The sequence below is a fragment of the Ruegeria sp. YTSA219 genome (genome assembly GCF_059609985.1).
The window spans coordinates 1-47,968 of the sequence record NZ_JBXWMT010000021.1 but is presented as its reverse complement, the minus strand read 5'-3'; the positions used below and the strand labels follow the sequence as shown (position 1 = coordinate 47,968).

42 protein-coding genes and 1 tRNA gene are annotated in these 47,968 nt (G+C 57.5%); 22 read left to right on the top strand and 21 right to left on the bottom strand.

Annotated elements, in window-relative coordinates; translation table 11 throughout:
* Nucleotides 1-15 precede the first annotated feature (15 nt).
* Nucleotides 16-144: a hypothetical protein gene (locus AC2FFB_RS19360; RefSeq protein ID WP_496875316.1), complete on the top strand. Its 129-nt coding sequence runs from the start codon at nucleotides 16-18 to the stop codon at nucleotides 142-144.
* Nucleotides 145-330: 186 nt separating this feature from the next.
* Here the strand turns inward: AC2FFB_RS19360 and AC2FFB_RS19355 are convergent.
* Together AC2FFB_RS19355 and AC2FFB_RS19350 are read right to left on the bottom strand one after the other, a co-directional pair.
* Nucleotides 331-405: transfer RNA gene (locus AC2FFB_RS19355), tRNA-Gln, on the bottom strand.
* 438 nt (nucleotides 406-843) lie between these two features.
* Nucleotides 844-1,365, bottom strand: coding sequence for an SH3 domain-containing protein (locus tag AC2FFB_RS19350; RefSeq protein ID WP_142638974.1), 522 nt, complete (start codon nucleotides 1,363-1,365; stop codon nucleotides 844-846).
* Between the two features lie 137 nt (nucleotides 1,366-1,502).
* On the opposite strand from AC2FFB_RS19350, the gene AC2FFB_RS19345 reads away from it, so the two are divergent.
* From AC2FFB_RS19345 to AC2FFB_RS19325, 5 genes are all read left to right on the top strand, one after another.
* Complete coding sequence (locus tag AC2FFB_RS19345) at nucleotides 1,503-2,489, top strand: 2-hydroxyacid dehydrogenase (RefSeq protein ID WP_281973630.1); 987 nt, start codon at nucleotides 1,503-1,505, stop codon at nucleotides 2,487-2,489.
* A gap of 51 nt (nucleotides 2,490-2,540) precedes the next feature.
* On the top strand, nucleotides 2,541-4,334 hold the full coding sequence (gene ggt, locus AC2FFB_RS19340; RefSeq protein WP_496875315.1) for a gamma-glutamyltransferase: 1,794 nt from the start codon (nucleotides 2,541-2,543) through the stop codon (nucleotides 4,332-4,334).
* 27 nt (nucleotides 4,335-4,361) lie between these two features.
* Nucleotides 4,362-5,774, top strand: a complete 1,413-nt coding sequence (locus AC2FFB_RS19335; protein WP_496694455.1) for an FAD-binding oxidoreductase — start codon at nucleotides 4,362-4,364, stop codon at nucleotides 5,772-5,774.
* 97 nt (nucleotides 5,775-5,871) lie between these two features.
* Nucleotides 5,872-7,218: a hypothetical protein gene (locus AC2FFB_RS19330; protein ID WP_496694454.1), complete on the top strand. Its 1,347-nt coding sequence runs from the start codon at nucleotides 5,872-5,874 to the stop codon at nucleotides 7,216-7,218.
* Nucleotides 7,219-7,359: 141 nt separating this feature from the next.
* Nucleotides 7,360-9,867, top strand: coding sequence for a GcvT family protein (locus AC2FFB_RS19325; protein ID WP_281973634.1), 2,508 nt, complete (start codon nucleotides 7,360-7,362; stop codon nucleotides 9,865-9,867).
* Between the two features lie 65 nt (nucleotides 9,868-9,932).
* On the opposite strand, the gene AC2FFB_RS19320 is transcribed toward AC2FFB_RS19325, so the two are convergent.
* The 3 genes from AC2FFB_RS19320 to AC2FFB_RS19310 all read right to left on the bottom strand — a co-directional run bounded on the left by AC2FFB_RS19320 (nucleotide 9,933) and on the right by AC2FFB_RS19310 (nucleotide 12,054).
* On the bottom strand, nucleotides 9,933-10,268 hold the full coding sequence (locus AC2FFB_RS19320; protein WP_142638962.1) for a carboxymuconolactone decarboxylase family protein: 336 nt from the start codon (nucleotides 10,266-10,268) through the stop codon (nucleotides 9,933-9,935).
* Between the two features lie 68 nt (nucleotides 10,269-10,336).
* The gene (locus AC2FFB_RS19315; protein WP_281973635.1) at nucleotides 10,337-10,990 is read right to left on the bottom strand and encodes a DUF938 domain-containing protein; all 654 of its coding nucleotides are present in this window, start codon (nucleotides 10,988-10,990) and stop codon (nucleotides 10,337-10,339) included.
* Entirely contained in the window at nucleotides 10,987-12,054 is a 1,068-nt protein-coding gene (locus AC2FFB_RS19310) for an NAD(P)/FAD-dependent oxidoreductase (protein ID WP_496694451.1), read from the bottom strand. The genes AC2FFB_RS19315 and AC2FFB_RS19310 overlap by 4 nt, the downstream gene beginning before the upstream one ends.
* Nucleotides 12,055-12,199: 145 nt before the next feature.
* Here AC2FFB_RS19310 and AC2FFB_RS19305 point away from each other — a divergent pair, with 145 nt between their 5' ends.
* Together AC2FFB_RS19305 and AC2FFB_RS19300 are read left to right on the top strand one after the other, a co-directional pair.
* On the top strand, nucleotides 12,200-12,604 hold the full coding sequence (locus AC2FFB_RS19305) for a hypothetical protein (RefSeq protein ID WP_142638956.1): 405 nt from the start codon (nucleotides 12,200-12,202) through the stop codon (nucleotides 12,602-12,604).
* A gap of 3 nt (nucleotides 12,605-12,607) precedes the next feature.
* Complete coding sequence (locus AC2FFB_RS19300; protein ID WP_496714092.1) at nucleotides 12,608-13,840, top strand: HlyD family secretion protein; 1,233 nt, start codon at nucleotides 12,608-12,610, stop codon at nucleotides 13,838-13,840.
* A 15-nt stretch (nucleotides 13,841-13,855) separates the two neighbouring features.
* Here AC2FFB_RS19300 and AC2FFB_RS19295 read toward each other — a convergent pair whose 3' ends face one another.
* From AC2FFB_RS19295 to xdhA, 8 genes are all read right to left on the bottom strand, one after another.
* A complete protein-coding gene (locus tag AC2FFB_RS19295) occupies nucleotides 13,856-14,614 on the bottom strand; it encodes a nuclear transport factor 2 family protein (RefSeq protein WP_271952556.1) in 759 nt (252 codons plus the stop codon).
* A 145-nt stretch (nucleotides 14,615-14,759) separates the two neighbouring features.
* Nucleotides 14,760-15,833 carry a BMP family ABC transporter substrate-binding protein gene (locus tag AC2FFB_RS19290; protein WP_271952554.1) on the bottom strand — a complete coding sequence of 358 codons (1,074 nt, stop codon included), beginning with the start codon at nucleotides 15,831-15,833 and terminating at the stop codon, nucleotides 14,760-14,762.
* A 34-nt stretch (nucleotides 15,834-15,867) separates the two neighbouring features.
* On the bottom strand, nucleotides 15,868-16,788 hold the full coding sequence (locus AC2FFB_RS19285; protein WP_142638949.1) for an ABC transporter permease: 921 nt from the start codon (nucleotides 16,786-16,788) through the stop codon (nucleotides 15,868-15,870).
* 2 nt (nucleotides 16,789-16,790) lie between these two features.
* Nucleotides 16,791-17,873 (bottom strand): ABC transporter permease, encoded by a 1,083-nt coding sequence (locus AC2FFB_RS19280; protein WP_142638948.1) that lies wholly within the window; start codon nucleotides 17,871-17,873, stop codon nucleotides 16,791-16,793.
* A 35-nt stretch (nucleotides 17,874-17,908) separates the two neighbouring features.
* The gene (locus tag AC2FFB_RS19275) at nucleotides 17,909-19,426 is read right to left on the bottom strand and encodes an ABC transporter ATP-binding protein (protein ID WP_142638946.1); all 1,518 of its coding nucleotides are present in this window, start codon (nucleotides 19,424-19,426) and stop codon (nucleotides 17,909-17,911) included.
* A complete protein-coding gene (xdhC, locus tag AC2FFB_RS19270; RefSeq protein WP_271952550.1) occupies nucleotides 19,423-20,358 on the bottom strand; it encodes a xanthine dehydrogenase accessory protein XdhC in 936 nt (311 codons plus the stop codon). The genes AC2FFB_RS19275 and xdhC overlap by 4 nt, the downstream gene beginning before the upstream one ends.
* Nucleotides 20,358-22,682: a xanthine dehydrogenase molybdopterin binding subunit gene (xdhB, locus tag AC2FFB_RS19265; protein WP_496694448.1), complete on the bottom strand. Its 2,325-nt coding sequence runs from the start codon at nucleotides 22,680-22,682 to the stop codon at nucleotides 20,358-20,360. Before xdhB ends, xdhC begins: the two co-directional genes overlap by 1 nt.
* On the bottom strand, nucleotides 22,679-24,040 hold the full coding sequence (xdhA, locus tag AC2FFB_RS19260) for a xanthine dehydrogenase small subunit (RefSeq protein ID WP_496694447.1): 1,362 nt from the start codon (nucleotides 24,038-24,040) through the stop codon (nucleotides 22,679-22,681). The genes xdhB and xdhA overlap by 4 nt, the downstream gene beginning before the upstream one ends.
* Before the next feature lie 343 nt (nucleotides 24,041-24,383).
* Here xdhA and dnaE point away from each other — a divergent pair, with 343 nt between their 5' ends.
* The 3 genes from dnaE (at nucleotide 24,384) to AC2FFB_RS19245 (ending at nucleotide 28,560) form a co-directional block, all read left to right on the top strand.
* A complete protein-coding gene (gene dnaE, locus AC2FFB_RS19255) occupies nucleotides 24,384-27,884 on the top strand; it encodes a DNA polymerase III subunit alpha (RefSeq protein ID WP_496694446.1) in 3,501 nt (1,166 codons plus the stop codon).
* An 89-nt stretch (nucleotides 27,885-27,973) separates the two neighbouring features.
* Nucleotides 27,974-28,186, top strand: a complete 213-nt coding sequence (locus AC2FFB_RS19250; protein ID WP_142638901.1) for a YMGG-like glycine zipper-containing protein — start codon at nucleotides 27,974-27,976, stop codon at nucleotides 28,184-28,186.
* A 20-nt stretch (nucleotides 28,187-28,206) separates the two neighbouring features.
* Nucleotides 28,207-28,560 (top strand): hypothetical protein, encoded by a 354-nt coding sequence (locus AC2FFB_RS19245; RefSeq protein ID WP_496714088.1) that lies wholly within the window; start codon nucleotides 28,207-28,209, stop codon nucleotides 28,558-28,560.
* A 4-nt stretch (nucleotides 28,561-28,564) separates the two neighbouring features.
* On the opposite strand, the gene AC2FFB_RS19240 is transcribed toward AC2FFB_RS19245, so the two are convergent.
* The gene (locus AC2FFB_RS19240) at nucleotides 28,565-28,759 is read right to left on the bottom strand and encodes a SlyX family protein (RefSeq protein WP_142638896.1); all 195 of its coding nucleotides are present in this window, start codon (nucleotides 28,757-28,759) and stop codon (nucleotides 28,565-28,567) included.
* A 128-nt stretch (nucleotides 28,760-28,887) separates the two neighbouring features.
* Here AC2FFB_RS19240 and hisS point away from each other — a divergent pair, with 128 nt between their 5' ends.
* The 3 genes from hisS to hisG are packed head-to-tail and all read left to right on the top strand — an operon-like array spanning nucleotide 28,888 to nucleotide 32,153.
* Complete coding sequence (gene hisS, locus AC2FFB_RS19235; RefSeq protein WP_496694444.1) at nucleotides 28,888-30,375, top strand: histidine--tRNA ligase; 1,488 nt, start codon at nucleotides 28,888-28,890, stop codon at nucleotides 30,373-30,375.
* A 3-nt stretch (nucleotides 30,376-30,378) separates the two neighbouring features.
* Entirely contained in the window at nucleotides 30,379-31,467 is a 1,089-nt protein-coding gene (locus AC2FFB_RS19230; RefSeq protein ID WP_142638892.1) for an ATP phosphoribosyltransferase regulatory subunit, read from the top strand.
* On the top strand, nucleotides 31,464-32,153 hold the full coding sequence (hisG, locus tag AC2FFB_RS19225; protein WP_271952535.1) for an ATP phosphoribosyltransferase: 690 nt from the start codon (nucleotides 31,464-31,466) through the stop codon (nucleotides 32,151-32,153). The genes AC2FFB_RS19230 and hisG overlap by 4 nt, the downstream gene beginning before the upstream one ends.
* On the opposite strand, the gene AC2FFB_RS19220 is transcribed toward hisG, so the two are convergent.
* Nucleotides 32,154-32,585, bottom strand: coding sequence for a DUF1489 family protein (locus tag AC2FFB_RS19220; protein ID WP_281973647.1), 432 nt, complete (start codon nucleotides 32,583-32,585; stop codon nucleotides 32,154-32,156).
* Nucleotides 32,586-32,713: 128 nt separating this feature from the next.
* Between AC2FFB_RS19220 and AC2FFB_RS19215 the strand changes: the two genes are divergently transcribed.
* Entirely contained in the window at nucleotides 32,714-34,996 is a 2,283-nt protein-coding gene (locus tag AC2FFB_RS19215) for an adenosylcobalamin-dependent ribonucleoside-diphosphate reductase (RefSeq protein WP_496694443.1), read from the top strand.
* A gap of 359 nt (nucleotides 34,997-35,355) precedes the next feature.
* Nucleotides 35,356-35,562 carry a hypothetical protein gene (locus AC2FFB_RS19210; protein ID WP_496694442.1) on the top strand — a complete coding sequence of 69 codons (207 nt, stop codon included), beginning with the start codon at nucleotides 35,356-35,358 and terminating at the stop codon, nucleotides 35,560-35,562.
* A gap of 92 nt (nucleotides 35,563-35,654) precedes the next feature.
* On the opposite strand, the gene AC2FFB_RS19205 is transcribed toward AC2FFB_RS19210, so the two are convergent.
* The 4 genes from AC2FFB_RS19205 to AC2FFB_RS19190 form a co-directional block, all read right to left on the bottom strand.
* A complete protein-coding gene (locus AC2FFB_RS19205; protein ID WP_496875314.1) occupies nucleotides 35,655-36,068 on the bottom strand; it encodes a hypothetical protein in 414 nt (137 codons plus the stop codon).
* A gap of 145 nt (nucleotides 36,069-36,213) precedes the next feature.
* A complete protein-coding gene (locus tag AC2FFB_RS19200; RefSeq protein WP_496875313.1) occupies nucleotides 36,214-38,157 on the bottom strand; it encodes a multiheme c-type cytochrome in 1,944 nt (647 codons plus the stop codon).
* A gap of 56 nt (nucleotides 38,158-38,213) precedes the next feature.
* Nucleotides 38,214-39,191: an HAD family hydrolase gene (locus AC2FFB_RS19195; RefSeq protein ID WP_271952630.1), complete on the bottom strand. Its 978-nt coding sequence runs from the start codon at nucleotides 39,189-39,191 to the stop codon at nucleotides 38,214-38,216.
* 97 nt (nucleotides 39,192-39,288) lie between these two features.
* Nucleotides 39,289-40,920 carry an arylsulfatase gene (locus tag AC2FFB_RS19190; protein WP_271952628.1) on the bottom strand — a complete coding sequence of 544 codons (1,632 nt, stop codon included), beginning with the start codon at nucleotides 40,918-40,920 and terminating at the stop codon, nucleotides 39,289-39,291.
* Nucleotides 40,921-41,137: 217 nt separating this feature from the next.
* On the opposite strand from AC2FFB_RS19190, the gene AC2FFB_RS19185 reads away from it, so the two are divergent.
* Nucleotides 41,138-41,479, top strand: a complete 342-nt coding sequence (locus AC2FFB_RS19185; RefSeq protein WP_271952627.1) for a UvrD-helicase domain-containing protein — start codon at nucleotides 41,138-41,140, stop codon at nucleotides 41,477-41,479.
* A 259-nt stretch (nucleotides 41,480-41,738) separates the two neighbouring features.
* Here AC2FFB_RS19185 and curA read toward each other — a convergent pair whose 3' ends face one another.
* Nucleotides 41,739-42,770, bottom strand: a complete 1,032-nt coding sequence (gene curA, locus AC2FFB_RS19180) for an NADPH-dependent curcumin/dihydrocurcumin reductase (RefSeq protein WP_281973653.1) — start codon at nucleotides 42,768-42,770, stop codon at nucleotides 41,739-41,741.
* A 658-nt stretch (nucleotides 42,771-43,428) separates the two neighbouring features.
* Nucleotides 43,429-44,046, bottom strand: a complete 618-nt coding sequence (locus AC2FFB_RS19175) for a helix-turn-helix domain-containing protein (RefSeq protein WP_142638879.1) — start codon at nucleotides 44,044-44,046, stop codon at nucleotides 43,429-43,431.
* A gap of 101 nt (nucleotides 44,047-44,147) precedes the next feature.
* Between AC2FFB_RS19175 and AC2FFB_RS19170 the strand changes: the two genes are divergently transcribed.
* The 5 genes from AC2FFB_RS19170 to AC2FFB_RS19150 are packed head-to-tail and all read left to right on the top strand — an operon-like array spanning nucleotide 44,148 to nucleotide 47,754.
* On the top strand, nucleotides 44,148-45,338 hold the full coding sequence (locus AC2FFB_RS19170; RefSeq protein WP_496694440.1) for an LLM class flavin-dependent oxidoreductase: 1,191 nt from the start codon (nucleotides 44,148-44,150) through the stop codon (nucleotides 45,336-45,338).
* Nucleotides 45,331-46,008 carry a glutathione S-transferase family protein gene (locus AC2FFB_RS19165; RefSeq protein ID WP_496714082.1) on the top strand — a complete coding sequence of 226 codons (678 nt, stop codon included), beginning with the start codon at nucleotides 45,331-45,333 and terminating at the stop codon, nucleotides 46,006-46,008. Before AC2FFB_RS19170 ends, AC2FFB_RS19165 begins: the two co-directional genes overlap by 8 nt.
* Nucleotides 46,008-46,490: a flavin reductase family protein gene (locus AC2FFB_RS19160; RefSeq protein WP_281973656.1), complete on the top strand. Its 483-nt coding sequence runs from the start codon at nucleotides 46,008-46,010 to the stop codon at nucleotides 46,488-46,490. Before AC2FFB_RS19165 ends, AC2FFB_RS19160 begins: the two co-directional genes overlap by 1 nt.
* Nucleotides 46,487-47,383 carry an alpha/beta hydrolase gene (locus AC2FFB_RS19155; RefSeq protein ID WP_496875312.1) on the top strand — a complete coding sequence of 299 codons (897 nt, stop codon included), beginning with the start codon at nucleotides 46,487-46,489 and terminating at the stop codon, nucleotides 47,381-47,383. The genes AC2FFB_RS19160 and AC2FFB_RS19155 overlap by 4 nt, the downstream gene beginning before the upstream one ends.
* Nucleotides 47,380-47,754, top strand: a complete 375-nt coding sequence (locus tag AC2FFB_RS19150) for a nuclear transport factor 2 family protein (protein WP_271952617.1) — start codon at nucleotides 47,380-47,382, stop codon at nucleotides 47,752-47,754. The genes AC2FFB_RS19155 and AC2FFB_RS19150 overlap by 4 nt, the downstream gene beginning before the upstream one ends.
* Nucleotides 47,755-47,968 lie beyond the last annotated feature (214 nt).

Here is a 47,968-nt window from a genome sequence, read left to right as displayed (position 1 = left end):
GCCACCCGCGATCAGGTGATCCGACATCGTTGCCACAACCGCCGCTGCATCAATCCCCGCCATCTGACTATCGGTGACCGCCGGGATAACCTTGAGGATGAGCGTGACCGGCAGGCGAACGGGGTTGATTGGGAAGAACTATAGCCCTGTGGCTATGCAGAAATCTCGACTTCGGAACAGCTAACCCGCTCCTCCCGCAACGTGGGAGGGCACCCCCGCAGAACCCGCTATAGTTGCTAACGGGTGGCTCGGGTGGCTGGGGCATAAACGGGGGCATTTCTCGGAGGGTTTACCCCCAAGAGCCTGTCGTCGTTCCATGTTCCGATGAACTGGCTGGGGTGGTAGGATTCGAACCTACGATACACAGTACCAAAAACTGCTGCCTTACCACTTGGCTACACCCCAACGGTGAGGCGCTATCTACGATTGTTGTTGGTAGGGTTCAAGAGCTTTCAGGCAAAAAAATTAGGCCAGTTATAAAAAAAATTCAGAGCATCTTTCACGGGTCATGTTAGCAGCACCTCTTCCTGCCCGAAGGTGTTGAACATGGTTTGACGGCAACGGCTGTGAATTGGCTCTTCCGCCAAAGAAGCATGACTCTGCGGACAGATGTTGAACGGCTGGGCCGGGCGAGGATTCGTCTGGCAGGCGGACAGGAAGCAGGTTTTCGATTGGTTTAACGAGGGCGAGTGGCAGTCGCGAATGTGGTCTTTCTGGCGCTGCACCCCTTTGTTGCGCCTCCTGCTTACGTAGGGCCGCCCAATGCCGAAGCAGATAACAAGAATAAGCAAGTTCGAGAGTGGCGGATCGGGAACTTCATTGCCGGTTGCTCTGAGATCAGCGCTACTCGCGAATCTCTGAGGGATCGACGCCCCAAAGGTTGGATTTCAGGGCCCAGCCACGATATCCACCTGCAGAGATGCGACACCACTCGATCGTGCAGGTTCCAAGCCGCGCGACAACGCCGGTTTCAAACCGCGCACTGACCTGCGAGTTTGGGTCCGGGTTGGAATAGACCGGCAGCAAGTCGGATTCGATCAGTACTGTGCGCACGCCAGACAACAAGGCGTAATGGACCCAACCCCCTGCGCCATCGCGGTCCTGAACCTTTCTCCAGTTGCCATATTCCGCCGTCACCTGCAAAGGCATCCCGCGCCGTTTGAACACCCAGTCGATTCGATGCGACAGGGATGGTCCTCTGCGCACGTTTCCCTCGGCCGCTTTCATGGAAACATACCGTGGCAAAGGCAGATTCGTGACCTGGCCGCGCTTATCCTGTGCGCTGGCCACAAAGGGACCAAGCACAAGCAAAATTACTGAAAAAAGCGCCAGAATCCGGCGATTTACTGGTAGGAGAACACTCACTGACAGTCTGCTCTTATGCCTGTTAATTTTGCTTCGAAAAAAGGTTGGATCAATGCCCAGGGGTTCTTGTGCCCCGCCTTATCCTGCGCCACGATGCCATGACGCGCGAAAGTTTGCAAAGCAGTGGGAGTACACAGGTGCCTAGAGAACGTCTGAGTGTTGTCGTTACGCGACGGTTGCCCGAGGCTGTTGAAACCCGATTGAGCGAGCTGTTCGATGTCCGGTTGCGTGCGGACGACGCACCCATGACCCGAGAAGAGCTTGTAGCGGCCGTACAAGAAGCGGATGTACTTGTACCAACGGTTACAGACTCGATTGATGGCGGATTGCTGGGGCGGGCGGGTGAAAGGCTGCGACTGATCGCCAACTATGGGGCAGGGGTTGACAATATCGATGTCGCAACCGCCCGTCAGCGCGGCATCCTTGTGTCGAATACGCCCGGTGTGCTGACCGACGATACTGCGGATATGACTATGGCGCTGATATTGGCCGTGACCCGCCGCATCCCCGAGGGGCTGTCCGTCATGCAAAAAGGGGACTGGCAAGGATGGTCACCCAACGCGTTGCTGGGTGGGCGGATCGGTGGGCGGCGTCTTGGCATTTTGGGGATGGGCCGGATTGGTCAGGCGGTTGCCCGTCGTGCCAGTGCCTTCGGAATGCAGATACATTACCACAACCGTCGTAGGTTGAGACCGGAGACAGAGCAAGAGCTTGAGGCGACCTATTGGGAAAGCCTTGATCAGATGGTCGCACGGATGGATGTGATCTCGGTCAACTGCCCGTCTACGCCTTCGACTTTCCACCTGATGAATGCCCGGCGGCTAAAGCTGATGAAGCCGAGTGCAGTGCTAGTCAATACGTCACGTGGCGAAGTAGTCGATGAAAACGCGCTAACCCGCCAAATCCGGTCAGGCGATATCGCAGGTGCAGGTCTTGACGTTTATGAACACGGAACGAAGGTGAACCCTCGCCTACGGCAGTTGCCGAACGTGGTTCTGTTGCCGCATATGGGATCTGCCACGCTTGAGGGGCGGATCGAAATGGGCGAAAAAGTTATCATAAATATCAAGACATTCGAAGACGGCCACCGACCACCGGACCAGGTTGTTCCGTCCATGTTATAGTACGCGGCTTGGTGGCCTGACGATACAAAGTCAATTTTTCAGGAGGATACTATGAAACGAAGTCTGATTTCGGGATTGCTTTTGGCAACCATGACCTTTGCCGGGCCGTTGGCCTCTCAGGAAGCTGCGGATGCAGTTGCACCGGAGGGTGGTACTGACGGGCAGGTTCAAGGCCTGACCGCAGAAGTCATAGCCTCACTCGAAGCGAAATTGGCCGGTGAACCCGTGACGTCACAGAACTGGATGGTGGCCGCGGCCAACCCTCTGGCGGTTGAGGCCGGGGCCAAGGTGCTGCGGGCAGGCGGTTCGGCGGCTGATGCGATGGTTGCCGTGCAGGTTGTACTTGGTTTGGTCGAGCCGCAATCCTCAGGCCTTGGTGGTGGTGCATTTCTGGTCTGGTATGATGCGGCCTCTGGCAAGCTGACAACACTGGACGGACGTGAATCCGCCCCGCTTGAGGCCACCCATCGTCTGTTTCAGGACGAGAATGGCGAACCGCTGAAATTCTTTGATGCGGTTGTCGGAGGACTTTCCGTCGGCACACCCGGCACCCCGGCTTTGTTGGAAGAGGCGCATCGCCGCTGGGGCCGCAGCCCGTGGCCCGGCCTGTTTTCTGACGGCATTAATTTGGCTGATGAGGGTTTTTTGGTTTCCCCTCGATTGGCCAGCCTTGTTGAGAATGACGCGGAACGCCTGTCGCGATTTCCCGAGACAGCCGCGTATTTCCTGCCGGATGGACAGCCGCTTGCACAGGGGCAGCGGTTGACGAACCCGGCCTATGCGGAAACGCTGCGCATCATGGCTGCGGAAGGATCAGCTGGATTCTACGGAGGAGAGATTGCCGCCGGGATCGTCAGCGCGGTTCGCAACGCGCCTGGGAATCCGGGCGTGCTGTCTGGTACAGATCTGGCGCTTTATCAGGTCATCGAACGTGACCCCGTCTGCGCCACCTACCGCGTTTATGAAGTCTGCGGAATGGGCCCGCCATCCTCAGGGGCGCTGACGGTCGGGCAGATTCTGGGCATGTTGAACGGCTATGATCTGGCAGCGTCAGGCCCCGAAGATATCAGATCCTGGCGGCTGATCGGGGATGCTTCGCGTTTGGCTTTTGCCGACCGTGGGCGCTATATGGCTGACCATGATTTTGTCCCGATGCCGACACAGGGGCTGGTCGATCCTGCCTATTTGTCCGAACGGGGCGCGTTGCTGAGCGGTGAGGCCGCATTGATCGACGCCGTTCCGGGGAATCCCGAATTTGACCATGCCTCGAACTGGGCGGATGATATCTCGCTGGAACTTCCGTCGACCTCGCATATTTCGATCGTGGACCAGTATGGCAATGTGCTGTCCATGACCACGACGATCGAAAACGGCTTTGGATCGCGGCTGATGACCAACGGGTTCCTGTTGAACAATGAGCTGACCGATTTCTCGTTCAAAACCCACAGCGATGGCGTTCCGATTGCCAACCGTCTGGAACCGGGCAAACGCCCGCGCTCATCCATGAGCCCGTCCATTGTGATGCAGGACGGTGCACCGGTTCTGGCCATCGGATCGCCGGGTGGAAGCCGGATTATCGGCTATGTTGCCAAGTCGATCATCGCCTGGGCAGATTGGGATATGGATGTGCAACAGGCCTTGGCACTGCCGCATCTGGTCAATCGTTTCGGCACGTTCGACGTGGAACAGGGCACCGGGGCCGAAGGGCTTTCGGATGCGCTGACCGAACTTGGCTATGAGGTCAACGCACGTGATCTGACTTCAGGTCTTCATGCCATCGAGATCGGGGACATGCTGACAGGCGGTGCCGATCCGCGACGTGAGGGCATTGCGCTGGGCGAATAGTCTAGCGGCCAGTCAGAAAGGGAAAGCATGGTGCAAGCAAAGTCGCTTCGGCGAAACGAGGCGGGGATTGAAACGGTCGTCGGCATTCTGAAACAGCAATTCGGCGACCGTTTGCAAACGGGTCAGGCGATCCGCGAGCAGCACGGGCATACGACCACATGGATCGAAAACCAGCCCCCTGATGCAGTGGTGTTTCCGCATTCGACCCAGGAAGTCTCGGAAATCGTCAAGGCCTGCGCCACGCATAAGGTCCCTGTGATTGCCTTTGGCACCGGAACCTCGCTGGAAGGGCATGTGAACGCGCCAGCCGGTGGCATTTCGGTCGATCTGTCTCAGATGAACAAGGTACTGGCCGTTCATTCCGATGATTTGGATTGTGTCGTGCAACCAGGTGTAACGCGAGAGGAGCTGAATACTCATCTGCGTGATCAGGGTCTGTTCTTTCCGATTGATCCCGGTGCGAACGCCTCGCTGGGCGGTATGGCGGCGACCCGTGCTTCGGGAACCAATGCGGTGCGCTATGGCACGATGAAGGACAATATCCTTAGCCTTGAGGCCGTGATGCCGGACGGGCAAATCATCCGAACCGGGCAGCGGGCCAGAAAGTCGTCGGCCGGGTATGACTTGACCCGCCTGATGGTGGGCGCAGAGGGCACGCTGGGCATCATCACAGAACTCACTCTGCGTCTGCAAGGCATCCCCGAAGCGATCACCTCGGCGCGTTGTGTGTTTCCTTCTGTCGACGCGGCATGTCAGGCTGTAATGATGACGATCCAGTACGGCGTTCCCGTGGCCCGGATCGAGTTGTTGGACGAGGTGTCGGTGAAGGCCGCAAACGCCTATTCGGGACTGGCCTTACCGGAAACCCCGCTTTTGCTATTGGAGTTTCATGGATCGACTGGTGGTGCGGTCGAGCAGGCTGAGACATTTGGTCAGATCGCCGAAGAGTTCGGCGGCACAGATTTCGCGGCCACTTCGACAACCGAAGAACGCAACAAACTCTGGCAGGCACGCCATGATATGTATTGGGCCAGCTTGCAGTTGCGCCCGGGTGCGCGGGGCATATCAACCGATGTTTGCGTACCGATCTCGCGACTGGCAGAATGCGTGACTGCGACCCGAAACAAGGCCAAGGAACTTGGGCTTTTGGCGCCGATTGTCGGGCATGTAGGGGACGGTAATTTTCACACCTTGCTGTTGATCGACATGGAAAACGCCGACGAAGTGGCCAAAGCGGACGGGTTTGTTGGGTGGTTGAATAACCTTGCGATCGAGATGGAGGGAACCTGTACCGGGGAACATGGGATCGGGCAAGGAAAGCGGTCATACCTGGCCAAGGAGCTAGGGGCAGCGCTGACCTTTATGGAGGCGGTGAAAAAGGCGCTTGATCCCGACAATATCATGAACCCTGGAAAAATATTTCCGGCTCGGGACGGGTAAAAACCGCGCGGATTATTCCGTATCTAGGCCACAAGGATGCCTCAATTTTCAAAGATTCTGCGCGAAATAAGCAGTGAATGAATATTGAGGTAATTTGATGGACGCGTTGCGGCTGATCGGGTTTGCGCTGATTGTTGGATTGGTTGTTGCCGGGCTGGATTACTACCAGCAGGATAAGAAACACGAAGGTACGCTGTCGGCAAACGGCTATGTGGAAACGCTCAAAACGCGGTTCGCCCTTTATCATGAAGAACTGGATGCCGAAGCGGCAGAACGCGACCGCCAGAAGCGTTGGCGCGCAGGGGGCAAGCCCTATATGCCGGTCCCGGATTCAGAGCTTTCGCGTCGGGCAATAATGGACAGTGACTTCACGCTCGATGCGCGTGAAGGGGGGGGCTTGAAATCAGTCAGTGAGGCCGCGCGCCCGCTTGCCAGTAAGGTGGCCGTTCAAAAAGCTGAAATACAGGCCAAAAAACTGGATAAGGCAGGCTGGGTTTATGAAAAGGCTGGTCACACTTACTGGATTGAGATCAAACTGCGGCAGGAGGCTTCCGCGGATTCACTTGCGGGCAATATCGCAAGATCGATCGACTCGATGGATTTCGGCGCCAGCAATTATGCTCCGTTCGGTGTGATCGGGGGCGTTGCCTATTTTCAGTTCGTCGAAGCAGAGTACAGCCCGATCCATCTCGATGTCCGTAAAGTCTGGTCTATGATCACTGCCAAAGTGACGGATCTGACACAGCCGGTTGGGTTCCAGATCTATACGGGCACCCTGGGTCTGGGTGAGGAAATACGTGTTGAGATGTACACAGATGCCCCGGAGCAGGATGTGCGCATATTCCTCAGCCAGCTTGACTATGATGGGATGAACGCGTTGCTTAGCCGGCCGGTGCCTGGTGTAGGAAACGAGGCGGTTACCGACCCGGATGGCGGCATAAAGCGCGCCTTGCAAATGGCCGAAGTCCGGGCCGAGTTCACCCGGCTGCGCAGCGAGATTGCTCAGTTGCGGATCGAAAACATCAACGGGTTGGCCTTGCTTGCCAATACAATGGCGGCACAACACGGGTTGCCATCTGATGCTTTCGATCTGACGGCAAACAATATCCAATCCCCGGATGATTTGATCCAGATCGGGTATCGCAAAGGGTTGGCTGGCCTGGAAATTGAAAACGCAGATGCGGATGGATCTGGCGGCAGTGTTTTTGGGCGACTTTTCGGGAAGCTAACGGGTGGGTCGGAAGAAAAAGAGGTCGAACCGAAAAGCTCGAGCGGTTTGTTCGGCGGCCTGAAGTCGTTTTTTAAAGGTTCAGAAACTGCCGATGCTTCTGGGAAACGTGTGAACGAAGCATCCGAGATTCGTGTGAACAAGGGTGGAGCAGGGTCTTCGGGCAAATGCGCCTTCAAAGATGCGCGCAAGACCTGCTCGCTGTCTGGCGGCTGAGAAAGTTCAAAACTTGTAGGAAAAACGACCCCCAGATGTCTGAGGGTCGTTTTTTTTATATCACTGGTCGGATGAATGTCGCGCGGTGGGCGCTGATTGCGCCATATGGTGGCAACAGATTCCAAGGGGAGACACCCGGCTATGAAAACCCAAGTCAAAGCACTGGTCGTTGGCGGCGGCGCCGTCGGCACTTCGATTGCCTATCATCTGGCCAAGGCAGGCTGGGACGATGTCATGCTAATCGAGCGGGACGAACTGACGTCAGGTTCGACCTGGCATGCGGCGGGTTTGCTGCCGCTGTTCAACATGTCCTATGCGACCACGCATATCCACAAATACTCGGTCGATTTCTACAAGCAGCTTGAGGATGAGACCGGCCTGAACGCGGGTTTCGCCGTGGTTGGTAACCTGCGCATGGCGCAGACCCAGGAGCGCATGGACGAATACATGCTGTACGCGTCGACCGCCGAAACCTGTGACGTTGCCTATGAATGGTTGACTCCGGACCAGATTAAGGAACGCTGGCCGCTGATCGAGACCTCGGACCTGAAGGGCGCGATCTATCACACCGAGGACGGCTATATTAACCCAGCAGACGTGACACAGGCGATGGCCAAGGGTGCGCGTCAACGCGGTGTTGAGATCGTTCGCAAGCTGCAGGCCGATGCCTTCCATTGGAATGGCACTCATTGGGAAGTCACCTGCACCAAGATGGTCGAGAAGGGCGGTAACCTCATTCCGTCGGATGAGCAGGTGGTTATCACCGCCGAGCATGTCGTGACCGCATCGGGCAACCACGCACAGCGGACCGCGAAAATGCTGGGCATCAAGATGCCTGCGATCCCGGTCGAACACACCTTTATCGTCATGGACAAAGACCCCGAGTTGGTCAAATGGCGCGAGGCGGGCAACCCGGAACACCCTGTTGTGCGTGATGCCGACAACGAATCCTATGCCCGCGAAGAACGCGGTGGCTGGATTTTGGGGATCTATGAACATGGTGCGCCGGCGCAGTTCGAACACGGCGTGCCCGATAGTTTCCGCGCAGACTTATTCCCGCTCGATCTGGACCGGATTGCGGATCAGTACATGGCGATGGCCGAGCGTGTGCCGTCCTGTGCTGAATCCGGTCTGAAAGACGATTTCAACGGCCCGATCTGCTACACACCCGACGGTAACCCGCTGGTTGGACCCGCGCCGGGTCTGCGCAATATGTGGCTGGCCGAGGGGTTCTCGTTCGGTATCACCGCCGCAGGCGGCACCGGTTACTATCTGGCCCAGATGATGGTCGATGGAGAAGCCGAGATCGACATGGCCTCACTGGATCCCAAACGCTATAGCAGCAACTGGATGACCACCGAGTTCGCGGCGCGCAAGAACGAAGAGTGCTATGAGCACGTCTATATCCTGCACCACCCCGATGAAGAACGTGCTGCCTGCCGCCCGCTGCGGACTGTTCCGGCCTATGACCGTCAGAAAGCGCGTGGCGCACAGTTTGGCTGGGTTAACGGCTGGGAGCGCCCGAACTACTTCGGTCCGCTGGATGCACCCGAAAACTTCGACCATGATGCCCGCTCGTTCCGCCGCGGTGGCTGGTGGCAGCATGCCGTTGACGAAGCAAAGGCGATCCGCGAAGGCGTTGGCCTGATTGACGCATCGGCCTTCACAAAGCATGTCGTCAAAGGCCCCGGTGCGACCCAGTTCCTGGATTGGTTCACCTGCAACAAGCTGCCCAAGGTCGGTCGTATCAACCTGACCTACGCGCTGACCTCGCACGGTACCACCCGCACCGAATACACCATCGTCCGTAACGGCGAGAACAACTACTACATCGTCTCTGCCGGTGCCTGGACTGAGTACGACGCCGATTACCTGCGCAAGGCGGCCGAGGACAAGATGGAGGAGTTCGGTTACATCGAGATCCAGGATGTGACCACTCAGTGGGGCGTTTTTGCCATCGCCGGACCCAAATCGCGGGACGTTCTGAAAGAGGTCATCAAAGACGCCGATCCGGAAACCGCACTGTCCAACAAGCGCTTCCCATGGTTGTCGGCCCGTCAGATCGAACTGGGCATGTGCCCGGTCAACGCGATCCGTGTGGCCTATACCGGTGAGCTGGGTTGGGAACTGCACCACCCGATTGAAATGCAGAACTACCTGTTCGACCTGCTGGAAAAAGCGGGTGAGAAGCATGGCATGAAGCTGGTCGGCGCACGCGCCCAGAACTGGCTGCGTCAGGAGAAATCCTATCGCGCCTTCGGCACCGAACTGGGCCGCGACGCGACCCCGCTGGAAGCCGACCTGCCGCGCTTTGTTGACCTGTCCAAGGACTTCTATGGCAAGGCCAAGCTGGAAGAGACTGGCGTGCGCGTGAAATGCTGCACCCTGCTGATCGACGGACCGGAGGATGCCGATCCGTGGGGCCGTGAAGTGTTGTATACGCCGGAAGGTGAACGCGTCGGTCGTCTGACTTCGGGTGGCTATTCAGTAGCCTTCGAGAAATCCATCGGCATGGGCTATGTGAAGCCCGATCTGGCGGTGGAAGGCACCAAGCTGAAGGTCAAGCTTCAGGACAAATTGTGGGATGCGGTCGTCACCTGCGACAGCCCCTATGATCCGAAAAACGAAACCATCCGCAAGGACGGCTGATCTGGATAAGAACGGCGGCACCTTTTTGGTGCCGCCTTCAAAAGCCCGCAGCACGCGGGCTTTTTTCATGCACTCAGCTCGTCGAAACAGTCCAGCGCCTTAGAGGCGTACATCATCGACGGCCCGCCTCCCATCTGAACCGCCATGGACAGAACGTCCGAAACCTCGTCACGTGACGCGCCGGCTTTGATCAAAGCTTCGGTGTGCAGCATGATACAGGGTTCGCATCGGTCCGCTATGGATATGCCAAGAGCGATGAATTCTTTGGTCTTGTAGTCTAGCGTTCCGCCTTGCTTGACCGCCGCGCCAAGCGCACCGAAGGCGCGGGCGGTATCAGGGATTGCGCCGTTCAAATTGCGAAGACCTTTTCGCGTGTCGTTGATCTTTTCCTGCCAGGGCATGCTACATTCCATTTAACATCGTGTGTTTGGAATATGTTTAGTTGGCTTCGGTCGGGCTTTGATCTGGATCAGGTGTTAGGTTTTTCCACGATGAAGGCCAGGTTATTTGCAGGCATCTCCGCGACTTCCAGGATTTTCAGGTCGTGATTGGCCAAAAGCTCAGAAACGTCTCCGTCGTTTTTATATCCGATTTCAGCATCCTGCTGGACCAGAGCCGTATGAAATCGTTGATCCCCCACGCTGGTCAGGCGATTGTTGCGCATGAAAGGACCATAAAGGATCAACCGGCCATTCGCGTTCAGTGCTTGCGCTGCCTCACCGACAAGCGTTTCCACTTCGGCCCAGCTGATCAGGTGCAAGAGATTGATCAGAACGATCAGATCCCTGCCGCCAAACGGCTGATGCCAACCCTCGATGGTTGCATCCAGAACTTCTGCTTTAGACACATTCGGCAGGCCCGCGGTGTAGGCATTGATGCTGGCCCGCCGTTCGGATTCAACCTCACTGGGTTGCCAATGCATGCCGGGGCGGCACTCGGCAAAGGCTGCGATGTGCTGACCGGTGCCACTTGCCAGTTCCAGCGCTTGTCCGGTCAAAGGGGCGAACTGGTCCAGAAGATCACACAAAGCCCCGACGTTACGGCTGGCTGCCGGAGCGACCAACTGACCGTTCTCTCCTACAGTCGCGACGCTGGCGTTGGAGGGTAACGGGCGCTTGTTCATCTGTGCAACCTGTCTGGTCTCAGAGAGGCGATGGTCGCCGTGTCCAGACTTGATTGGTTGCCGACTGTCAGATCCGCTACCAGTTGGGATGCAGCAGGGGCCGTCTGAAACCCGTAACCACCCTGACCGGCAGACCAGATAAACGTAGGATCGGTCGGATCGGGCCCCAAAACCAGGCTGCCATCCGGTGCGAAACTGCGCAAGCCCGCCCAGTTGGTTTCGACCCGTGTCACAGGCTCGGTGACCATTGCCTCGTACCGGGCCAAGCCCTCGGCCAGAACCATGTCATCGGCAAACGCATCATGGGCGGCGGTCGGATCGGCATCGGCAGGTGAGACCAGCAATTTGCCCGCGTCGGGTTTAGCATACCAGCTTTCGCCCGCACCCAACATCATGGGCCAGGCGCGCAAGTCATGCCCGCCGGGGGCCGGGATACGGGCCATTGAGCGGCGGCGCGGCTGGATACCAATCGGCGCGATACCGGCCATCGCCGCGATTTCGTCAACCCAGGCGCCGGCTGCATTGACGATGTGTCGTGCCTCAAAGCTCTCGGTGGCCTCGACGATCCAGTGCCTATGTTTGCGAATTGCCGTGACGCTTTGCCGGGTCAGAACGGATCCACCATTCCCACGGATCGTCCGGGCGAAATCCTGCATCATGCGGTCGGTATCTATATCTTGTTCACTGTCGCTGTGCGCCGCGAACCCGACGGTTTCGGGGTTCAGGATCGGGATAAGGGATTGTGCCGCGTCAAAGGAAATCTGTCGGCCGCCAAGTTGATCGGCATCCCGGTGAAACACATCGTGTTGGTCTTTCCCGCCGATCAGAACCCAGCCGCGTGGCGACAGATAGTCATTCGTCTCAAAATGCGCTGCGCTGGCAAGGTTGAGGGCAATAACAGCAGGCGGACCATAGGCGGGTGCAAACATAGCTGCGGACCGGCCTGATGCGTGATAGCCAAGCGCCTCTTCGCCCTCGAGCACGGTGACCTGGCCGCGCTCTGACAACCGCGCGCCCACGCTAAGCCCGGCAATACCGCCGCCGATAATCAGGAAATCTATCATGTCGCCCCTTTGCTGGCCGCAGTCGTGATTTTCTGACGTCGAATGCGTCGTGCACGACCGTAGAATTCTAATTGAGACTTTAAGCAGGGTTGAATTTGCGCATCAACCCATCCAAAGAAGTGGAAAGCAATTAGAGGAGGGCAGGGTGAGCACAGCAGATTTACACCCATTGGCCACGGGGCACATTCCGTCTTACGTGACCCAGGCGGATGGCAGCGATTTTCTTTTGACGGTCATGTTCATTTTCACGGTTGTGGTAATCATCCTGATCGGCGTTGGCTATTTCACCCTGCATTCGATCCCCGAAAAGCTCGCGCATGAATCCAACCACCCGCAGTTTCAGCTTGTGGGAATTCTTGCGCTGCTGGCTTTGTTCACTCATAACGGATTGTTCTGGATTGCAGCCATTCTGGTCGCCGGATTCCAGTTTCCCGACATAGGTGCGCCCTTGCGTGCCATTGCCGATGCGATCCGATCTTTGGCGCCGCAACCGCCTGCTGATCCCGATCCCGTTCCATCCCCCGAACCCGTCGCGCAGCAGGAGCAATAGGACATGCTTGAAACACTGATGTGCGCGCTGGTTACAGTGCTGCCTGATTATCTGTTCCGCCGCTTTGTGCAGGGAAAACGTTTCGGGCACGAGATCACATTATTCACCATGTGGTACGAGTTGCGCTGGGGTCTGACAACCTGTGCCATTATGGCGCTGACCGTGATCACCACTCTGTTCTATTTTCACCCGGCCAGCAAAACTGCGGCCTCGTATTTCCGCACAGTAACGATCTTGCCGCAACTGGGTGGGCGAGTGTCCGAGGTCTATGTCTCCAACAATCAACAGGTTGTTGCTGGGCAGCCAATCTTCCGGATCGAGGACTTTACTCAGACTGCAATGGTTGAGGCAGCGCATGCGCAGATCGCGCAAGTTCAGGCATCACTGAAAGTTGCGGAGACCGATCTGGCCGAGGCCGCCGCCGGGATCGCGGGCGCAAAAGCGGCGCTGGATCAGGCGCTGGAGGACTTGCAACGCAATACGACCCTGCGGGACGAAGGGTCAAGCGCCGTCCGCCTGGCCGAGATTGACCGGCTGGAAAACCTTGTCGCTGAACGAGAGGCCAAGCTGGTTGCGGCTGAATCGCAACGCGCTGCCGTCGTACAGCAAATCGAAGAGCTGATCCCGGCCCAACTGGCCAGCGCCAATGCGAACCTGGATGCTGCTTTGACCGAGCTGGACAAGACTGTGATCAACGCGGGTGTGACGGGGAGGATCGAACAGTTCGGCCTTCAGGTTGGCGATTACGTCAGTCCTCTGCTGCGTCCAGCAGGTATTCTTGTGCCGTCAAACTCCGGGCATGACCGCTTTCAGGCTGCGTTCAATCAGATGTCGGCGCAGGTTATCAAGCCCGGCATGGTCGGAGAGCTGGGCTGCATGACCAAGCCGTTCACGGTTATTCCGGTTGTGGTGGTCGAAGTTCAGGATGTGATCCCATCGGGACAAATTCGCCCGTCAGACGAGCTGAGAGACGTGCAGTCCAACAAGGTGCCGGGCTCGATCCTGGTTTATTTTGAACCGCTTTATAAGGGCATGGCGGATGATATCCCGCCCGGCAGCAACTGTCTGGCGAATGTCTACACCGATAACCACGAGCGGCTGGAGCATGAAGATTTGGGCTTTTGGCACTCTGCTTTCCTGCATGTGGTCGACACGATCGGCGTGGTTCATGCGGCGGGTCTGCGCCTGCGTTTGATCCTGATGCCGGTGAACACGCTGGTTCTGACTGGGCATTAACGGCCCTTACTTAGATCAGAATTTGCCGTTGTCATTCTTCCACTCGCTACGGGGCGCTATGGTTTCCATAGTGCCCCACTGCTCGACGATCACTCCGTCTGCGACCCGAAACAGATCATAAAAGCTGGTATGTTTTCCGTGACTGGCACCTTCGCTCATGCACAGGACGAAATTCCCTTCTGCCAGCACACGATGGACGCGGTGATACTGAACGATCAACTCCGCGTCTGATCTAGCTTCAAGCACCATGCGATAGGCGTCGATGCCGTCAACACCATCGGGATCGTGTTGTATCAGGTTCGCATCAACAAACGCCTTCATCCGCTCGGTTTTCCGGTCTATCAGGACCGTTTGCGAGAAGTTGTCGACCAATTCCCGGTTCTGTTCGGTTCTGTCAATATCCGTGATTTCAGTTGGCCCATCAAGCATGCCGCGTCCCGAAGCGTTTGGGCCGCGCAGGGGCTGAATGTTATCCCAGTGCTCAACAGCTTTGCTGTCTTCAAACCGAAAGACCTCGAACGCGGCCTTAACTTCGGCAAAATCATATTCGTTATGGGCAAAAGCGAATTCGCCATCTTCAAAAACGCGAACAAATTTAACCTTGGGATTTGTTTTCGACAGGCGGGCAAACAACGTGGCCAGCCCCTCGCTGCCTTCATGGGTCTGGGGATTGTGCTGGATGTATTTTTCTTCGTTGACGACGGCTGCGGCCTCGGCATCCCCGGTTTCGATACCTTTCAACAGTTTCTGCAGCAATTCGCGTTTTGAATTCATCTGGTCCTCGTTGATCGGTAGAGCCGCGGATCAATGTGCTTGGCGCTGGTTTCGGGCTATTGAAGATCAAGAGTGGCATAAAACAGGTGGCAAAATCAAAAAAGGCCCGCACATGGCGGGCCTTTCTGCGTTATCCTGTGCCGCCTTACTGCGGAATCTCACCTTGCAAGCCTTCGACATAGAAGTTCATGCCGGCCAGTGTACCGTCGTCTGCAGTCTCGCCTTCGGCCAGCCAGTCACTACCGTCCTGCTTTTTCAGCGGTCCGGTGAAGGGGTGGTATTCACCCGCGGCCATGGCCGCTTTCAGCGCCAGTGCCTCTTCTTTGACGTCAGCGGGAACCGCGTCCGAGATTTCGCCGATTGCAACCATGCCTTCGCGGATGCCATCCCATGTATTGGCGCTTTCCCATGTGCCATCCATGACGGCCTGAGTCCGTGCAATATAGTAAGGCGCCCAGTCATCGATGATCGACGAGACGCGCGGGTACGGAGCGTATTCGCTCATGTCCGAGGCCTGGCCGAAAGTGATGACGTTGCCCGCCTCTTGCGCAGCTGCTTGCGGTGCGGTCGAGTCGGTGTGCTGCAGGATCACGTCCGCGCCCTGTTCGATCAGAACAGTGGCGGCATCTGCTTCTTTCGCCGGATCGAACCAAGTGTAGGCCCAGATGATCTTGAACTCGACATCCGGGTTGACCTTCTTGGCGTGGATATAGGCCGAGTTGATTCCGCGGACCACTTCGGGGATCGGATAGGACCCGATATAGCCAACAATGTTCGACTTGGTCATCTTGCCCGCGATATGGCCCTGTACCGCACGACCTTCATAGAAACGTGCCGAATAAACCGAAACGTTGTCGGCTGTTTTATAGCCGGTCGCGTGTTCGAACTTCACGTTCGGGAATTTCTTGGCCACGTTGATGGTCGGATCCATGTATCCGAACGAGGTGGTAAAGATCAGGTCTGCACCTTCCAGCGCCATCTGGGTCATCACCCGCTCTGCATCCGGGCCTTCGGGCACGGATTCAACAAACACGGTTTCGACCTTGTCGCCGAACTCTTCTTCAACCGCCAGACGGCCCTTGTTATGTTCATAGGTCCAGCCGCCGTCGCCCACCGGGCCGACAAATACAAAGCCGACCTTGGTTTTGTCTTCGGCTATGGCAGTAGTTGCCAAACCCAGCGCCATGGCAGCGCTTGCCAGAAATGTAGTAATTTTCATGTGTTACTCCCCAAGTTGGTTCAGTTGTCCCCGTCTAATGCGAGGCATGGAATATCCGGCCGAGTGAGGCAGGTGCGCTGCTTTTGTCGGCGGAAAGGATCACAAGCACAAGGATCGTGATGATGTAGGGCGACATTGCCAGATACTCGACCGGGATGGCAACGCCCGCTGCCTGCAAATTCAGCTGCAACACGGTGATACCGCCGAACAAATAGGCACCCAGCAGGGCGCGCCATGGCTTCCAACTGGCGAAGACGACCAAGGCCAGGGCGATCCAGCCGACACCGGCTGTCATGCCCTCGGTCCACTGTGGCACCCGGATCAAGCTGATATAAGCCCCACCCAGCCCGGCACAGGCACCGCCGAACAGGATCGCCATGATGCGGATCTTGATCACCTTATAGCCAAGCGCATGCGCCGCATCGTGGTTTTCACCTACCGCGCGCAGGATCAGTCCGACGCGAGTGTATTTAAGCGTAGCCCAGACGGCCGCTGTCAAAGCGATGCCGACATAAAGGATCGGGTCATGCTGAAACAGGATCGGGCCAATCACCGGAATATCGCTGATCACCGGGATATGGATATCGCCCATGCTGGGGGGTTTGACCCCCACATAGCTTTGACCGAGCAGGGCGCTGAACCCTAAACCAAACAGAGTCAGCGCCAGGCCGCTGGCAACCTGATTGGCCAGCGCCACCTGCGTCAGCAGCACAAACAGCAGGGACAGTACTGCACCGCCTATGGCCGCGGCGACAAAGCCCAGCCAGGGCGACCCAGTCTCGACCGAGATCGCAAAACCGCTGATCGCGCCAACGATCATCATGCCCTCTACGCCAAGGTTCAGAACTCCTGCTTTTTCGACGACCAATTCACCGATCGCGGCCAGAAGCAGGGGAGTTGCAGCCACCATCAGTGACGCGACCAGAAGTACGGGATTAATCTCACCTAGGTCCATGATTACGCCACCTCGCTACGGGCCGCACGGATGCGGTAGTTGGTCAAAAGGTCGAAGGCCAGCAGGAAGAACAGCAGCATCCCCTGGAATACTTGAATAGCCGCGGCAGGAAGACCCATTTGGGACTGCGCAATTTCACCACCGATATAGGTCAACGCCATTAGACCACCGGCTAGCAGGATGCCCACCGGATGCAGTCGACCCAGAAAGGCCACGATGATCGCGGTAAAGCCATAGCCGACGTTAAAGTCGATGCTGACAACACCCGAGGGGCCCGAGACTTCGAACATCCCCGCCAGCCCGGCCAGTGCGCCTGACAGGCCAAGACAGAACAGGATCAGTCGTGCTGGGTTTACCCCGGCGAATTTGGCTGCGCGCGGGGCCTCACCCGTCAGGCGGATGTGAAAGCCCAGCATGTGCCGGTTCAGCAGGATATAGGAAAAGATCACGGCTATCAGTGCGGTCACAACGCCCCAATGCATCCCCGATCCTGCGATCAGCTCGGCATTATGCGCACTCTCATAGGATTGCAGATTGCGTGAACCCGGAAAACCGAACCCTTCGGGGTTTTTCAGTAGTCCCAGCGAGACCGAGGCCATCATCTGTTCAGCCACATATACCAGCATCAGCGAGACCAGAATTTCATTGGTGCCAAAGCGCACCTTCAGAAAGGCCGGAATAGAGGCCCAGAGCCAACCGCCAAGCGCACCTGCCATCACCATGATCGGAAAGACATACCAGGCATCCAGCGGGTAAAAGGCCAGCCCGGCCCCCGCACCAAAGATGGCGCCCATGATATACTGACCCTCGGCGCCGATGTTCCAGATACCGGCGCGGAAGCCTAACGACAGGCCAATCGCAATCAGCACCAACGGCGCGCCCTTCACCAGCAGCTGCGGGCGGTAATAAAAGGCGAATTCACCGAACAGAGGCTCCCAGAAAATGGTGCCGATGGCCTGAACCGGGTTTTTACCCAGGACGGCAAACAATATGCCGCCAAACAGCATCGTCGCCAATACCGCCACAAGCGGGGTCGCATAAGACCACGCCTTGGACGGCTGTGGCCGTTTCTCCAATACAATCATCTGCTCACACCCCCGTCGTCATATTTTGTTTTGCATCAGACATGGGCTACCTCCATGCCATGTGCACCGCCCATCATCAGGCCGATCTCATCCACGGTCAGACCCGTGGTTGTGCGTGGCGCGCTGAGCCTGCCTTCGTTCAGGGCGGCAAAGCTGTCCGAGATTTCCATCAATTCGTCCAGATCCTGGCTGATGCAGACCACCGCCGTGCCCTTGGCGGCAAGGTCCAGAATGGCCTGTCGGATCGACGCAGCGGCAGCGGCGTCCACCCCCCATGTGGGTTGGTTCACGACCAGTACATCGGGGTTCTGCAACACTTCGCGTCCGATCACGAATTTCTGTAGGTTGCCGCCTGACAATGACCGGGCCGCATTCTCGGGCCCTGGCGTGCGCACATCAAAGGCGCTGATGATCTTTTCAGCAAAGCTTTTGGTATCTGCCCATTTCAAGAACCCGTTGCTTTCCAACCCTTCGCGGACCGATCCGGTCAGCAGGGCGTTTTCGGTCAGGCTCATGTCTGGGGCGGCTGCATGTCCCAACCGCTCTTCGGGGGCGGTCAGTACGCCCAGCTTGCGCCGTGCGGTTGGGCCCAGTTTGCCAATCGGCTGGCCATCGAACTTGATCGCATCGGCAGCTGTCTGGATTTCGCCAGACAGGACACCCAGCAGTTCGTCCTGTCCGTTGCCGGCAACACCGCCAATTCCCAGCACTTCGCCTTTGCGAACTGTCATGTGGACATTCTTCAGCGCGGTGCCGAATTCAGACGGTGAGGGCACGGAAAGCCCGCTGACATCCAGCGCGACCTCGCCGAACTCGCGGCCTCCGCGCTCAGGTGTTTGCAGGGTTGAACCGACCATCAACTCGGCCATCTCCCGGGCCGAGGTTTCAGACGGAACGCATTCGCCCACATTCTTGCCCAAACGCAAGATCGTAGCGTGGTCGCATAGGGTGCGGATTTCTTCAAGCTTGTGCGAGATATACAGGATCGATGTGCCTTCAGACCGCAATTTATTCAGCGTTTCGAAAAGGATATCGACTTCTTGCGGAGTCAGAACACTGGTTGGTTCGTCCATGATCAAAAGCTTTGGATCCTGCAGAAGGCAGCGAATGATCTCAACCCGTTGGCGTTCCCCCGCAGACAGGTCGCCGACTGTACGAAAGGGGTCCAGCGGTAGGCCGTAGGTTTCCGAAACTTCCCGAATGCGCGAGGCCAGGTCGCCCATTGGCGGCGGGTTCTCCATCCCCAATGCGATGTTCTCGGCCACGTTCAGCGCGTCGAACAGCGAAAAATGCTGAAATACCATCGCGATTCCGTCAGCACGCGCGGCGCGCGGCTCGGGCGGAGCAAAGGGTTGGCCACGCAACAGCATGGTGCCGCTGTCGGGCTTCACCAAGCCATAGATCATTTTGACCAGCGTGGATTTTCCCGCGCCGTTTTCGCCCAACAGGGCATGAACTTCGCCCTCACCGATGTCAAAGGACACCTGATCATTGGCCACGACGCCGGGATAGGCTTTGGTCAGTCCTTGCAAACTTAGCAGTGGAGTGGTCACGCGCTCAGATCCTTCTTCAAATTGTTTTGCCCGATCGGGCGCAGCAGTTGTGATGCGACGCCCACGGCAATCATCTGCGGGTGCTTGCCCAGGCCCGGGTCGCCAATCGGGCAGGTGATCCGGCTGATCCGCTCGGGCGAGTGCCCCAGCGCTGCCAGCCGAGACCGGAACCGCGCCCATTTCGTAGCCGAGCCGATCAGCCCCGCAAAGCGGAAATCGTGCGAAAGCAGACGGTTGCACAATTCCAAGTCCAGATTGTGTGAATAAGTCAGCACCAGATGTTCAGCATCACGCGGCGCATGCCGAACCAGTTCCGCTGGTTTCGCGGCAGGGACGGCGGTGACTCCGTTCGGTACGGTTTCTGGAAACCGCTTGGATCCTGTATCGACCCAAGTGATTGCGAGATCGGGCAGCGGTGACAGGACATCCACCAGGGCGCGACCGACGTGACCCGCGCCCCAGACCCACAGTGCACGCGCTGGTTTGTGGACCGGCTCGACCATCCAGCCTTCGATCAGCTGTGCCTCTGGTGCAATCCCCTGTCCGCGGGCTTCGGTCAACAGGCGTTTGACCGACAGTGGCATGTCCTGGTTCGATGTTGGGCGCGCGATGATGCTGTCGTCCAGATCGTTGATGTTGTTGCGGTCATAGACCTCGCTTAGCAAGGAAACAGCGCCACCGCAGCACTGGCCCATGTCGGGGCCAAGCGCGTGATGGGTCAGGCGCGATTGGGCGGTTTGTATCCGCGCCGCTTCGGCTGCCTGAAACTCAAGTGTGCCGCCACCGATCGTGCCGGATTGCCCGTCCTGCCAGACCAGCATTGCGGCACCAACCTCGCGTGGGGACGAGCCCTTGATCCCGGCGATGACTACCCGGATCACGCGCCCATGGGTTTTGACCGCCTCCCTCAAAGTCTCAAGGTCAAATCCCATCAGTCGTCCCCCTTCATCCTTTGGACACCATGCCAGACTTCTTCTGCCGTGGCGGGGGCATCCAATGCGGGGTAGCCGTTTCCGCAGGCCGCCACCGCATTCGACAGTGCCAGCCAGGCGGATATCCCAAGCATGAATGGAGGTTCGCCTACTGCTTTCGAGCGATAGATCGTGTCCTCACGGTTTTCAGCCTCCCAAAGCGCAACGTTGAAGATGTCGGGGCGGTCGGAACAAGCCGGGATCTTGTAGGTCGATGGCGCATGGGTGCGCAGATTGCCTGTGCCATCCCAGACGAGTTCTTCGGTCGTCAACCAACCCGCGCCCTGCACATAGCCACCTTCGACCTGACCGATATCCAGCGCAGGGTTCAGCGACGCGCCCGCGTCATGCAGGATATCCGTGCGCAAGATGCGGTTCTCACCGGTTAGTGTGTCCACGGCAACTTCGGTGATCGAGGCGCCATAGGCGAAGTAGAAAAACGGACGACCTTGGCCTTTGATCCGGTCCCATTCGATCTTGGGTGTCTTATAGAAGCCGGTGGCCGAAAGGCTGATGCGGCCCTGATAGGTCAGCGCAGCCGCTTCGGCAAAGGTATAGCGTTCCTCACCAACCGATACATGACCATCCCCGAAGGTGACAGCCGACGGGTCGGCCTGATGTCGCTCGGCCAGATACTCTGCCATCCGGTCGCGGATCGTGTCACAGGCGGCTTTCACCGCCATACCGTTGAGATCGCTTCCCGAGGATGCCGCCGTTGCCGAGGTGTTCGGCACTTTGGCCGTGTCTGTGGCGGTGATCTTCACCATCTCTAGCGGAATACCAAAGCGTGAGGCGGCAACCTGGGCCACTTTTTGAAACAGGCCCTGGCCCATCTCGGTACCGCCATGGTTCAGGTGCACGGACCCGTCCTGATACACATGCACCAGCGCGCCGGCCTGATTCAGATGGGTCAGGGTGAAGGAAATGCCGAACTTGACCGGAGAGAAGGCGATGCCCTTTTTGATCACGCTGTTCTCGGCATTCCATTTCTGAATTGCTGCCTTGCGCGCGGCATAGTCGCTGGAATTCAACAAGGCTTCGGTCATGCCGTGAAGTTCGAAATCTTCGACTTCCATGCCATAAGGGGTGGTGTTTGGCGTATCGCCGCCACTGCGATCAGGGGCATGGTCATCGGTACCCGCCGGGGCAGCGTAATAGTTCCTGCGGCGCAGCTCGACCGGGTCCAGACCCAACTCATGCGCGGCGTGGTCCATGACGCGTTCGATTCCAACCATACCCTGAGGGCCTCCAAACCCCCGATAGGCGGTGGCAGATTGGGTGTTGGTTTTCAGCCGGTGACTTTCGATCCGCGCATTGGGCAGCAGATACGCATTGTCGGAATGCAGCATCGCCCGGTCCGCGACGGGCAGCGACAGGTCTTGTGCCCATCCGCATATGGCGTGGTGCAGAAAGGATACCCCCTGAATATGCCCGTCCTGATCGAACCCGGCCCTATAGCCAATGCGAAAGGCATGCCGCTTACCGGTGATGATCATGTCGTCATCGCGGTCATAGCGCATCTTGCAGGCTGTGCCGGTTGCCCGCGCAGCCACTGCGCAGGAAACAGCCAGAGCGTTGCCCTGGCTTTCCTTGCCCCCGAACCCGCCGCCCATGCGCCGGGTTTCAACGCGCACAGCATGCATGGGAACACCCAGAGCCTCTGCCACTTTGTGCTGAATCTCAGTCGGGTGCTGGGTCGAGCTATGGACCAGCATATCAGCACCCTCATTCGGCACCGCCAGTGCGGCTTGACCTTCCAGATAGAAATGCTCTTGCCCGCCAAGCTCAAAACTGCCTTCGATCACATGCGCCGCGCCTGCGATGGCGGCGTCTGCATCACCTTTGGTGTAGATGCGCGGGCCGTCCTCGAACCGACTGTCGGCGGCCAGCGCCTCTTCAATCGTCAGAATTGGCGTTTCTTCAGCATAGTCGATCTTGCCCAGTCGTGCAGCTTTGCGCGCGGCCAGATGGCTGGTGGCGACAACCAGAAATACGGGCTGCCCGATATAGTGGACAGAGCCGTCCGACAACAAAGGTTCATCGTGAATGGACGGTGAGACATCATTCGCAAAGGGCAGGTCTTCGGCGGTCATCACCATGACGACACCGTCGGCGGCCTTGACTGCAGACAGGTCAATCGCGGCGATTGTGCCCTTGGCGATGGGGCTGAGACCAAAGGCCAGATGCAACGTGCCTTTTGGTGTTGGGATATCGTCCACATAGCGGGCCGAACCGGAGACATGCAGCGGCGCGGCGTCATGAGGCAGTGGTTTTGTCACGCTCATGCCGACACCTCCAGCACATTGGTTGCCTGGCCCTGATCTTCAAGGAAATAACGCTCCAGCATCGCTTTCGCCGTCTCAAGGCGGTAATGAGCCGAGGCGCGCATATCTGACATTGGCGCGTAATCCTCGGCAAACATCGTCAGAGCGGATTGAACGGTAGCAGCCGTCCATGGCTTGCCGGTCAACGAAGCTTCGACTTGAGTGGCGCGTTTCGGAACGCCCGCCATGCCGCCAAATGCGATGCGCGCCTGAGTGACGGTACCTTCTGCAACGGTAATGTTGAAACACCCACAAACGGCCGAAATATCCTGATCAAACCGTTTGCTGAGCTTGTAGCATTTCAACCGATCCGCCTGGCGCGGGAAGCTTACGGCTTCGACGAATTCTCCGGGTACGCGATCCTGTTTTCCATAGTCGATGAAGAACTTTTCCAAGGGCAGCGTTCGCCTTGTGTCGCCTTTGCGCAGGTGCAGGCTGGCGCCCAGGGCAATCAGTGCAGGCGGGTTGTCACCGATTGGTGACCCATTGGCGATATTACCGCCTACGGTTGCGGCGTGCCGCACCTGTACGCTGGCATAGCGGCGGATCATTTCAGCATAAGAGGGGTGCAGATCCCCCAGCGCTTCGCCCATGCGGTTCATATCGACCATGGCACCAAGGCGAATTTCATTGTCAGTAACCGTGATCTGTTTCAGATCATCGCAACCGTTCATGAAGATTACTGTTTTCAGGTTGCGCAACTGTTTGGTGACCCAAAGGCCTACATCGGTCGCGCCAGCGACCAGGGTGGCCTCTGGGTGTTCGGCATAAATGGCGGCAAGCTCGTCCGAGGACCGCGGCAGCATAGGAGACGCGGCGGGTGCTGCGTCAGGCTTGTCCTTGACCCAGACGGGAACAGGGTGCTTTTCGACGGCTTTGGCGGCACGGATAATCGGCGCATAGCCCGTGCATCGGCACAGGTTCCCGGCCAGCTGTGTGTCGTGATCGGTTGCACCATTCGCATGCCCGGCCACCATCGACATTACAAAGCCGGGGGTGCAAAAGCCACATTGCGACCCGTGCAGATCAACCATTGCCTGCTGTACCGGGTGGGCCTTCCCGTCCGGGCTGCTGGCGCCTTCGACGGTGCGCACCGCTTTGCCGTGGAGCTGAGGCAGGAACAGAATGCAGGAGTTCAGAGCTTTGGCTCCTCCCTGATCCGTCACCATGACAGTGCAGGCACCGCAATCACCTTCGTTGCAGCCTTCTTTGGTGCCGGTCAGAGAGCGATCCTCGCGCAGCCAATCCAACAAGGTGACTGTCGGATCGACATTCGCCAACTCCACTGTCTCTCCGTTCAGAAGAAACGTGATATCCATTCGTGAAACCCGTCGCGTTACCGAATTGCGCCTCTGAATGCTCTCCTTCGATGCGACGTAGAAAGAGTGCGGGCGGATAGCTTGCCACTAGATGTTAGAAACAGCGCAGCCAATCTGGCAAGAAAAACCGCGCTTCTGATGTATCATTTCATTGGTCCGATCCTTGTGTTTCATGTGGTTTCGATGTTCATCACATTGAAAATAAAAGGTTTTGTAGCATGTTTCACCCTCAGAGTCCGAAGCACCTTATGGATTTCCCGAACAATCAGCGCCTGTTTTTTTGGCAATCCGAACCTAAGGTTCAGGCTTTTGTACCATCACTGGCTGCGATAGCGTGGGCGGCATGAGCAGCACTCCACGATTCATCCACCTCCGCGTTCACACCGAATATTCCCTGCTGGAAGGCGCCGTGCGGCTGAAAAAGCTGCCTGGTCTGTGTGAAAAGCTTGAGATGCCCGCCGTCGCCGTCACGGACACCAACAGCATGTTCTCTGCGCTGGAGTTTTCGGTCACCGCCAGCGGGGCGGGTGTTCAGCCGATCATGGGGTGCCAGGTCGACCTGACCTACCTGCAGGCGCAACCGGGCGAGAAAGCGAAAGCCCCCGCGCCGCTGGTGCTGCTGGCGCAGTCAGAGGTCGGGTATGAAAACCTAATGAAGCTCAGCTCTTGCCTGTATGTGGACAAGGGCGGGCAGTTGCCGCAGGTGACATTGGATGAACTGACAGAGCGCTCGGATGGTCTGATCTGCCTGTCTGGCGGCCCCGACGGACCGGTGGGTCGCTTGTTGCAGCAAGGGCAGCGCCCAGCGGCCGAGGTCTTGGTGGATCGCCTTGCAACCATGTTCCCGGATCGTCTGTATGTCGAATTACAGCGCCATCCAGGCGAGGGTGGTCAGCCCGAGGCCGAACGTCTGACCGAGCGCGGCCATGTTGAAATGGCCTATGCCAAGAACCTTCCGCTGGTGGCTACCAACGATGTCTACTTCCCGACCACGGACATGTACGAAGCGCATGATGCGTTGATCTGTATTGCCGAGGGCGCTTATGTCGATCAGCAGGATGGCCGCCGCCGTCTGACCGCACAGCATTATTTCAAGTCGCAGCAGGAAATGGCGACCCTGTTCGCCGATCTGCCCGAAGCAATCGAAAACACGGTCGAGATCGCCAGGCGCTGTGCGTTCATGGCCTATCGCCGCGATCCGATCCTGCCGAAATTCGCCGATGACGAGGTGGCCGAGCTGCGCCGCATCGCCAATGAAGGTCTGCAGAAACGTCTGGCCGTGATCCCGCATGCGGTAACCCCTGAAGAGTATCAGAAGCGGCTGGATTTCGAACTGGACATCATCGAGGGCATGGGGTTTCCCGGTTATTTCCTGATCGTTGCCGATTTCATCCAATGGTCAAAGGATCAGGACATCCCGGTTGGGCCGGGGCGGGGCTCGGGCGCGGGGTCGCTGGTGGCCTATGCGCTGACGATCACCGACCTTGATCCGTTGCGTTATTCGCTGCTGTTCGAACGTTTCCTGAACCCTGAACGGGTATCGATGCCTGACTTCGATATCGACTTCTGCATGGACCGCCGCGAAGAGGTGATCCGCTACGTGCAGCAGAAATATGGGCGCGACAAGGTTGGGCAGATCATAACTTTTGGCGCGCTGCTGTCGAAGGCCGCCGTGCGTGACATCGGGCGGGTTTTGCAGATGCCATACGGGCAGGTGGATCGCCTGTCCAAGATGATCCCGGTCGAAGGGGTGAAACCCGTCTCGATTGAAAAGGCGCTTAAAGACGAACCGCGTCTGCGTGAAGAGGCGCGTAATGAAGAGGTTGTGGACCGTCTGCTGACTTATGGCCAGCAGGTCGAGGGGCTGTTGCGAAACGCGTCGACCCACGCGGCTGGTGTGGTGATTGGCGACCGTCCGCTGGATGCGCTGGTGCCGCTGTATCAGGATCCGCGTTCCGACATGCCTGCGACCCAGTTCAACATGAAATGGGTAGAACAGGCCGGGCTGGTCAAGTTCGACTTTCTGGGTCTGAAGACACTGACCGTGATCCAGAATGCGATGGATCTGATCTTCAAATCCGGGCGCGACCTGCACATCGCTGCTGACGGAACCGAGCTGTACGAAGCCGCCGAGGGGGCGGCGAACCAGATTAACGCCATCCCGCTGGATGATGAAGCGACTTACAAACTCTACTCAGCGGCCAAGACCGTAGCGGTGTTCCAGGTGGAATCCTCGGGCATGATGGATGCGCTCAAGCGGATGAAACCGGATTGTATCGAGGATATCATCGCCCTCGTCGCGCTATACCGTCCGGGCCCGATGGAGAACATCCCCAAGTTCTGCGAGGTCAAGAACAAGCTGAGCGAACGGGACACGCTGCACCCTTCCATCGACCATATCCTTGACGAAACCCAAGGCATTATCGTCTACCAGGAACAGGTTATGCAGATCGCTCAGGAAATGGCGGGCTATAGCCTTGGCGGAGCGGATTTGCTGCGCCGCGCGATGGGTAAGAAAATTCAGGAGGCGATGGACGCAGAGCGGCCTAAGTTCCTCAAAGGCGCTGCTGAGAATGACGTGGACGAGGCTAAGGCGACCGAGGTCTGGAACCTGTTGGATAAATTCGCCAACTATGGCTTCAACAAATCCCACGCTGCCGCCTATGCCGTGGTCAGCTATCAGACCGGCTGGTTGAAGGCGAACCACCCGGTCGAGTTCATGGCCGGGGTCATGAACTGCGATATCCATCTGACTGACAAGCTGGCGGTTTACTTCGAGGAAGTCCGCAAAGGGTTGGAACTGCCTTACATACCGCCCTGCGTGAACCGCTCGCAATCCACGTTTGACGTGGTGGATCAGCATCTGGTTTACGCGCTGGGCGCGTTGAAAAACGTCGGCGTTGAGGCGATGAATTTGGTAGTAGAAGGACGTGCAGGCAAACCGTTCGTCAACCTCTTCGACTTTGCCCGCCGCGTTGATCTGAAGAAGGTCGGCAAGCGGCCCTTGGAAATGCTGGCGCGTGCTGGCGCGTTTGATGAACTCGACAAGAACCGCCGCCGCGTCTTCGAAAGCCTTGATCCGCTGGTGCAATATTCAGCTGCGATCCACGATCAGAAGAACTCGAACCAGGTATCGCTGTTCGGCGAGGCGGGCGACGACCTGCCCGAGCCACGCCTTTCGCCGACGCCGGACTGGTTGCCTGCCGAGCGTTTGAGCGAAGAGTTCAAGGCCATCGGATTTTACCTGTCCGGCCACCCGCTGGATGATTATATGCCTGCCCTAAAACGCAAGCAGGTACTGACACTGGATGAGGTGATGGAAAAGGCACGCTCGGGTCCGCTGATCGCCAAGATGGCCGGTGTAGTGGCTGGGCGGCAGGAACGGAAATCTGCGCGCGGAAACCGGTTTGCCTTTGCCCAACTTTCTGACCCTACAGGTGCCTATGAGGTCACACTGTTTTCCGAAACGCTGGAGAAATCCCGTGAGTTTCTGGAAACCGGTGCACAGGTGGTGCTGACCGCCGAAGCAACGATGGAGGCCGATCAACTCAAACTGCTAGGCCGGTCCGTCGGGCGGGTAGATGCGGTCGTGGCCGAGGCAGGGGCGACCGGGCTGCGCATTTTTGTTGATCAGTCGCAGGTTCTGCCCACAGTTGCCAAAGTTCTGGAAGATGCCGCTGGCGCAGCCAAGGGGGCTGCGAAAGGGCCTATCCATCTGTGCCTGCTTGATCCTGGCCTGCCGGGAGATGTCGAGATGGACCTTGGCCAGGAATTCCCGATCAACCCGCAGATCAAAGGGGCGATCAAGTCGCTGGACGGCGTGATGTCGGTCGAGGAAATCTGACCGCCCCTGAAAAGTTGCCTGACATTCGCCCGCCGGATAGTCTGAAGACAGAATGAGATTTTCTGGTGATGCCGCAGGAGGGCAACCATATGACGATCCCACATTTCGGTTTTCGAACATTGATATTGGCCGCGTCGATGGCCTTGGTCACCGCCGGGTCGGCGGTGGCGGACGACAAGAAGAAAAAGAACACCATCGAAGGCGCGTTGATCGGGGCGGGCGTCGGTGCTTTGATTGGTGATGGCAAGGGCGCGGCAATCGGCGGCGTGGCCGGGGCCTTTATTGGACATAACTGGAAATGACTGCGATGCGTTTGACCCAAATGAAAACCGCTCTCGCAAGCCTGTGCATGATCGTTCCGGGCATGGCCATCGCAGACGAAGCTGCTGAACAAATGGTTCAGGACGCATTGCCCGTCATGTATCATACCTGTGCAACGGTGGTTGAAGAGTCGGACGGTGATGAGACCTATATCTTTGCGGTTGTCGAGAAGATGACAGCACTGTCGATCTATAACCGCCAGATTGATATCAATGATCACGCAAGCACGGACGAGGACAAAGCGAAACTGAGCGAGACCTTCATAGCCGCATTGAGAGAGGGCTGCGCCGAGGACCAGCATGCCCTGTTGGGCGGGGTTGTCGACAATGCGGTGAAAACGACGCTCGGCTTGTAATCGCTCAATAATGCGGCGGGCGTTCGTCTCCGAGGATGATGCCGCCTGATCCTTCTTGTGCCCGTTCACCTTCGCGGCGCATCAGCACCTCAACCCGGCGGGTCAAGTTGTCGATCTCATCCTGCTGGCGCGTGACGATTGTGTTCAGATCTTCGACCGTGCGGGTCAGATGGGCGATCTGCTCTTCCAGATGTTGCATTGGAAACTCCTGTCTCGCGCCGGTCATAACGGCACCGGCTGTGCAAGGCCAGCGAAAGCGCGCCTTGCCCCGAAACGGGCCATGGGATAGACCGCGCGCGGAACACTTAACGCCCAAGGACGCCCCAAATGGCCAAGCCCAAGAAACAGCCCCGCCCCAAGGCCGTAACGCCGAAGGGGTTTCGCGACTATTTTGGCGAGGAAGTCACGCAGCGCACCGAGATGCTGCGGACTATCGCGGGTGTCTATCATCGCTATGGCTTTGATGCTTTGGAGAGCAGCGCGGTCGAAACGGTCGAAGCGCTGGGCAAGTTCCTGCCTGACGTGGATCGTCCGAACGAAGGCGTCTTTGCCTGGCAGGAATTCGATGAGAACGACAAGGGCGATTGGATGGCCCTGCGCTATGACCTGACCGCGCCATTGGCCCGCGTCTATGCGCAACACCGCAACGATCTGCCGACACCTTATCGCCGCTATGCGATGGGTCCGGTCTGGCGCAACGAAAAGCCAGGTCCAGGGCGGTATCGCCAGTTTTATCAATGTGATGCGGATACGGTGGGTACCGCATCAATGGCGGCGGATGCCGAGATTTGCGCCATGTTGTCGGATACGCTGGAAACCGTGGGCATCCCGCGCGGTGACTATCTGGTGCGGGTGAATAATCGCAAGGTTCTGAACGGCGTGCTCGAGGCGATGGGTCTGGGCGAAGACGCTGCCGCCCGTGACAGCGTGCTGCGCACCATCGACAAGTTCGATAAGGTGGGCGAAGCAGGCGTGCGCGAATTGCTGACCAAGGGTCGTCTGGACGCGTCAGGTGCCTTCATCGACGGCGTGGGTCTAAGCGATGATCAGGCAGAACCGGTCATCGCCTTCCTGACCTCTAAAGCTGCAGATACCGCAGGAACGCTGGCCAATCTGCGTGCCGCCGTGGGTGACAGCCAAATCGGTGCGGATGGCATTGGCGAACTGGAACAGATCGGGACCTTGCTGGAAGCCGGCGGCTATGGCGCGGATCGGATCGAGATTGACCCATCGGTCGTGCGTGGGTTGGGCTACTACACCGGTCCGGTCTATGAGGCCGAGTTGACCTTTGATATCTTTGACGAGAAAGGCCGCAAGCGGCAGTTCGGCTCTGTCGCAGGCGGCGGGCGCTATGACGATCTGGTCAAGCGTTTCACTGGACAGGAAGTGCCCGCGACCGGCGTCTCGATCGGGGTTGACCGTCTGCTGGCCGCCCTGCGCGAAAAGGGGCGGATCAGCGCACAGGCCAAGGGGCCGGTGGTTGTCACCGTCATGGATCGCGACCGCATGGCGGATTATCAGGCCATGGTGGCCGAGCTGCGCAATGCAGGTATCCGGGCCGAGGTCTATCTGGGGAACCCCAAGAACTTTGGCAATCAGCTGAAATATGCGGACAAGCGGAACTCACCCATTGCGGTCATCGAAGGTGGTGATGAAAAGGCGAACGGGATCGTGCAGATCAAGGACCTGATCCTTGGCGCCAAGATTGCAGAAAGCGCCACTCTTGAGGAATGGAAAGAACGCCCAAGTCAGTTTGAGGTTCCGCGCGGTGATCTGGTCGCCAAGGTGCGCGAAATTCTGGACAATCAGGACTGAGCCATGGCCAACCGTACTCAGATACAGACGCGCGCCGCGATGATGCGGGTGCGTTTCGAGACCGCAGGTGCCCGGGTTGTTGATCCGCCTCTGTTGCAACCGGCTGAAACGTTGCTGGACCTCTATGGGGAAGACATTCGCGCCCGTGCTTACGTTACCTCGGATGCGCTGCATGGTGAACAAATGCTGCGCCCGGATTTCACGCTGCCGGTGGTGCAGATGCACATGTCCGACGGTGCCGAACCGGCGCGCTATACCTATTCGGGTGAGGTGTTTCGGCGGCAGGAACACGATCCGGATCGCGCGAATGAATATATCCAGGTCGGGTATGAGGTGTTTGATCGCACCGATCCGGCCAGTGCCGATGCCGAAGTGTTTTCGCTGTTCGCGTTGCAACTGCGTGGGTTGCCCCTGCGGGCGGCAACCGGCGATATCGGTATTCTGACCGCTGCTGTCCAGGGACTGAGGACTTCCGACCGGCGCAAGGCGGCGCTGATGCGCCATCTGTGGCGGCCCCGCCGTTTTCGCGTCTTGCTGGACCGTTTCGCTGGGCGCAAGCCGGGGCCTGAAGGACGCAAGACCTTACTCGAGGCTGCTGACCCTTTGGCAACCGACGCGCCTATGATCGGCAAGCGCCGCGCCTCTGAAATTCAGGCACGGATCGAAGCCCTGCGTGAGGATCGTGATACCCCACCGATTTCCGACAACGAACTGGCCGGGTTGGAAACCCTGCTGAACGTCCGCGAAACCATGCCCTTTGCGCTTGAACAGCTGCGCGACGTGGCGGTGGACTTGCCGCAGATCACCCCGGCACTGGACCGGCTTGAGGCGCGGATCGCGGCCTTGCAAGCGCGCGGCGTGGATGTGGACAGGTTGGATTTCGAAGCGTCTTATGGCCGGACCTCGATGGAGTATTATGATGGGTTTGTCTTTGGTTTCTACGCCGAGGGCCGGCCGGATTTGCCGCCCATTGCCACTGGGGGGCGCTATGATGCACTGACCCGCCACTTGGGCAAAGGGGCAGAAATCCCCGCAGTTGGCGGCGTGCTGCGCCCGGACCTGATGCTGGAGATTGAGGAGGACGCGCAATGAGCCTGAAACTGGGCGTGCCTTCAAAGGGCCGGTTGATGGAAAAGACCTTTTCGTGGTTCGAAAAGCGCGGCATCACCCTGTCTCGCAGTGGGTCGGACCGCGAATATGCCGGTAAGGTGGAAGGGATCGAGGGTGTCTCGCTGATCCTGTTATCGGCGGGGGAAATTCCGCGTGAATTGGCTGCTGGTCGCATTCATCTTGGCGTCACCGGAATTGATCTGGTGCATGAAAAGCTGCCGCGCTGGGAACAGCAGGTCGAAGAAGTATCTCCGCTTGGGTTTGGCAAGGCCGATCTGATCATCGCTACGCCAGCCTGCTGGGTCGACGTGGACACGCTTGATGACCTTGACGCGGCGGCAGCGGCTTTTCGCAAGACCCACGGCCACCGCCTGCGGATTGCCACCAAATACCACCGGTTGGTGCGTGAATTTCTGACAGATGCGGGCGTGGCCGATTATACGCTGGTCGACAGCCAGGGGGCGACCGAAGGCACGGTAATGAATGAAACCGCCGAAGCGATTGCCGATATCACGTCAACGGGGGAAACCCTGCGCGCCAACCATCTGAAAATCCTGACAGACGGGCTGATCCTGCAATCGCAAGCAACCCTATGGCGCAGCCGGGTGGCCAAGTATACGGACGAAGACAAGGATGTTCTGACTGAGGTGCTCGACCGTCTGGCCTGATTACAGCACGCCGATATCCGCCAGCGCGCGGTTTAGATCATCGGGCAGGGCATCGTCCTGCGCGCGGGTTTTTGGCAGATCGGCGGGGGTGTCCTCAGGCTTGAGATAACGCCACCCCTGAAAGGGGCGCTTCAGGGCGTTCTGGGTGCGATGAACCTCAGGATCCAGAATAATGGCGCAGCGGCGAATGCCGTCATCCCCGATCACTTCGTCCATTCGTAGGATGCGCTGACGGCATTGCACAACGCCTTTGATCACCCAATAGATTGATCCGCCATTCAGAATCTCTGCCTCGCGTTTGGGCCACATGCGTGTCACGTGGCGCGGCAATCCGTCCTCGTAAAGAGGCATGCGACTCTCCTGCCATGCGATCAGCGTGTCGACGCTTTCTGATCCGACGGACAGTTTTATGAGGTTTACGTACTTATCCACAGCTTTCCCACAGAGTCGTCCCAAGGCTACCTTTATATTGTAGCCTTCTGCACCGCTTCATCAAGGTGTTGTGGTGAAGGTGCGAATTGGGCTAATCTGGATACCTCTTTCAAGACAGGGAATCACCAATGAGCCGCTTTGCCGCCCCCATCGCCGAGCAGATCTGGGACATGAAATACCGCTTTAAACAGGCGGATGGAACACCCATCGACCAAACGGTTGAAGACAGCTGGCGCCGTATCGCTCGCGATCTGGCCCGCGTGGAACAGGACCCTGCTCATTGGGAAGACAAGTTCTTTGAGGCGTTGGAGGATTTCAAATATCTGCCCGCCGGACGCATCACCGCCGGTGCGGGCACTGCACGCCGGGTGACCCTGTTCAACTGTTTTGTCATGGGAACCATACCAGACAGCATGGGCGGTATTTTCGATATGTTGAAAGAGGCCGCCCTGACCATGCAGCAGGGTGGGGGGATCGGCTATGATTTCTCAACCATTCGTCCGCGTGGGGCGGATGTACACGGGGTGGCGGCGGACGCCTCGGGGCCGCTGAGCTTTATGGATGTGTGGGACGCGATGTGCCGCACGATCATGTCTGCGGGGTCGCGCCGCGGGGCGATGATGGCGACCATGCGCTGCGATCATCCCGATATCGAACAGTTCATCACCGCCAAATCCGACCCGGCCCGTCTGCGCATGTTCAACATGTCGGTTCTGGTGACAGATCCGTTTATGGAGGCAGTCAAGGCCGATGGCCCGTGGGAACTGGTGTTTGATGGCAAGGTCTATCACACCATCCAGGCCCGCGATCTATGGAACAAGATCATGCAGGCCACTTACGACTATGCCGAGCCAGGTGTGATCTTCATCGATCGGATCAATGCCGCCAACAACCTCAGCTATGTCGAGACCATCGCGGCGACGAACCCCTGCGGCGAACAGCCCCTGCCGCCTTATGGCGCCTGCCTGCTGGGCTCGATCAACCTGGCGCGTTTGGTGACCGGACCGTTCGAGGATGCCGCTCATCTGGATGAGGCCGCGCTGAAAGAGCTGGTCGCCACCGCCGTTCGCATGATGGACAATGTGGTCGACGCCTCGAAATTTCCGCTGGCCGAACAAGAGGCTGAGGCGCAAGACAAACGCCGCATTGGTTTGGGTGTCACCGGGCTGGCCGATGCACTGTTGATGCTGGGTCTACGCTATGGCTCTGACGAGGCGGCGCGTCAGACCGAGCGCTGGTTGCACGCAATCGCCCGCGCCGCGTATCTGGCGTCGGTCGATTTGGCAAAGGAAAAGGGGGCGTTTCCCTTGTTCGAAGCCGAGAAATACCTGGCCAGCGGCACAATGCTGCAGATGGATGACGACGTACGCAATGCGATCCGCGAACACGGCATCCGCAACGCGCTGCTGACGTCGATTGCCCCGACGGGGACGATATCCCTGTACGCGGGCAACGTCTCTTCGGGGATCGAACCGGTCTTTGCCTATGCGTATACGCGCAAGGTCCTGCAAAAAGATGGCTCACGCACCGAAGAAGAAGTCGTGGATTACGCCGTTCAGATGTGGCGCGACAAGTTTGGTGATAAGGACCTGCCCGACTATTTCGTCAACGCGCAGACGCTGCCTCCGTCTGATCATGTCAAGATGCAGGCGGCGGCACAGAAATGGATCGACAGCTCGATTTCCAAGACGATCAACTGCCCCGAGGATATCAGCTTTGACGCTTTCAAAGATGTCTACATGCAGGCCTGGGATCAGGGCTGCAAAGGGTGCACGACCTATCGCCCCAACGATGTGACGGGGTCGGTTCTGACCGTATCAGAGAGTGCCGACAAAGCTCCTGGAGAAAGTGCGGATGCGCCGCACGAGGTTGATGGCGGTGATGTCATCTATATGTCCGAACCGCTGGACCGCCCACAATCGCTAGAGGGGTCAACATATAAGTTGAAATGGCCCGACAGCGAGCATGCGATTTACCTGACCATAAATGACATCGTCATTGGCGGCCGCCGTCGTCCGTTCGAGGTCTTCATCAACTCCAAGAACATGGAGCATTACGCATGGACGCTTGCGCTGACCCGCATGATCTCGGCCGTGTTCCGTCGGGGCGGTGATGTGTCCTTTGTGGTCGAGGAACTCAAGGCGGTGTTCGACCCGCGCGGCGGGGCCTGGGTGAAAGGCAAATACATCCCCTCGATCCTGGCCGCGATTGGCGGAGTGATCGAGCAGCACTTGATCAATATCGGCTTCCTTGAGGGCGAAGGGATGGGGCTGAAATCCGACCCTCAGGCGCAAGTGGTCAACCTCGACGGCCCCCGCGGCAAAGCCTGCCCGTCCTGCGGTCAGTTCGACATGGTGATGATCGAAGGATGCATGACCTGCCGTAGCTGCGGTCACTCTAAATGCGGGTGAGCTGAAGTAGTGGATTCTGTTGTTGGTACACCAAGCAATTGAGACCCAAATCAGCGATTTTTTCGCCCAAAGACAAGGTCTTTGTCGGCCAAGTATCAAAATCCCCTTGTTATCGTAGGGGCGGGAAAGCGTTTGATTTTCTTAACAGATGCTTTCTCAGCCAGTATCAATAGTACGAAGGTATTGACGTGCGTCCGGCAATAGGGCTGTTTCATTCTATGACGACATCACAGCATATCTTTCTCATACGATTTCTCTGATCTGCCCCTGTTAGGGCCGACCGTTGGCTGCTTCTCAATTCTACTCTTCTTCGCACGTTGTCGGTCGGTTTTTCTCACTGGATAGATGAGGGAACTGCTATGAAGACCATCAAACTCCTACTCGCCACTGATCCCAATTTTAAAAAAGATGCTCTTATGCATCGGTTCACTGAATATTTGAAGAAATTGCGCAAAACGCGGCTAGCCAGAGAATTCATCGGAGACGATGAACATTCGGTCGATCTCGGCGGAGATGATTTCGATAAAGTTGCTCGCGAACTATCGGATGGTGTCGCGCTAACTTGAGATGACAAGCGGCGCATCAAAAATCTAGTTCAGCGCATCCCAAAACACAGGGCTGAAGCCTCAGGTCTTAGGCATCTTTCGGAGAAAGAAATCTAACGACTGCGCCCACTAATGAATGAGGTTCGCTTGGTGGAGCCGAGAGACGAGCACTGGGTGGACGAGACAGTATCTTCTTTACATGAAGAAATGCCGTGGATGTCTGCCGCCACCAATGAGGGCTGGCACGCGTTGCGGCGCATCTCTAGTACCAAAGATACAGTCTCGTTGCCGAAGGACAGGTCCGTGTACATATAGTCGGTGAGAAAGCTCCATTTCCTGTTACTGGCGGCAAAGGCTCCCATAAAGGCAAAGTCCAGATTCTCAAGCGCGTCGCCAAACATGAGTGCGCCCTTGATCTGCCCTGCGGGTGTATCGATTGCGGTTTTGGTCTCGGGCGCGAACAGGTAGATCGTTGCCTCGTAGTTCCAGTCAGTATTCTGAGCAGACGCGGGCCCGGATGCCGGCAACTGCCGGCACGATTGCGGTCAAGATCGTTTTCATAGGCAGTGCCTTTTGAGCTAATGTTTCATTGTGTGCCGGGTGGCTTCAGAGATAGCAGAAGCTGAGCAGCTCAGCGGTCCGCTCTGAGGTTCCGGATTCTGGCAAGAGCAGTCACTCGCTATCTCCTTGCGGCACAGGTTTTCCTTCCAGCTCTGCCTGTGCGGCCAGAAGTGCGGGATGTTCCGGATTGGCTGATAGAGCTTCTGCCACAACCGCGGCGGCAGCAACGCGTCCTTGGGTTGCCGCTGTGATCCTGGCCAGTATCATCCATGCATCCAGCCGTTGCGGATCCAGCCGCACCACCTCGCGGAACGCGGATGTGGCCATGCCCATGTTGCGCATGGTCAGTGCCACACCGCCCAGTTGGAGGTGGGTTTCAGGAAAATCGAGCCGGTTTGCCATGGCATCCTGCCATTCAGCCATGGCGGCTTGCAGCTCTCTGGCGGTTCCGTTCTGGAGGCGGTTCTCCGTATCACCCAGCATCGCGCGGGCAGCGGCCATGCGCACATTGCGGGCAGGGTCGGCAAATACAGCGGCCAGGCGCTTGCCCCTTTCCTGAAGCGGTGCAAGGCGCTGCAGAGAGGCCGCGGCAGCGCGGACAAGCGGATCCGGGTCCCGCAGCAGGTCCGTCAGCCTAGCGGCGAACAGCGGGTCGTTGGACTGCTCCAGAAGCCAGAGCGCAGTGGCCCGCACGATGCCCGGCTGGCTGGTATTCTGCGCAAGCGCTGTCAAGTCGCCGGCGGCCGCTGCCGCATCGGCACGCCCCCGCGCCAGCACCTCCCCGTAATGTCGGCCACGGTTTCTGTCGTCCGGATACCAAGCGGAAATCTGTGCAGCTGCCCAGGCTGCGTCCTGGCCGCGGTGGCAGGCGGTGCAGGCATCCGGTGCTCCCGTCACCGGCGAAAGATCCGGCCGGGGAATGCGGAAGGAGTGATCGGCGCGCCAGTCGTTGCCCATGTAGAGGCGTTCTGGCATGTGGCAGGACTGGCACTTCGCTCCAGCGCTGCTTTCCGGGTGGAAGTGATGTGCAGGGCTGTCGTAGTCTGCTGCTGTGAGTGTTGGGAAATCCGGATTGCCCGCCGCGCTGTGGCATTGGGTGCAAAGGCCGTTGCCTTCTGCCTTCAGCTCCAGACTGTGCGCGCCGTGGCAATTCAGGCAAGTCACGCCCCGAGCATGCATCTTAGATTGCAGAAAGGAGCCGTAGACATAGACCTCGTCCTGGATCTGCCCGTCCGCGTGGTAAAGTCCTGGGCGCAAAAGTGCGAGCGTGTAGGCATCATGAAAACGCGTGCCTGGCACCGGGTTGCCGTCCAAGTTGGCTTCGCGTCTGGAATGGCACGTCGCGCATTGTTCGACTGCCTGCCGAGGATCGGCGAAATCCACAGGAAATCCATGGTTTGCGGGCGGCGGTGTCCTTGTCGTTTCCCATGTATCAGCCCAATCAACGTGGTCCTTTCCCGGTCCGTGGCAGGCCTCGCAGCCAACGCCTATTTCGACCTGGGTTGATGCATAGCTTAAACGGCTTGCGTCGTAGTTTTTGCGGAACCCGGTGGCGTGGCACTCTGCACAGCGCGCATTCCAGGTCTTGTAGGGACCTGTCCAATGCAGACCATCCAACGGAGGCAGGGTCTGGTCCGGATAAAGGTGGAACCACTTCTCCTCTTCGGTGTCCCAGGCTACGTCAAAACTCTGCAGTTGCCCCGGTTCGGTCTCGAGAAGATATTGCTGCAGCGGTTCGATCCCCGCAACCGAATGCACTTGGTATTCCGCCTGCGATCCATCCTTTTCGATCACCTCGACGTAGTATTCGCCCTCCGCTCCTGTCTGAAACCGGGCAGTCATACCGTCATGGTGAAAGGCCGTTCCGCCGAAGTCACCTGCGACCGTCTCCCGCGACGGCGTTGTCCAGGCCTGAGCGTGATGCGATCCTGCCCAGCCTGCGGCACTGTCCTTATGGCAACCGGTGCAACGATCCGACCCCAAGTAGCCATCAAGGCTCTGGGCCATCGCTGGCAGACCCAGCAGCAAGAGAAGGATCAAGACTACAATCTGCATTTTCAGAGGGCCATCCGGTTTTCTGGGTCGTTCATGCACAGGGATGGTGCAGGGCTTCATTCGCGGCTCGGCCAGATCCGCTCCCAATCACGGGCCATGTCGATTACCAGCCAACCGCGGCTAGCTGCTTCATCAAGTCCGCGTGCAAGCTGCCCGATATGGCTTTCACGGCCGTAAGCGTATTCGCGTTCGCTGTCAGTATGGTGCAGCAGGATGCCCAGCCGCGCACCTTCGCCCGCAGTAGTCCACTCAAGCATCTGGAAATCTCCATCGGAATTTCCCACTGCGATCACCGGCCGTCGCCCGATGCGGGCCTCGATAGCAATGGGCTTACCTGCCTTGTCGTCAATGAAGAATAAACCGGGGTCCTTCATCACCCGCGGCGGTCCGTCCCCGGCGGAATAACTGCCATTTCCGATGGACCCGATGACCTGCTCGGGCGGAATGTTATAGGCGCTTTCAGAGAACACCCGGATGAAATGCAGGCCGCCGCCTGAGGCGATGTAAGTACGGAAGCCTTCATCGCGCAGATAGGTCAAGAGCTCCAGCATGGGTTGATAGACCATTTGGTCATAGGCCAGGCCTGTGCCGGAATGCCTGGCCGTGTCCAGCCAGCTGCGCACGGCGGCCTGGAACTCGTCCACCGTCAGGCCGGAGTGGGTGGTGGAGACGATTTCCAAAAGTCCCTCAGTGCCCGAGGCGGCCACTGTCTCCATGTCGCCTTCGACTGCGGCCCGCAGCACGTCAGACGTGAGCACCCCGGGATCAGCAGCGGCCATTTCTTTCAATCGGTCGATGGCAAATAGCAGTTGAAAGTAGACCGGCTGTTCTGCCCAGAGCGTGCCGTCATTGTCGAAGGTCGCAATACGCGCGGCCGGGGTGACATAATCAGGTGAATCCGGGTCCGTTATGCCTTCGACAAACGCAATGATCCGATCCTTGGTGGCCGTATCCGTCCAAGACGGCAAAGGGTCAGCGAGCGGAGCTGATGCAAACAGAATTGTCAAAGGAATTGAAATTAGCAGAGCACGCATAGGGACAACCTTCGCAAGTGCAGGGAAAGGGATGCCGAGGCAACCGGAAAATTAGGCGCCCCGACGGAATACTCCGTCGGGACGAAGTGGGATGAGTCTACTGCGAGCCGCCCGGCTGCGACAGCTTCTCCATTACCTTGTCGAGGCTGAACGAAGCCGCCTCCTGCCGCGGTGGGTATTCTTCGAAGGTTGCCAGGAACTGCCCAACATAAGCCTGGGCCGGCACCAGCATGAAGGCATGGTCGAGCAGCCAGTCGTAATAGGTGTTCGACGTCCGGTAACCGCGTTCATAAGGGTCGCGGCGCAGGTTGAAGATCAGCGGCACGCGCAGCGGCGTCAGCGGCTCCATCCAGGCCCGGAGAGTTCCCCAGGCCTTCTGCTCGAGGAAGGTGATCTTCCAGTTGTTGAGCCGGATCGCCGCGAGGTCGCCGTCGTCAGTGAAGTAGAAGATCTCATTACGCGGGCTCTTGTCCGTGTCACCCTTGAGCATTGGCAATAGGTTGTAGCCGTCGAGATGGACACGATACTCGCGGCCTGCCATTTCCGGAACGGTGATGCCTTCGAGCAAATCTTCCTTGATGGTTTCATTGCCTGCAGCGGCCAGGAATGTTGGCAGCCAATCCATGTGATGCACGATCTCGTTCGAGATCGTTCCGGGCGCGATATTACTGGGCCAGCGGACCATAGCAGGCACCCGCCAGGCGCCTTCCCACTGGGTGTTCTTCTCGCCCCAGAACGGGGTCATTCCGGCATCCGGCCATGTGTTCATATGGACGCCGTTATCAGTGGAATAGAACACGATGGTGTTATCGGCGATGCCGAGCTCGTCAAGCTTTTCGAGGAACTTGCCGATATCCATGTCGTGTTCGATCATGCCGGCAGTGTATTCATCAGCTTTTTCCCCATTGTATAACTCATCCGCGAGCGCGCGGTTCTCTTCGCTGACGTGGGTACGGAAATGCATCCGTGTGCCGCTCCACCACAGGAACCACGGGGTGCCGGCGTTGGTCTGTTCCTCCATCCAGGCAATTGCAGCATCTGATGTCTCGTCGTCCACAATCTCCATCCGCTTCCGGGTCAGTGCCCCGGTATCCTCGATATTCTGGGTGATTTCATTTTCGCCGTAGGTCGCGGTCACGTTCAAAACACCACGCGGACCGAACCGTTCAAGGAACGTCGTGCCGTCTGCCAACACCATATCCTTCGGGTAGTCCTCGTTTTCCGGCTCTTCTTCGGCGTTCAGATGGTAGAGATTTCCGAAAAACACATCGAAACCGTGGTTCGTCGGAAGGTGTTCATCCCGGTCTCCCAGATGGTTCTTTCCGAATTGACCGGTGGCATAGCCTTCGGCTTTGAGGAGGCCGGCAATGGTGGGATCTTCGATCTGCATACCTTCCTTGGCACCGGGCAGGCCGACCTTGGAAAGGCCGGTGCGGAAGACCGACTGGCCCATGATAAAGGATGACCGGCCAGCCGTGCAGGATTGTTCACCGTAGTAGTCGGTGAAGATCATACCTTCTCTGGCAACCCGGTCGATATTCGGCGTTTGATAACCCATCAACCCCATTGTGTATGCGGAGATATTGGACTGGCCGATGTCGTCGCCCCAAATGACGAGAACGTTCGGCTTGCCGCCCGCGCTGCCTTCCTGGGCAAGCGCCGGCGCAATCCCAATGCTTAAAATCAGGAACCCGGCCGCGACGGCCCTGTTCAAATACGAAACTGGCATAATCGGTCACTCCCTCACATTCGCTAACAGTGAAACTTGAGTTGGTCGCAGACAAGCACCAAGCGAGAGGCTTTGTCCGCCCGTAGAACATTTCGAGTGGGATCAACTATCCATAAGTTGAATGTATGGCGCAACACTTTCTTTTTTTTGGGCAATCTTTCGGTTGTCGGCCATTGTGTCTAGGCCGTTGCGGACCGGCACGTCATCAGGAACTGCCATGGCCTGCAAGCGGAGTCCTTGGCGCACGAGCCGGAGGCCCACGCGCACTGCAGGCTTTCCGGTCATCTTTGTCGATGAAGGTCAGGACACAGACCCGGCCTTTGTGGATGCGCTCCGCGAAGTGGCGCAGGCGGTTTCACTAGGCTTCTGTCTCGGCTTCTTCGGCGATCCGGAGCAGAAAATTTACATGCAAGGTGCCGGACAAATTCCGCCTGAAGAGGGATGGGAGATGTCTGACGTCAGCGCCAACCTGACGTTGACGTATTACAATATCATCGAATGCTGCGTTTGCTTCGATGGCCGCTATGAGCCGATTGTGTTGAAAAACTCGAGTATCTGACGGCTGCATTTGCGTCGCCGCTGGCGACATACACGCCTCCCAAAGCAATGTGCCCGCACGCAAAATCCCTGTCGAGCGTCATCCGAATGCCGTGACGGGCGACTAAACTTCTGAAAGTGGCGCATCCTTCCAGTAGCCCGAATGGCAGATTTCGGGATCAGCCGAGAAGATCGAACCTTTGGCTCAACTGCAGCTTTGGGCCGTTACTTTGACGATGGAACCATCCAAAGAACGATGCAATGTCTGGCTGCGTGTCCGGCTAACCAACTTTTACGACCATCTTTCCAAAGTTACCGCCGGCCAGCAGTTGATTGAATGCTTCCGGAGCATTTTCAAGCCCCTCAACCACATGTTCCTTGTAGCTTATTGAACCGTTTTTGAGCCAAGCCGTCATATCGCGGACAAACTCCTGATACACGTCGGCACCAAAGTTGTCGAAGATTATGAAACCCTGCATTCTGACTTTCATCCGCAGGATCGTGCCCATGATCGCAGGGCCCATATCCGGGCCGTCCGGTAGGCCGGGCAGGTTGTACCAGGATACAATCCCGCAGACGGGCACCCGTGCAAACGGGTTCAAGAGCGGCAATACGGCATAGAGAACTTTGCCGCCAACGTTTTCGAAATACACGTCAATTCCACTTGGACAAGCCTCGCGCAGTTGCGCTGCCAGATCATCAGATCGATGGTCCAAACATGCGTCAAATCCAAGGTTTTCGACTACATGAGCACATTTTTCAGAACCGCCTGCGATGCCCACTACGCGACATCCTTTTAGCTTTGCGATCTGACCGACTGTTGCGCCTACCGGGCCGGCTGCGGCAGCCACAACAACTGTTTCACCGGCTTTTGGCTCCCCGATTTTCAGAAGCCCGGCATAAGCCGTGTAGCCTGGCATTCCGAGAATTCCGAGCGACCAAGACGGGTTGTCCGGAGATTTACCCAACTTAACGACCTGCGTTCCGTCTGAGACAGCAAAATCCTGCCACCCGCTTGTATTGAGCACATACTCTCCGACTTCGTATCCTTCGATGTTGGATTTGACCACCTGCCCGACGACCTGCGCCGTCATAACACCGCCAATCGGAACGGGTTCGGCATAGGATTTAGCGTCATTCATTCGGCCACGCATGTAAGGATCCAACGACAGGTACACCGTACGTACCAGCATTTCGTCTGGTCCAGGTTCAGGAACGCTCGTGGTTTCCAGGCGCAATGTATTCTCGTCCGGTTGTCCGGTTGGGCGATTGGCGAGAACAATACGACGATTGGTGGCGGATGCTTGGGGCATTGTGACCTCTCATAAGACGGCTTTCTTGCAACAGAGACCAAATTCCGCTGCAGAGCAACACGACAGCACCGACGAGTTCGAAAAACCTATAGACGTGGCCCAATCACGCACGATCTGCGCATTGAAATGCCCAAACGCTCATGGAAACGCCCTGCTAAAAAGTAATCAAACCCGACCTTAGGTTCGTCTTCCATTCACCTCTCGACTGAGGTTCTGGTTCCTTCATGAATCTCGAAGTGGAGAGGTCTCTGAGTCTTGCTTTGCAGGTCTGAAGCTTGCTCATGGATCTGACCAGAAGCCATGACATCATAGACTTCAATCGTGACCAAGCCATAGCCGCACAATTTACTGTCGATGGCCATATCGAAGAGAGCGAGATCGCGATGGTTAGCTGCGAGCGGACGCAGTGTCTCAAATGCAGTGCGAGAGGAGAATCTGGTGTTGCTGTTCAGCGGAAGGGGTAACCATTCATGCAGACCGTAGCGGCGATTAGTGGTCGAATTTACAGATCGCAGGACAAAGCCAACTGTTGTCTCTATTGACCAAATGACTGGTTTTGGCCCAAGCAGTTAGGTCAGACCTGTGGGCTTTTCCGAATGCCATTATCCGTTGCTTTGTATCAAAAGCAATTCTCGCAATAGCGATGGCTGGCCAATAATCACCAAGTAATCCGTATTGGCGACATCGCCCAGACCATTGTGGCCTCTTTGTCAGTCCGGTTGCGGAACCGATGCGCGATCATTGAAGGGTAGGAAAAGCTGTCGCCTTTGCGAAGAACTATGATTTCTTCACCAAGGCGCAGCTCCACTTCGCCACTCAAGACGATCGCATGTTGCTCGCCCTCGAAGGAATAGCCTTCCTGGGGTTCGGGCGGTGTACCGGCCCCTGGGCGGAACCGGGACAGGATCAGATAGCATTGTCCGGATAGTGTGCTGGATAGCAGTTCGTCTTCGAATCCCAACTCCTGGGTTGTTCGCGTGTACATGTTGGAAAGCGCCCTGCGATTTTCTTTGCGTACGACGTGTTTGCGCTCCAATGGTCCGGCACCCGATTGCTTGGGAAAGAACCAGTTGGGATCGACCGAGAGCGCTTCGCTGATCTCTCGCAGAAGCTCCGCCGATGCTTTTGCTGATCCCAGCTCGATCCGGCTCAGATACGCCGTCGAGCAGGATACCGTTTCCGAAAGGTCTTGTAACGTCAGGCCACGCGCCTTGCGCACTTCGCGGATTTCGCTGCCAAGCCGTTGAGTGTCAGTATCAGTAACGTTGCTATTCATGCATTCGGGATAAGAGATTTTTGTTGATTTTTCGAGTAAAATTCAACTTAGTTGAAAATTGGGTAATAATTCAACTTACCACATCTGTCCGGGAGATCGCTATGCGCTTTGATTTGATTGCCAATTTCAGTCCTGGTGAGACGATTCCCTGGACCCGGACATTGGAGATGATCCTCGAACAATGTTCGCTGGCAGAGCAGGCTGGATTCACGACCGCCTGGTTCACAGAACATCACTTTGCCCATAACGGCTATATGAACGCGCCGCCCAACCCGATCCAGATGGGTACGCATGTGGCTGCTCATTGCACAAAACTGCGGGTTGGAACGGCGCCCATCATCTTGCCGGACTGGCACCCATTGCGCGTGGCCGAAGACGCGGCGATGCTGGATAACATGTCGCTGGGCCGGTTCGATTTTGGTGTCGCCAAGGGTATCAATGAGCGCTCGACTATCCAGTTCAATTCGGACGCGGATCGGCGCGACAACGGCAAGGTGATGCGCCTCTATCAAGAGAGTCTGGATATTATTCTGAAGGCGTGGACCAACGACGCCTTCACCCATCAAGGTGAGTTCTATGAGTTCCCAGTTCCAGGCTGGAAAGAAACCAACCGTTTTTTTGAACCGCTGGACCCGCGCTATCACGACGAGAATGGCGAGTACAAAGCGATATACGTGCATCCACGCCCGTATTCTGATCCGCACCCACCGGTCTGGCTCATGTCGAATGCGCCTCCTACATTCAAGCTTGCTGGTGAAAAAGGGTGGGGTGTGATCTCGATGGCCGCTGGACCCAAGGCGACACTGGCCTGCTGGGAACCCTACCGCGAGGCGCTTTCCAAACGTGAAGGGCGCAATGTGAAACCAGGGGAAGGCGTTGGCGTCTGCACGGCCTTCTATGTTGGTGCAAGCATGGAGGAGGCTGTGAACACCATTCGTGGCCCGATCAATGCCTATTACGAATTCCTCGGCGGGTCGCGCCCCAAGGGCGAGTGGACAAAACATGGCTATCTTGATGTCGGCGAAGAGATGACTTCTGAGGACGAAGAGATGGATTGGTTCGATTTCCTCAATAAACGCGGGATCATTGTGGTTGGTGACGCCGAATATGTAGCGGATCGTTTTGCTGAGCGGCAGGAAACCATCGGCCTCGACCACCTCATGTTGATGCAGCAATACACTGGCGTTCCCTATGAGAAAATCCTGTCCAGTTGGCATCGACTGTTTGAGCATGTCGTTCCAAAATTCGGGACACAATCCATCGCGCAGAAAAGGATGTTGGAACATGCTTGAAATTTGGGGGCGGCCCTATTCATCAAACGTTATTCCGGTGATTTGGACAGCCAATGAGTTGGGATTGGACTATACGCTGCAACTGGCCGGGGGCAGCTTTGGCAAGCTCGACACTGATATGTACGCGCAGATCAATCCCAACAAAATGATCCCGGCGATCCGCGATGGGGATTTCGCGCTTTGGGAAAGCCTCGCCATTGTGCGGTATCTCTGCGACCGGTACGGCGCGGGAACGTTTAGCCCCTCTGACCTACAGACCCGCGCCATCGCGGATCAATGGATGGTGTGGTCCGCCAGCCGTGCCTTCGGGCCGGTGATTTACCTGTTTTTTGCAACTGTGCGCACCCAATCCGACCAACGGGACCCGGAACAGATCGCCAAACTTCGCGATGAGGCGCATGAAGCACTGACCATTCTGGATCAGCACCTTGCGGATAAGGCCTATGTCTGTGGCGACAGCTTTACCATGGCGGATATTCCGCTGGGTTGCGTGGCGTATCGCTATTTCAATGTCGAGGTCGACCGCCCACCGTTGCCCAATGTCGAAGCGTGGTACGAACGATTGGCGGAACGCCCCGCATACCGGGGTCACGTCATGCGTCATTTCGGCACAAACCCGGATGAGTGGGCCGCCCTTGAAAAGGCCTGTGTCAGTGAAGGAGTTCTGTGATGGACTTGCGTGACTTTCGCCGTGCGCTTGGCGCTTTTCCGACAGGGGTCACAATCGTGGCCACTTATGACCCCGAGGGCATGCCATGGGGCCTGACCGCCAACTCCTTCACCTCGGTCTCACTCGAACCGCCTGTGATCTCTGTCTGTGTCGCAAAATCGGGTCGCGTGTTCCCGACGCTGTCCAGGTCTGATCATTTCGCGGTCAACATCCTGTCCGCGGATCAGAAAGCTCTGGCGTTGCATTTTGCCAGCAATGTGGAAAACCGGTTTGCCGATACGGAATGGACTCCTGGGGCCAAGACGCCTTTGGTCCCCGGTGCATCTGCGCATCTGGAATGCACCGTGCACAACCGGGTTGATGCAGGTGATCATGAAATCCTCTTGGGACGTGTCGTGAACTATGCCCATGCACCCGTTCCTCCGCTGGTCTTTTGTCGCGGCGCGTTCTTTTCCGCGCCCCAATCGGAGGCAGTATCATGAGTGATCACCTGACTTTCCACACCCGGTTCAGCCCTGACGAATTCGACGCGCAGTACAATTTGCGGGCTGGGCGGCCGGACTATGAAGTGACCGTCATTCCCGGGTGGAGCCGCGACAGCGCCCACGCGCGTGCAACATCCGATTGCAGCCTAGATATCCGCTATGGAGAAGGTGAAAAACAAAAGCTGGATGTCTTCCGCTGCGCGGACACCGCCGCACCGACATTGGTCTATTTCCACGGCGGCTATTGGCAGCGTGGCGACAAATCGATCTACAGCTTCATTGCGCCGCCGTTTGTTGACGCGGGGTTCAATGTTGTTGTCATCGGATACGATCTTTGCCCGTCTGTGACCATCACGAGAATTTCAGAAGAAGCGCGTGAGGCCATGTCCTTTGTCTGGCGCAATGCGGGCGCATTGGGCATCAATCCAGACCGTCTCTGCGTTATGGGCCATTCCGCTGGCGGCCATATTACCCAGATGATGATGGCGACCGATTGGCCGGCATTTGACGATGACTTGCCCGCAGACCTGATTAAATCTGGCATTCCGGTCTCACCGCTCAGCTATCTTGAGCCGGTCCGCCTGACCGAGGCTTTGAATGCGGGCATCCAAATGGATCCGGCAGAAGCCCAGGCCGAAAGCCCGATGACCAAGCACCCACCGGGTACCAATGCCCCTCAGCTGGTCGTCGTCGGCGGCGCAGAAACCGACGAGTTCCACAGGCAGGCACGAATGTATGTCGAAAAATACGAAACAGCAGACCGCAAGATGGGTCTCTATTTCGTGCCCGATGTGGATCACTTTGACGAACTGAATGTGCTGGTCGACCCGGCGAGCCCCTTCTTCAAACACACTTGCGATATGCTTCAAGGAAAAGGACCGAAATCATGACCGCTTTGACCCGAGACCTAGTCGACTCTGTCGGTGACGCGTTTAACGCCAATGACATCGATGCCGTAATGAGACACTTCGCAACCGACGCTACATTTGATCACGCTGTTGGCCCCGAAGAACATGGCGTGCGTCTGGAAGGAGCCGAAACCATTCGTGGTGCTTTTGCAGCCCTGTTCGAAAAGGTCGCGAACGTGCATTGGGAAACGCTCGACTGCGCTATTTCCGGCAACAAGGCTTATTGCGAATATCGCCGTACAGCCGTGCACAAGGATGGTTCAAAAGAAGAGTTTCTAAGCGTTGACATCCTGACCTACCGAGACGGGCTGATTGTCCATAAAGACACGTATTACAAGCAACGTACAAGCTGACCCGACAGCCTTTGATGCAGCCAAGCACGCAGCAGTTTTGTAAGAGGGAACCTATCTCGCTTTGACAAACCGCTGCGTCGGCAATCAAGTTCCGTTTCGCGCAATCCGTTATTGCGTAATGAAAAGATGCGAAAACATCTAGGGTCAGGACCCATTGATTTCCGTTTTGCGGCGTGATTCACGGTTCAAAAACGAGCGGTGAACATGTCTGATC

Bases quoted from the DNA above. Each gene is read 5' to 3' on its own strand.
- curA (WP_281973653.1), bottom strand. From the start codon at position 42,770: ATGCCCCAAGCATCCGCCACCAATCGTCGTATTGTTCTCGCCAATCGC.
- AC2FFB_RS19250 (WP_142638901.1), top strand. From the start codon at position 27,974: ATGACGATCCCACATTTCGGTTTTCGAACATTGATATTGGCCGCGTCG.
- AC2FFB_RS19185 (WP_271952627.1), top strand. From the start codon at position 41,138: ATGGCCTGCAAGCGGAGTCCTTGGCGCACGAGCCGGAGGCCCACGCGC.
- AC2FFB_RS19215 (WP_496694443.1), top strand. From the start codon at position 32,714: ATGAGCCGCTTTGCCGCCCCCATCGCCGAGCAGATCTGGGACATGAAA.
- AC2FFB_RS19245 (WP_496714088.1), top strand. From the start codon at position 28,207: ATGAAAACCGCTCTCGCAAGCCTGTGCATGATCGTTCCGGGCATGGCC.
- AC2FFB_RS19325 (WP_281973634.1), top strand. From the start codon at position 7,360: ATGAAAACCCAAGTCAAAGCACTGGTCGTTGGCGGCGGCGCCGTCGGC.
- AC2FFB_RS19160 (WP_281973656.1), top strand. From the start codon at position 46,008: ATGGACTTGCGTGACTTTCGCCGTGCGCTTGGCGCTTTTCCGACAGGG.
- ggt (WP_496875315.1), top strand. From the start codon at position 2,541: ATGAAACGAAGTCTGATTTCGGGATTGCTTTTGGCAACCATGACCTTT.
- AC2FFB_RS19285 (WP_142638949.1), bottom strand. From the start codon at position 16,788: ATGGACCTAGGTGAGATTAATCCCGTACTTCTGGTCGCGTCACTGATG.
- AC2FFB_RS19310 (WP_496694451.1), bottom strand. From the start codon at position 12,054: ATGATAGATTTCCTGATTATCGGCGGCGGTATTGCCGGGCTTAGCGTG.
- xdhC (WP_271952550.1), bottom strand. From the start codon at position 20,358: ATGGGATTTGACCTTGAGACTTTGAGGGAGGCGGTCAAAACCCATGGG.
- AC2FFB_RS19175 (WP_142638879.1), bottom strand. From the start codon at position 44,046: ATGAATAGCAACGTTACTGATACTGACACTCAACGGCTTGGCAGCGAA.
- dnaE (WP_496694446.1), top strand. From the start codon at position 24,384: ATGAGCAGCACTCCACGATTCATCCACCTCCGCGTTCACACCGAATAT.
- xdhA (WP_496694447.1), bottom strand. From the start codon at position 24,040: ATGGATATCACGTTTCTTCTGAACGGAGAGACAGTGGAGTTGGCGAAT.
- AC2FFB_RS19315 (WP_281973635.1), bottom strand. From the start codon at position 10,990: ATGAACAAGCGCCCGTTACCCTCCAACGCCAGCGTCGCGACTGTAGGA.
- xdhB (WP_496694448.1), bottom strand. From the start codon at position 22,682: ATGAGCGTGACAAAACCACTGCCTCATGACGCCGCGCCGCTGCATGTC.
- AC2FFB_RS19200 (WP_496875313.1), bottom strand. From the start codon at position 38,157: ATGCAGATTGTAGTCTTGATCCTTCTCTTGCTGCTGGGTCTGCCAGCG.
- AC2FFB_RS19170 (WP_496694440.1), top strand. From the start codon at position 44,148: ATGCGCTTTGATTTGATTGCCAATTTCAGTCCTGGTGAGACGATTCCC.
- AC2FFB_RS19230 (WP_142638892.1), top strand. From the start codon at position 30,379: ATGGCCAACCGTACTCAGATACAGACGCGCGCCGCGATGATGCGGGTG.
- AC2FFB_RS19240 (WP_142638896.1), bottom strand. From the start codon at position 28,759: ATGCAACATCTGGAAGAGCAGATCGCCCATCTGACCCGCACGGTCGAA.
- hisS (WP_496694444.1), top strand. From the start codon at position 28,888: ATGGCCAAGCCCAAGAAACAGCCCCGCCCCAAGGCCGTAACGCCGAAG.
- AC2FFB_RS19195 (WP_271952630.1), bottom strand. From the start codon at position 39,191: ATGCGTGCTCTGCTAATTTCAATTCCTTTGACAATTCTGTTTGCATCA.
- AC2FFB_RS19190 (WP_271952628.1), bottom strand. From the start codon at position 40,920: ATGCCAGTTTCGTATTTGAACAGGGCCGTCGCGGCCGGGTTCCTGATT.
- AC2FFB_RS19280 (WP_142638948.1), bottom strand. From the start codon at position 17,873: ATGATTGTATTGGAGAAACGGCCACAGCCGTCCAAGGCGTGGTCTTAT.
- AC2FFB_RS19290 (WP_271952554.1), bottom strand. From the start codon at position 15,833: ATGAAAATTACTACATTTCTGGCAAGCGCTGCCATGGCGCTGGGTTTG.
- AC2FFB_RS19295 (WP_271952556.1), bottom strand. From the start codon at position 14,614: ATGAATTCAAAACGCGAATTGCTGCAGAAACTGTTGAAAGGTATCGAA.
- AC2FFB_RS19210 (WP_496694442.1), top strand. From the start codon at position 35,356: ATGAAGACCATCAAACTCCTACTCGCCACTGATCCCAATTTTAAAAAA.
- AC2FFB_RS19155 (WP_496875312.1), top strand. From the start codon at position 46,487: ATGAGTGATCACCTGACTTTCCACACCCGGTTCAGCCCTGACGAATTC.
- AC2FFB_RS19150 (WP_271952617.1), top strand. From the start codon at position 47,380: ATGACCGCTTTGACCCGAGACCTAGTCGACTCTGTCGGTGACGCGTTT.
- AC2FFB_RS19165 (WP_496714082.1), top strand. From the start codon at position 45,331: ATGCTTGAAATTTGGGGGCGGCCCTATTCATCAAACGTTATTCCGGTG.
- AC2FFB_RS19335 (WP_496694455.1), top strand. From the start codon at position 4,362: ATGGTGCAAGCAAAGTCGCTTCGGCGAAACGAGGCGGGGATTGAAACG.
- AC2FFB_RS19300 (WP_496714092.1), top strand. From the start codon at position 12,608: ATGCTTGAAACACTGATGTGCGCGCTGGTTACAGTGCTGCCTGATTAT.
- AC2FFB_RS19330 (WP_496694454.1), top strand. From the start codon at position 5,872: ATGGACGCGTTGCGGCTGATCGGGTTTGCGCTGATTGTTGGATTGGTT.
- hisG (WP_271952535.1), top strand. From the start codon at position 31,464: ATGAGCCTGAAACTGGGCGTGCCTTCAAAGGGCCGGTTGATGGAAAAG.
- AC2FFB_RS19320 (WP_142638962.1), bottom strand. From the start codon at position 10,268: ATGCCCTGGCAGGAAAAGATCAACGACACGCGAAAAGGTCTTCGCAAT.